Here is a 57671-nt window from a genome sequence, read left to right as displayed (position 1 = left end):
CCTATAGGGCCATCCCAGTCAAATTTCTTAACAACCTTGTGCAGTTTTGAGATAAGCTTATGCGGACGGGTGTCGTCAATTTTGTCGGTTGTACGCTTCTTGGATACAATCTCTCCTTTGTCAGTATCCACGATGGCACCCTTGATGCCGTAACTTCCAATATCGATCCCTAAAACTTCCACAAATCCGGTGTTTAATTAGTTCGGGACAAACATAGCGAAAAAATGATTAGGTACATAGCAGGGACGCAAAATCTTGTGACCTGCTATGTGCCTGTAAAAAGGCTGAATGAATTATTTTTCGACTACAACCCAGCCTTCCTCATCAACCATACGCTTGGCGTATTTCCATTTGATCTCTTTGGTCTCGCCGCTGTTCATATTTTGAACAGTAACGTAATCATTACGGCCGGGTTCGTCGGCAACTTCAACGGGCTGACGTTTGGCATTGCCACCCTGTGGTTTCTGTCCACCATTTTGTTGAGGCTGAGCCGGTGCTTTAAGTCCCATACCGGTAGAGTCGGCGTGTTGAGTTTCCATCGAAGATGTGTCGAAGCGTGACTTCTGCTTTTGAGCCTTCTCCAGTTTGGAATCCTCGGCCTGTACTTCAGGTACGGCTTTCCAAATCAGTGAAATAGCTTCCTGGTTGATGTCATCCAGCAACATTTTGAACATGTCAAAAGCTTCACGCTTATACTCAAGCAATGGATCTTTCTGTGCAAAAGAACGCAAGCCAATACCTTCTTTAACGGAATCCAATTCGCGCAGGTGTTCCATCCATTTTTGATCGATAATGGATAGAATGGCACTCTTCTCGAGGGAACGTGCAACTTCTCGCCCTTCATTTTCAAGAGCCGATTCCACATCCACTACAATGCGCATGCGGCGAATACCGTCCGTAAAAATAACCTGAACTTTATCAGGGCGATTTTCCGGATTGGCTTCCGTAATTCGCTTCATAACCTCATACAGAGGCTTGGCCATCCGCTCCTCTTTCTTGCGATAAGCTTGAATGGCTTTATCGATAATGTGATCGGCAAGGTCCCGCTCGTTCATATTGAACCAGGTTTCTCGATCATAATCTACATCTACCGCCAGGTGACGTAAAACCGATTCATGAAGTCCGTCATAATCTCCGGCGGCTACATGTTCTTCCACCATCGACTCGATCAGGTCATCCAGCATATCCATGATATCCGTACGCAGCTGATCTCCGGAAAGCGCGTGCTTTCTTCGGGCATAAATCACGTTTCGCTGATTGTTCAGTACGTCATCATATTCCAGCTGTCGCTTACGGATACTGAAGTTATTCTGCTCAACTTTGCTCTGAGCTCGCTCCAGCGATTTGGTGATCCATGGGTGAGTAATTACTTCACCTTCTTCAAAACTGAGCTTATCCATCACGTTGGCTACCCGATCGCTCATAAACAGCGCCATCAGGTCATCTTCCAGCGATACATAAAACTGAGACTCACCGGGATCTCCCTGACGACCGGCACGACCTCGAAGCTGTAAGTCGATACGGCGCGATTCATGGCGCTCGGTTCCTAAAATTGCCAGTCCGCCTTTCTCTTTAACGCCTTTGGCAAGCTTAATATCGGTACCACGACCGGCCATGTTGGTAGCCACGGTTACGGCTCCGATTTCACCAGCTTGCTTTACAATTTCACTTTCCTGAGCGTGCTGTTTGGCGTTCAATACGTTATGTGGAATGCCTGCGCGCTGCAGCATACGGCTCAGCTTTTCAGATACATCCACGCTGGTGGTACCCACCAATACCGGCTGACCTTTTTCGTGATATTCTCGAATTTTTTCGACCGAAGCGTTAAACTTTTCTCGCTTGGTTTTAAATACAAGGTCTTCTTTGTCATCCCTTGCAATAGGCTTATTGGTGGGGATCACTACTACGTCGAGTTCATAAATCTCGTTAAACTCACCTTCTTCTGTTTCCGCCGTACCGGTCATACCGGCCAGTTTGTTATACATCCGGAAATAATTCTGAAGGGTAATGGTGGCATAGGTTTGAGTGGACGCCTCAACTTTTACTTCCTCTTTAGCCTCAATCGCCTGGTGCAGGCCATCGGAATAACGACGACCCGAAAGTACACGTCCGGTGTGTTCATCCACGATGTTTACCTTACCATCCTGAACGATGTATTCCTCTTCCCGCTCAAAGTTAGTGTACGCTTTTAGCAGCTGGTTTACGGTGTGAATGCGATCTCCACGCTCGGCAAACAAGCGGTGCAATTCGTTGAATTTGCGTTCGCGTTCTTGCCGCACTTCCTGCTTAGCTTCAGCTAATTTCTTCTCTTTATACTCATCGCTGAACTCATTATTGGTTTTGACATCAGTCAGCTTTTCTTCTTCCAGCTCTTCAATCTCTTTCTCAATAACTGCCGTTTCTTCTCCCAAATCCGGAATTACGAAAAAGTCTTCATCTTCTCCTTTTTTGGTGATGAATTCCCGGCCTTTTTCCGTCATCTCAATAGAATTCATCTTCGGGTCAACTGCGTAGAACAAGTACTCATCCACCACAGGCATGTTCTTGGCATTATCCTGCAGGTAAAAAGACTCGGTGCTCTGAATCAGCTTCTGGATTTTAGGATCCTGCTGCAGCTTACGAAGCTGAGAGTTTTTCGGGAATCCGCGAACGGCACGGAACAGGGCAAGTCCGGCTTTTTCTTCATCGCCTTCATCCAGCAGCTCTTTACCTTCCTTCACCAGGTTGGCAACTAATTTCTTCTGTGCATTAACCAGTGATTCCACGCGGGGCTTCATTTCCACATATTTTCCGGATTTGTTGTCCTGCGGAACCGGACCTGAAATGATAAGCGGAGTTCGGGCTTCATCAATCAGGATGGAGTCAACCTCATCAATAATGGTGTAGTGATGTTCGCGCTGTACCAATTGTTCCTGTTCAACCACCATGTTATCGCGGAGGTAGTCGAAGCCAAATTCGTTGTTGGTTCCATAGGTGATATCCGCTTTGTAGGCTTTTCGTCGAGGCTCCGTGCTGGGTTGATAGCGATCTACACAATCCACTTCCAGTCCGTGGAAGTTAAAGATCGGCTCATTCCATTCGGCGTCACGCATAGCCAGGTAGTTGTTTACCGTGATAACGTGCACGCCTTTTCCGGCCAATGCATTCAGGTAAGCCGGAAAAATGGCAACCAGTGTTTTACCTTCACCGGTTTTCATCTCAGCAATACGCCCCTGATGCAGTACAATGGCACCAATCAGCTGTACATCATAAGGAATCATTTCCCAGGTGGTTTCATTACCACCTACTTTCCATGACTTTCCGACAAATCGTCGGCAGGTGTCTTTGAGTACGGCAAAGGCTTCAGGCAAAATGTCATCCAAAACCTCTTCAATGATGTCCAGTTCCTGTTGCTCCAGCTCTTCGAGGTGCTCAGCCATTTCACGGTGTTCGCCGGGTCCGATGTTCTCAATGTCATCCAGGTGCTTTTTAATCTCCTGAATCTCGGCAACCGTCTCGGCGGTAGCATCCTTGATTTTCTGCTTAAACTCTTCGGTTTTGGCCTTCAGCTCATCATCGCTGAGCTGCTTCATCTGCTCTTCGTAGCTCTTGATTTCATCTACGATGGGCTGAATTTTTTTAATGTCCTTTTCACTCTTGGAACCAAAGACTTTGGTAATAACCTTACCAACTTTATCTAATATATCCATAATGGGGTTACTCGTACTCTGCGAATATTTTTGTTAATCAGGTTGAAGTTAACCTTATATAAAGGGCGGTTCAACTGTTTGCACGTTAATGATTACAAATATCCTGCCATAATTTATTTTGGCAGAACTATTCAGATAACTGACCCGAAATGGGGTGTGCAGAGCCAGTACAGGAGAGTATTTGCAAAACTAACAAGAAGATTTAGATGTATTTTAGTCTCCACCAAAGCAATTTTCTTTCTGGAACATTACTGGGTTTATTTTACTTTGTATGATCTGGTGGGTTTAATTAACAACTAATACGAAATTGAATTTTGTTCGATTCTGAACTTTTTGAAAGTCACTTATCAACTTCCTGGCTGGGGCGCAGCTTTCATTTTTTTGAGGAATTGCCTTCCACCAATTCTTATGCAAAGCAGCTGAACGGGGAGGGCACCCAGCATGGTGCAATTGTATTAACGGATGACCAGACCGGCGGAAGGGGGCAATACGATCGGGTGTGGAATGCAGAGCCCGGAAAGAACCTGACGTTCAGCCTGGTTTTTGAACCTCAAAAAGCGGAACGGTTTACGTTGCTTACCTTAGCTTGCGCATTGGCAGTCTCTGAAACCGTGAATTCCTGCGCCCATGTTGAAACCAGGCTGAAATGGCCAAACGATATCCTGTGTAACAACAAAAAACTCTGTGGTATTCTCACCGAAACCCAGTTCTCCGGAAATAAGCTGGAGCGCGTAGTTGTTGGCCTTGGCTTGAATGTAAATCAAAGCAGATTTAATGGGGAGTTAGCAGAAAAGGCAACATCAGTAAAAAAAGAATGTGGTAAAGAGTTTATAAGAGAAAAATTGCTGGCCGATATTTTGCAAAAAATCGAATATCGGTACCGGTTATGGAGTCAGTTTAGCCCCGATTTGGTGAAGCAGATAAACCATGCACTGATTGGTTATGGAGAATGGACCAACCTTACAGTGAATGACGAGCAGCTTGATGGCGAGTTTAAGTTTCTTGGGGTGAATGAATCAGGCTCGCTTATCGCACTCAATAAAGATTTTGACATCCGAAGCTTTTCTCACGAGCAAGTTCGGGTTCAGGTGGGGTAAAATCACTCCAGAGCTGATATACTTTTATGCATTTATGCGAATAAGCTTTTTCATATATGGATGAACCTCTCCTATTGCGTGATAGAGGTAGTTATTTTGGTTCTGGTTCAAGCGTCCGCTTGGACAAGAGATGATAATACTGCACTCGTTTTCCTATTCAAACAAAGCACAAGCGGACGCTTGCGCTATTTGGTAACCAGAAGCGGGATAGCATAAAACAAAAAAAGCCTGCTTGAGTGAACAAGCAGGCTTTGAAAATAGATAGGTGCTTTAATTACGCACTTAGCTTTTCAGCGGCTTCGAATACAAACTCTTTGATAGCGCCAAAGGCTTTAAGAGTTTTCTCGATGTGTGCATCATTATGAGCTGCGGTAGGGATGAGGCGAATCAGTACTGTTCCTTTTGGAACTACCGGATACGCAACACCACTTACAAATACGCCATGCTCTTCACGAAGCTTTCGCATAATATCCTGGCAGAGGTCCGTGCTTCCTTTGGTCAGAACCGGAGTTACCGGACTTTCTGATGGCAACACCGTATATCCCAGATCACGAAGTCCTTCGCGAAGCTTCAGTGTATTATTCCAGAGTGTCTCTCTCCACTCGGGGTGGTCTTTAATCATCTGCAGGCGTTTGCGTGCGGTAACAACCATAGGTAGTGGAAGGGACTTCGCAAATACCTGGCTGCGTGAGTTTGCTTTCAGAAATTCAATAACGCGCGGTTCAGAGGCGATAAAAGCACCAATTAAAGCAAAAGATTTTGCGAACGTGCCAAAATAGATATCAATTCCATCTTGAACGCCAAGATGTGTTCCTGCCCCTGATCCGTCTTCACCCATCGTACCGATGCCATGTGCATCATCAACCAACAGGCGGAAGTCAACTTCTTCTTTAAGAGCAATGATTTCTTTCAGGATGCCGAGATCGCCGGTCATGCCAAAAACACCTTCCGTCACAACAAGGATGGAAGAATTGTCTTTACGTTTCTTATCTGCACGATAAAGTTGCTTTTTGAAGCTTTCAATGTCGTTGTGCTTGAACACGGATTTGTCGGCCATGGAAAGCTGCTTTCCATCAACAATACAAGCATGACTCAGCTCATCGTAAATGAGAAAGTCGTTGCGATCTACCAGGGAGTGAATGGTACTCATGATACCCTGATAACCATAATTGAGAAGCTGAGCAGATTCTTTATGAACAAAAGCTGCCAGTTCTTCTTCCAGTTTCTCATGCTCGGTAGTGTTACCAGTCATTAGCCGGGCACCCATTGGTGCACTCAGGCTGTATTTCGCAGTGGCTTCCGTATCCACTTTTTTAATTTCCTCGTTGCTCCCAATGCCGAGGTAGTCGTTAATACTCCAAACGACCATGTCTTTGCCGTTGAATTGCATTTCCGGCCCCAAAGGTCCTTCCAGTCTTGGGAATGTGTAGTACCCGTATCCTTCCGAAGTGAATGGGCCAAGAGGACTTGGTCGGCCCTCAAGCTTATCAAATAAATCCATAAATATGCGCTGAGATTTTCGCTGTAATTGTGATTAGAGCGGCCTTTTAGGCCATATATAAAAGCGTGCTAAATGTACGTAAATATCCCCTTATCTCAAAAGAATCGGGACTTAGGTAACATGCAGTTAATATAGCTGCAATCCGGGGGCAGAATGAGTGGAACCGAAACAGCTCCACAAAGATATAGAAAAGCCCGAAGGTGAGTTCGGGCTTCAGCTTGAAAAATTTTATTTACGGTTAATCCAGATTCGGTCGAACGATAAATAAGCCGGTCTCGATATCACTCAAAACGATCATTCCGCTTTCAAAATAAGGGTAGTTACTCCAGGTGCCCTTAAAAGAGGAGGCATCGGTGGCAGGTTGGGTGTCGAAATAGGCAACCCGCTCAAGGTTGGCATTTTCTACGTCGGACAAGTCAAGAATCTGCAGTCCGGAGTTATAATTCGTTTCGTAAGCATAATTTCCTTTTATATACAGGTTGTGATCAATGGAAAAGGTATTGTGCTCATAATATCCTACAAATTCAGGGTTTTCCAGGTCTCGGACATCCCATACATACGTCTTGGTGCCGCGACCGAGGTTTCGCTCATCCAGCTCATCATTCATTAAAAAGTAAGACTGATCTTCCGTTAGCCACCCCTGGTGCGAATACTGCATATCGGCCTGGCGTTCAAAACCAATGGTGGTTGGGTTTTCTTTATCAGAAACATCTGCGATAACCACATTACCTTCGGCAGAGTTAAAGCACACTTCTTTACCTTGATGCTCAGAATCAGGTCCGTTGTAAATTATGCACTGGGCGTCGTGAATATAACCCGGTGCCACACGATAAAAGCCGGGTTCGGTATCGATGTAGCAACCTGAATACGTTGGGTTTTTGGGATCTCGTATATCTATCATATGTAAACCGGTGCTGTCCCTGCTTCCGCACATCATGGATTGTGTAACTCCGGCTGCATAGGCAAAACCGGTTTGTTCATTTATAACAATGTTGTGAGAAGGTCCGAAGTGGTCGTATAAAGCATCATGCTCGAGCAGTATGGGTGAGCCGTCGTAGTTGCGAAGCTTGGTGAGGTCCAGCACCTGCATTCCATGAGGCTGAGCATCACTTACCACGAAGGCATGATTGTCATACACTTTCACATCGCGCCATGAGGAACCCTGGGAGATAGATTTGGATCGTGCTGTGGTTCCAAGCCCGAGATTACAGGCCGGATATTGATCAAGCGGAAGCGCCTTATACTTAGCATTCAGGTTCGATTCCGGCATACGGCCTACAACTATCGGGTTTTCCGGATCAGAAATATCCACAAAAGACATTCCGTTTGTAAGACCAACCAAGGCATATTCTTTATCGGTTTGTGGATCGGTCCAGCCCCAAATATCATTTAAATATACACCGGATGATTGTCCGGTAAGTTCAAAAACAGAAACATGCGCAAATAAATCCACATTATCACAGGCATAATCCATGGCCATTCCATCTTTACAGGGGAAGGGAGCGTCACTTTTATCCTTGTCTTTGGTTTGCGAAAGGTCACAGCTTGAAAAAAGCAGACCGAAAACAGCGATGGAGATGGGTAAATATGAACGGTTAAACATAGGGCGATTAATTAATCTCTTAGGATGTTCAGAAATATAAACGATAATTACTCAGAAAACATATTCAATGTAAGCAGGCAGGCATACATACTATATTTATAACTTCATGCCCAAACATAATATTCTCTTTAAGGGCTAAATAAGATTTTAAATGTTAATTCAGTTACTTTTGCATTTGAATAATTTAAGGTAAGGAGCAAATATGTTCTTGTTAATGCGTTACATCGCCAAGTTGCTAAAAGCACTGGCTTCAGAAGCCTCGCCGGCACAGATAGCAGGTGGTGTCATACTTGGAATGATTATCGGGCTTACTCCCCTTTCATCACTGCACAACCTGTTCATTGTAGTGCTGATTTTGGTATTAAAAGTTAATATCGGGATGGCTCTTCTGTCCTTTACTATTTTCAGCGGAATAGCATACCTGGCCGACCCGCTCTTTCACAGCTTTGGGGTTTGGCTGCTGGAACTGGAAAACATGCAGGAAACCTGGACGGCCTTGTATAATAATGAATGGATCGCTCTAACTGAGTTCTACAATACGGTGGTTATAGGAAGCTTAGTGACGGCTATTTTATTGTGTATTCCCGCTTTTCCGTTAGCCCGGTTTGGTGTGATTCAATACCGGGAGCACATTCACGCCAAAATCCAAAAATGGAAGATTGTACAGGCTTTTAAGGGCACTAAGTTCTACAGCATTTATCAAACCGTAAACAGAGTGAGAGGATAAGGCAATGAGAATAGGCGGAATAATTACGGTTTTAATACTCGCAGGAATTGGATTTGCTGCAACCTATTTCATTACCGATGATTGGGTGGAAGGACAAATAGAATACCAGGGAAGTATATTGAATGAAGCGAAAGTAGAACTGGATGGTTTTGATTTCAGCTTATGGGACCTCCACATAAAATGGAGCCGTTTGCAGGTGGCCAACTCCAACAACACCATGCAAAATACCTTCGAAACCGGGGAAACCGAGTTTAGCATGGAGTTCTGGCCACTTATTCTCCGCAACAAAGTGATTGTAGATGACGTGAGGCTGACAGGCTTTCAAATGGACACCGAACGTGAAACGGATGGCTCTTTTGAAATTCCCGAAGAAGTTAAGAATGAAGAACCCGGATTTGTGTACAGTGTAGTAAGTCAGGTAACCGGTGAAGCAAAAAAGAATGCCGAGGTGAAATTTACAGATGTGAGGGACGACCTGAATGTGGACAGCCTGATGGCAAAGGTCAATATTCAGTCTGTCGACAAAATTGACTCACTCAGGCAGGGCATTCAACGCAAATACACCAAATGGGACAGCACTTTCAAGAATACTAAAGTGAATGAAGAGGTCGCCAAACTTAAGAGTACGGTCGATTCCATCAACCCGAAAGAAATAAAAAAACCCAAGCAGGTGGTGGAAGCGATTGAAAACGTGCAAAAACTTCGAAAACAGGTGGATTCACTAAAAACCCGTGCTGAAAACCTGAAGAAGGAGTTTGAACAGGATTATGGCACCACACGAAGCGATCTCGGCCAGGTTGATAACTGGATCAGACAAGATTATCAGCGGGCGCTGAGTGTAGCCAAATTACCGGATCTGGATGTTCAGAATATCGGGAAGGCTTTATTCGGGCAGAACCTGCTGGGTGATTATGCCGCTTACCTCGAATATGTAGCTATTGCCCGGGAATATGGCAGCCGGTTGGTGGGCGAAGAGGATTCGGTACAGGACATTCCCCGCTACGAAGGGCTGGATTATGAGTTTTCAGATAAGTACGACTATCCCGGATTCTGGTTTAAAAACATCGAGCTTTCCGGGAAAACGAACTCGGATATCGCCATTTCCGGATCGGTAACCGATATCAGCAGCAGCCAGAAGAAGACCGGCCAGCCGGTGAAGTTTAATGTGAAGGGAGAGGATGAGAATGAAGTTACCCTTACAATTAACGGGGAGTTTAATTATCTAAATAAGGAACCGCGCGAGAGCTTTACGGTGAACTACGCCGGTTTTACGCTATCCAAAGCAAGGTTGTCCGGTTCTGATTTGTTGCCTTATGAACTCAAGTCCGGAAAAGGAGAGCTGAATGTGGATATGAACATCATTGACAAGCGTATCGACAGTCGCATCGATTATATTGCCAGAGATATCAGTTTTGACTTTGCCGCCGCGGGGCAACCCAAAAATCGTGTTGAGTCTTTGATCAGAAATGCGATTGGCAGTACCAATCAAATTGATGTAGCTGCATTGGTGGATAATGTAAACGGCCCGCTGAGGGTACGGGTGCGATCCAATGTTGATGATTTATTTATGAATGCCTTGAAGCAAACCGTAAGCCAGGAAGTGGAAAACGCCAAGCGGAAAATCAGGGCCGAGGTACAAAAACAGGTAGCGGGTAAAAAAGAGCAATTGGAGCGGTTTAAAAATCAGAAAGAAGCAGAACTCCGTAAACGATATGAGGAATTACAGGCGAAGGTGGATGAACAGCTTCAGGTTGTAGAAGAGAAAAAGAAAGAGCTGGAAGAGCGTAAGAAAGAATTAGAAGACTCGCTTAAAGACAAGATCAAAGATAAAATTGGTATTGATTTCTAAAACCTCAGTTTGAGTCCGACTGAAAGCGCCGTTCGCCTTTGGTTGAAGTCCGAATCATCCATAGGAAAGTAAAGACGAAAATCGCCGGTAAAAAAGAAGTTTTTATAAACCGGAATGTTTGCTCTGAAACCCGTAGAAAGATTTAAGTAGGTTTCTTTGATTGTAATCAGAGGCTCCGCCTGTATGTTAGCAGGTAACATTCCTGAGTGGGTTTGTTCAATTACTGTTTGATTGAGATACAGCCCTGAATACACACCTAAAACCACGGGAGTGTCAACCGTTTGCAGCTTTATCGCTGATCCAATAGCATGTCCTTTAAAATTATATTGGGGGCAATCCAGACAGGCATAGGTGTCGAGTCTTTCGGCTTCTCTTCGTAATGAACCGGTAAGCCCAACACTAAGCTCTGATTTTTCGAAATTGAAAAAAGGGTGGAAGGCCTCAATCTCATACATCACCGTGTGATCTTGTTCATAATCAGGATTAAAAGAATGGCCGCTAATTCTTTGTATGCCCGTTTTCAGATTTATCTCCGGTGAAAAAGACTGGGCAACGATTTGTCCAGGAATCAAAAAGAACAGGATTATGGTTAAGTGCTTCATCTCGATCACCTGAGTTTCCGTTTCTTCAAATATAAAAGAGATTATTTAGATAGCAATATTTATGCTTTCATGAATTATATAGCTTCTCTTTTGGTGAAGAATGAAAAGCATAAAGAACCTCCAAGCGTCCGGGGGACCTTGGAGCGTTCGCCGCCCAAACAGGATAACGATATCTACCCAACCACATTCCCGCAACGCTTTCAGGACCTGCGGTCGCTGAAAGGTTGCTTCTGCCGGATTGTGGGCTGCACCTTTTTTGATACACCCTTTCATTAATGGCTATGTTATTTAGATAGCAACATCTTTTGTGTGAAGGTAACTTCACCGGCTCTAAGCTGATAGAAATACACTCCGCTGGATAAACCGGAAGCATCAAACGTGGCCATATGTAAACCGGCACTTTTCATTCCGTCTACGAGCGTTTCAACTTTTTGCCCCAGAACGTTATAAACAGAAAGGGTAACATTTACCGGATTCTTAAGTTCATAGCTGACATTAGTGGTTGGATTAAATGGGTTCGGATAATTCTGATGAAGTTTGAAATTATCGGCGATGGCAGGATTTTCGTCTTCGTTGGAGGTTGGAGTCTCAAGGGTCTGATTGGTATTAACCGAGCCTTTGGTGTTGCTCTCTGTGAATTCCCAGCTAAAGTCTTTGTACGCAAAACCGGAACCTTCCAAAGAAAGTGAACTTCCAACAGCACTATTTCCGGACTGCTCTACACCGATGTCGGTACTTTCCACATCCTGGGCAGGGCCGTCAACCGCAATAAAGGTTCCTTCGTAGGAAAGGAATTGGATCAACTCTCCACCAATATCAAGGCTCATGCCATCCGGACTTCCATTTTGTAATCCATTCACCGGTAGGTCCACATAAAAAATAGATATTCCGTTCTCGGTATCTCCGGCTGTAAAATCATTCCCTGAGTAAGAAGCATAAACAGAGCCTCCGTTTCCATTATAAAGGCTCAATGTGACATCGCTCAGATCCGCAAACTCCGCATTGACAGCTATTTCCACAAACTCACCCTGATCACCACCGTCATTGTCATAATGCATTTCGTTGATCCAGGCTGCGGAGGGTGTTTCCCCATCGTTATCCCGTATGGTGATTTCTGTTGAACCCGCTGATCCAATAACCGCTTGTTGCGGACCGGAAATATTCTCTAATCCCAACAGGATGGTTTCGTCTCCCTCTTCGATGTCATCATCAATTAAGGTGAGAGTAACCGATTGTCGTTCTAAAGATCCGGCCGGGAAAGTTACGCTTTGGCTGGTAAAAGCCTGGAAGTCCTCACCGGAGGTTGCGGCTCCCCCTGAATAAACCACATCCACGGTAGTGGCTGTATCTGCATTTGGGTTGGTGATGGAAAGCTCGATTTCTATGGCACCATCGCCTTCACTGAAGTTCAAAACAGAAGCCGAAAACTCAACATTGGTCTGGCTGATCTCGCCTTCAAAATAAGCGCGCTCCACCAGGGATGGGTCAATTACAAATGGGTTCACTTCATTCCCTTGTATATCCGCGATGGCACACGTCCGCTCATATTCCGTGGTTGAAACTGCGTCCACAGAATTCCAGTTGCGGAGAAAATCTTTTTGAATTTCAAAGAAAATAGGATCGGCATTATCGGCCTGGGTTTTGTACATCGTATAGAAGTAGAAAGCGGCACGGGCAATATCACCTTTTACGCTTTCGCGGGGCTCCCAGCTGGCCGAATAGGAAGCGTTGGGGTGAGAATCCCGGTATTCACTGTACTCATCTATGACATTACCATCAGGGTTGGATACGTCCTGATCCAGTCGCCACCAGGTATCGGATTCCTGGTCCGGAATTTCATAAAAAGGGTGGTTGCCCCGGGCGCTGTTGGCGCGGGAGTAGGCCGGAAAAAGACTGTGCATATCGGAACGGGCAGGCTCCGTTGAAGCACCTTTACTTTGGGGCCAGCTGTGCTCGGCGTTTACATCTTTATTAAAGGCATCTGTACTTGGATCGTTATTGGGATCGAGATAGATTCTATAGCCGGTATAAATTGTGGTCAAAGAATCATTTTTATTATCAATTTCAGAATAGAGGATATCCCGGGCTTCATCGTAGCTGATATTATCAGTAGTTCCATATTCCTGAACCAAAGCATCCAGCAATTCCTGTCCCTCAAGTTCCGGAAAAATTTCAGTGCCCTGAGCCGGACAACTTTGAGAAAAAGCTGAAGTAGAAAAAATTACGGTGAATATGAAAATTAAAGATGCTGTTTTCTGAATGATGGATGTCGGGTATGCCATTCCTTCCGGATTTGATGATATAAATTTTTAGAAGTGGTGACGGCAAAATTTACGGTTTTGCCGGTGGAAGCTTCCCTGTCCTTATTACCGGGAATTACACAGTAAACTTAATATACGATTTATAGAAGTGAGAGCGGTAAAACTTTTGTTAAGGAATGGTCAGGTGTTGGAATCGGCTAAATACTCATGTACGTATTTGATGGCCATGGAACCTTCGCCCACAGCAGAGGCTACCCGGTTCATGGCTCCGGCGCGGACGTCACCAGCAGCAAAAATGCCGGGTGAGCAGGTTTCCAGCAGGTAAGGCTGCCTATCCAGTTTCCATGTTTTCTTATAGTCATCGTATCGCTGTAATTCTCTGCCGGTTTCAATAAACCCGCGCTCGCTTTTAATTACATTGGCTTTAATCCAGTCGGTGTAAGGGCGAGCACCGATAAAAATAAAGAGGCCATCCGCTTCAACATCTTCTAAAGAGTTGTTCTGATTTTTTCGAAGAACCAGCTTCTGCAGTTTATTCTCACCGCATGCTTCTTCTACTTCAGTGTGCGGCATTACTTTGATATTCTCCGCTTCGTTAAGTTGATGAATCAGGTAAGACGACATGCTGGAAACGAGGGATTCACCCCGAATCAATATCTTTACATCCTTGGCAAAAGTGGATAAATACATCGCTGCTTGACCGGCTGAGTTTCCTCCCCCAACGATATAAACCTGTTTGCCTTTAAATGCATGCGCTTCGGTCATGGCTGCACCGTAATAGATGCCGGCTCCGGTAAAGTCTGAAATTCCTTTGCTTTCCAGCTTCCTGTAATTCACACCGGTGGTTACAACAACGGCCTTGGCATTGATTTCAGAGCCGTCAGCCATTTTTACGGTTTTGTATTGATCGGTAAGGGTGATATCCACCACTTCCTGTGGCGAAAGAAACTCAACCCCAAAACGTTTAGCCTGTGTGATGGCTCTTCGGGCAAGGTCAGAACCGCTGAGCCCTTTAGGGAAGCCCAGGTAGTTTTCGATACGTGAACTGGTTCCTGCTTGTCCTCCGGGTGCCCGTTTTTCGATGAGCAATGTTTTCAACCCTTCCGATCCTCCATACACAGCGGCGGCAAGCCCCGCAGGACCTGCCCCGATAATAGCTACATCATATATGTTTTCATTGGCGGTAGGGCTTCTCCCCAATTTTTCGGCAATTTCTTTGGGAGTTGGTTCGGTGAAGTGGCTGCCATCTTCAAAGAAGATCGCCGGCAGGTCATCGGTCGATAATTCATAATCCTGCAAAAGCGCTTCGGCCTTATCATGGCTTTCAATATCCAACCATCGGTAAGGGATCAGGTTTCCGGAGAGATAATCTTTGACAGCATGTGATTTTGGTGAGTACTGATAGCCAACCAGGCGAATACCACGAAATTCAGGTTTGAAGTTCGCCAGCCATTCATCCAGTTGATCATCCAGAACCGGGTAAAGTTTCTCTTCGGGGGGATCCCAGGGTTTCAGTAAATAGTAATCCAGCTGTACATCATTGATGGCTTTAATGGCGGCTTCCATGTCGGAATAAGCCGTCAGCAACACGCGCTTGGCATCGGGGTAGGTTTTTCTGGCTTTCTCGAGAAACTCAACGCCCATCATTTCCGGCATACGCTGATCGCTGAGAAACAGAGCCACGGTTTCGCCTTTTTTCTTGAGCTCCGGCAACGACTCCAACGCCTCTTTGCATGAGTCGGTACTCATAATCCGGTAATCACCGCGATACTTATTCCGGAGGTCCCGGGTTACTGCCCGCAAAACCTGTACGTCATCATCAATTGCAAAAATTATGGGTTTACTCATCCCTGCGGGAATTAAAAATTGAAAATTTAAAATTAAAGACGAGACGAAATGAAATTATTGAAGCTAATTTTAAATTTTTCATCTTTAATTTTTAATTATTTAGCGGAAAACACAGTTCGAAGATAGTTTCGCCGGGTTTGGATTGTACGGAGATGGTGCCATCGTGCTTTTGCACAATTTTTCGAACAAAATCGAGACCGAGGCCGGTTCCTTCTCCTATACCTTTGGTTGTAAAAAAGGGATCAAAAATTTTGGTTTGTACGTCTTCAGGGATGCCGGCTCCATTATCTTTAAAATAAATTTTGAGATCACCGTTTTTAGATTTGGCCGAAATCTCTATGTGTCCCTTTTGTTCAAGAGCATCCACAGCATTATCCAGCAAGTTCATCCAAACCTGATTCAGTTCGCTGACAAATCCACAGAACTCCGGTAAATCGTCCGGGATATTAATTTCAACGGTCACCTGCTTTTCTTTAATTCTGTGGTTCAGTATGCTGAGAGTGCTTTTCAACAGTTTCTCTAAATCTACCGGTTCCTTCTCATTGGCCTGATCCATATGAGAATAGGTTTTGATGGAAGATACCAGATCTGAAATTCTGCGTGCTGCATCTTCTACTTCGGCAATCATTTTTTCGGTAACAAAAACATCCTCAATCCATTTAATGACGGGAGGGAGCAGTATTTCATCACCGATGTTTTTGATCTCATCAAGGGCGTCGGTATCAAAGCCGTGTTCAGTAAATGTTTCTGACAGTTCATAGACTTCTTCAATTCCGTGATCTTCTAACCAGTCTGCAAGTTCATCTTCCTGCGAAGTGCGTTCCATCAGGCTGAGAGTAGGAGGGTTGGATTCCAGCTTCTCAAAAATAATTTTGTTGATAGCATCCACTTGCTCTTCAGACAACTGAAGTTCCATCATCCCTTTAAACTTTTCGGGTTTAGCATGAAGGTTTGTCTTGAGCGATGTGGCACTCCTGACCATCGCCGAGGCCGGGTTATTTAATTCATGCGCAAGACCAGCGGAAAGTTTACCAAGTGCGAGAAGTTTCTCGTTCTGCTGCTGCTGGGTGGTAAAGTGACGGATTCGATCAGATAAGGCATGAACAAAGGATTCAATAAGCTGATAATGGGAAGCGATTTCCGAAAAATTTTCCTCATGGGTAACCAATACGGTCGACTCCTCCATCACCGTCACATAAGCCAGCGATGATTGAAGGCGTGAAAAGGGAAGTTTACCGGTTAGATCGCCCGGATCAAAAGTATCAATTACCGTGAACTGATCTCCTCTCTTGAGCTGAATCCTGATATTCCCTTCCAGTACCAGGTACATTTTATTGATCTCATCCCCGGGCTTTACAATAATTTCTCCTGGCTGATAGGTGCATACTTCCGAGAGTTCCACATATGCCTGTAGCTGTTCTTCCGGAACCTCGGAAAACTGAGGAAATGATTTAATCCCTTTTACGATATAGTCATCCATTAAGGCCTCATGTATTGTTCATCAATATAACACCAGCGCCATTCTTCACCAGGTTCAATCGAACGAATAATGGGATGTTCTGATGTTTCGAAATGTGCCCGGGCATGTTTGTTAGGGGATGAATCACAACAGCCCACATAACCACAAGTCATGCACATGCGCAGATGCACCCAGGAACTTCCCTGTTCCACGCAATGCTGACAAACATCAACAGAAGTGGTGGTGACCTTGATCATATCTTTATGCGAGCATGTCATTGGGGTCGAGTTTAATTCAGGAAGGTGTCAGTAAATGCCTTCAGTTGTTTGTAATCTAATTCTCCGGAATATCGCTTACCGTTAACAAAGAAGGTAGGGGTATCATCAACTCCGCTCTTAATGCCTCCTCTGAAGTCTGCCGTAACTCGGCCGGCGAACTCGTTGGTGGAGAGGTTTACTCTGAACCTATACAAATCGAGCCCGATGTCTTCTGCAAAATCAAGTATTCTGTTTTCACTAAGTGTACGATTATGCTTGAAAAGTAAGTCATGCATTTCCCAAAACCGGTCTTGTTCGCCGGCGCATAAAGCGGCTTCAGCTGCAAGCTGAGCATTAGGATGCTTTTTTCGGATAGGGAAATTCCGAAAGGTGAAATTTAACTGCTCCCTATATTCCTTTAATAACATCTGTGAAAAACGATATCCAAGTCTGCTGTACGGGCATTCATAATCGCCATATTCCAGCAGGGTGGTTTTAGCCTCCGGATTTCCCAGGAAATAGTCATCCTCAGATATTTGAACATACAAATCGCTCATCGGTCAAAAGTCAGGTTAAGCGATGTGCTTTCCGAAGGACCTTCTTCAAGGCTGAGTTCCGCCAGCTTTTTTCCGGCCTGAGACATAGGCAGGCAAACAGCGGTTGCTCCGGCATCCCTCAGGGCTCTGTGTTCATCACTTCGCATAGTCAAAGCCACTACATCCCTCTTGTACCCATACTGACGCAGCAACTTAGTGGCCTCAACTTTAGTGTCAGGATTTGGAATAGCCAGCATAATGGCCTTTACATTTTCCAGGTTGATGTTTTCCCACAACTCGGGATCACGGGCATCACCATACACTACCCGTCTTTTGCTTTGAATATTTTCTTCCAGCTTGGCCGGATCAGCATCCATTCCAATTACTTTGTGGCCGTAATATTTCAGGTATTCGTAAGCAGATGAACCTGCCTGTCCCATTCCAACCACCAGGTAATTTGCACTGCCAAGCGATACCACCTGCTGGCCGGGATGTTTTACATCACGTTCATACTTCAAAAGGGAAAGTTCAAACCTACTCCAGAGCGCATTGACATTTGCAGAAAGCGGAGCGTTGATGGCATAAGAAACCGCCACAAGCAAGGCAAAGCTGGTAACAACGGTTTCAGGGATGAAGCCGCCCGAAACGGCTACAATTCCGGCAATGAGGGTAAATTCACTGTAGGAGGTAAGTGTGGTGGTGACCAGAAAAGAATTTCTCGATCGTAGCTTAAAGCCAACCAGTAAAAAGAAGTAGAGTATGGATTTAATGGGGAGTAAAGCTAAAATCACCACGCAGAATATTAGTTCGTTGTAGCCCGGTAATCCGGCAAGGCCAACTTCCAAGAAAAAACCGACCAGAAAGGCCTCTTTAAGTCCCCAAAGTTTATGGGTGAGTTCATCAGCAAGTTTATGACCGGAAAGCAAAGCACCGGCTACCAACGCTCCCAGCTCAGATGAGAGCCCTAATACTTCAAAAAGTGCTCCGCCGCCGATGGCTAAAATCAGAGCAAATAAAAGCTGGAGTTCATCATGTCCGCTAGCTATCAAAGCCTTAATTAGCAGCGGGCGGAAAAGGGGTAAAGCCAATAGAGCTAAACCCCAGATTGAGGGCACTCCTCCACCCGTTAAAGCGAGTAGTGCTATAGCTACAATATCCTGTAAAATCAAAATACCAATAGAAACACGGGCATGGAATGCGCCAAGCTCGCCCCGGTCTTCCAGAGATTTAGCAGCCAGTACCGTACTCGAAAAGCCGAGGAGGATACCGATGATAATTGCTTCAACAAGCTCGTATCCAAACAAGGACGCTATGAGCCCAAAAATACCGGCGGTTAAAGCAAGGTGTATACCTCCGGCACCTAAAACTTCAGGACGAAGAATGCTTTTCAGCCTCAGGTGTAATCCTACCGTAAACAGTAGAAATAAGACCCCGAGGTGTCCGATCTCATGGAGAGTGTCGGTGGTTTCAAAACCGACGAGGGAAAGAATAATACCCGCACCCAAAAAACCGACCAGCGGCGGCAGTTTAAGTCGCGATACAGCCATCCCCAAAATATAGGCCGCAGCCAGCCAAAGAATTTCCATTATTGTGAATTAAAGATTCAAAATGAAAAATTAAAAATAGGCCTCCGGACAATTTTTAATTTTTCACTTTTCATTTTGAATTTAGTAAGCCATTAATATGCTTGATCTCGTCCTCATTCACAAGGTGGCCCATGCCGGGGTAGAGTTTTTTGGTGACGTCAGCGCCTAATTTACTGAGAAGCTCTTCGGTCTCATGAACTCTCTCCTTCGGAATGTGCGGATCTACATCACTGCATCCTAAGAATACCGGAGTTTGTTGCAGGTCGCCATTGTAATGATCGAAGTTAATGGTATCTCCGATTACGCCTCCGCTTAAAGCAATTAAGCCGGCATATTTTTCGGGGTGGCGGGCAATGTATTCTGAAGCGAGGCAGGCACCCTGGGAAAAACCAAGCAGGAAAATTCGTTCTTTGGAAATACCTGCGGATTCCAATTCCTCAATAATATCATGAATCTTCTGCAATCCTGAGGATAAACCGGGTTCGTTCCGCTCAGTGGGAGCTAAAAAGGAATAGGGATACCAGGTATGTCCGTTTGCCTGCGGAGCCCGATAAGTAATTTTCTTTTCTGTTTCGAATGCTGAACTTAGATCGAGAATACTGGGCGCACTGGCACCACGGCCGTGAATCATAATCATAGCGTAATCAGCCTCTGAAGCAGGCATTCCCGCCTCGGCAACTTGTGTGTTTTGGTGAGGACCTTCAAAATTTGTGTGTTCTGTAACACGGAATAAACTCATGGGTGTGGATGTAACTGAATTTGAAATGGTGTTTTTATTGTAACGTAGTAGTGACATAAGATTTTGTGTCACTACGTTGTGAATGCATTAGCGTGTTGCCTTAGAAGGCATGTTTATTTCGGGGAGAATTTGTTCAATCCGGTCCCGTTTGTTTTCCAGCCAAGGGGGAAGAATAAGATGTTCACCAAGGTGCTCAAACTCCTCATCAACGGTATAACCGGGATCATCAGATGCCATCTCAAAAAGTACCCCGGCAGGAATTCGGTAATACACGGAATTGAACCAGTGGCGGTCGATAATCTGGGTAGGGTTGAGTCCGCGTTGGTTTACTTTCTCCCGAAGCTGATCCAGCTCTTCTTTATTCTCTGCCCGGAAAGCGATATGGTGCACAATTCCTCGTCCATTTTGACCATGAACAGGCGCATCAGCTACTTCAATAATTACCGAATGACCGATTTCTGCTTCGGTTTGATATAGGAACTGATTTCCTTCATTTGCCACTTCTTCAAACTCAAACAGCTCATGGATCAGTTTTTGTGTATGCTCCCGTTCGGTGAGGTACATACGCGCTCCCCAAAATCCCTGTATGGTTTTGTCGTAAGGAACGATGTAATCTACATTTTCAACTTTCTCTTTGGCCGTTCCTTCAAAAACCAGATCCAGTTCCATTCCGTCCGGGTCGTTGAATCGAAGCACGGTTCGTCCAAACACATCTTTCACTTCAAAATTGACATCATGATCACTGAGGCGTGATTCCCAAAATTCCTGAGTTCCTTCCGGTACCTGAAGCCCAACATTCACTACTTCACCGGTTCCCGGTTTGCCTTTTATCGCTTGTGGCCAGGGGAAGAAGGTAAGGCTGGAGCCCGGATTGGCAGACTGATTTCCATAAAACAGATGGTAAGTTCCGGGATCATCCTGATTCACGGATTTCTTGACCAGCCTCATCCCCAAAATCTGAGTATAGAATTCAGCGTTTCGTTGGGCATCTCCTGCCAGTGCGGTAATGTGGTGTATTCCTTTCTGATGTTTCATGATTTTTTGTTTGATTACTGTTCAATAATCCAACCACAAGATACAACGAATCATTCAATAGTTTAACATTAAACTAATTTGTTATTTTCTATCACATCTATAGATATACAGGTGTTGCAAGGAACAAAGCTCAGCTTGTTTCTTATATATCAGTAAGGAACAGAATCAACAACCTTAAGTAATTAGAATTATGGATTTATTAGCGCAATCGTACATATTGATGGATGTAAGCATCGCATTGGTTTTGGGTGGTATTTTAGGACTGGAACGAGAATGGAAGCAAAAGCCGGCAGGTTTAAGAACGAACATGATTATAGCGGGATCAGCGGCATTGCTGGTTTCCTTGGGAAGAGTCGTGGTTCAGGATTTTGGCACGCTGGCCGCCACCGAGAGCTTTGGCGTTGACCCCATTCGAATGCTTCACGCGGTGATTGTAGGCGTAAGCTTTATAGGAGCCGGTACTATATTGAAAAGCACTTCCGACACCATGGTCAAATATCTTACAACTTCTGCAACTATTTTGATGGCTGCAGGGATTGGAATCAGTATTGCCTTGAAGCAATACATACTGGGAGCCGGAGCTACTGTTATTCTGGTGACTATTAATTTCTTATTTACTAAACTGAATAGATTAATCTATGAAGTTTCGGATTATGAAAGTCCGTATGTAGAATAGTTTTGTTTATTTGTATTGATTGAAGTGAAATAGATTTCAGGAACCTATGTCAAGACCGAAAGAAGTAGATGCTAAAGTAGTAGCAAATATAATCAGGTTTGGTGGTGATATTGATAAAGAAAGGCCGGTCGATTTTTTCTTTTACTTTCCAACTGAATATGCTGCCTGTCAGGTAGAAGTCAAGTTATTAAATCTTGGTTTCAGTACAGATCTGCATTACCTCGATAAGAATAAAGGGTGGTCATTATCAGCTAATAAGATAATGAAGATAAGCACGGATCGGGTTTATGAATTGGGCCTCTGGTTCAAAAAGGTAGCTGAAGAACAGGGCGGAGAATATGATGGTTGGGGATCCCCAATTTGATTTCATTATTCGTACTTTTACCATTTCAAAAAAGCCATTCAAAAAAGTATTAAATGAACATTTACGCCATCATCATTCTGGCAACCATTGCCATCGATTTTATTCTTGATATCACTTCCAACTACCTGAACCTGAAATCTCTTTCAAAAGAACTTCCTGAAGAATTTGAAGGGGTGTATGATGAAGATACCTATGCCAAGTCCCAGGAATACACCAAGGTTCGAACCAAGTTTGGCTTTATTACCGGTGGTTTTGATCTGGCACTGGTGCTGGGATTCTGGTTTTCCGGGGGATTCAACTGGCTGGATCAGATTGTTCGGGCCTGGGGGTTTGGGGAGCTGGCTACGGCTTTGATCTACATCGGAATGTTGCTGCTGGCTAAAACCATCCTGAACCTTCCATTTAGCATTTATTCCACCTTTGTGATCGAAGAGCGATTTGGCTTCAATAAAACAACGCCTAAAACTTTTGTGTTGGATATGGTGAAAGGATTGGGGCTGGGTTTACTCATTGGAACCCCGCTGCTTGCAGGAATTCTTTGGTTCTTTATGTATGCCGGGGATTTTGCCTGGTTGTATGCCTGGGGTGCGGTAACGTCCTTTACATTGATCATGCAATATGTAGCACCAACCTGGATCATGCCGCTTTTCAATAAATTCACTCCGCTTGAAGAAGGCGACCTGCGAACTGCTATCGAGGAGTACAGCGAGAAGGTAAATTTCCCCTTAAAGGGATTGTTTGTGGTTGACGGTTCCCGGCGTTCCAGCAAGTCGAATGCTTTTTTCACAGGTTTTGGAAATAACAAAAGAGTAGGTTTGTATGATACGCTGATCGAGAACCATACCGTGCAGGAGTTAGTGGCTGTTTTGGCACATGAGATCGGACATTACAAGAAAAAGCATATTATCAAAGGGATGATTAGCAGCGTTGCCCAAACCGGGGTGTTATTCTTTCTGTTGTCGGTTTTTCTAAATGCACAGGGACTTTTTGATGCTTTTTATATGGAAGAAATGTCGGTATATGCAGGGCTCATCTTTTTTGGGATGTTGTATGCTCCAATCGACATGATACTTTCTGTATTTATGCAGATGCTATCCCGAAAACATGAATTTGAAGCCGATGCTTTTGCTGCGGAAACAACCGGTAAGCCTGAGGATATGGTGTCGACACTTAAGCAACTATCCAAAGATAACCTGAGTAATTTAACCCCGCATTCCTTTTATGTGTTCTTGAATTATTCTCATCCTCCGGTGCTGGAGCGAATCAGAGCCATCAGAAGTACAAATCAGGAAAGGTGACCTCCATTTATATCCGAAAGATTAAATGAAAGCCGGAAGAGCACGCCGGGGCCGGTTTCTCTGGATTTATATTCATAATCTGCATCCAGCTGATGAGCCAGTGTTTGTATCAGCACCATCCCGAGAGAATCCGTTGTCTCATGATTAGAATTATCAGTAAAGCCAATTCCATTGTCTGTTATCTGCAAAATAATTTGCTGATTATTTTTCTGAAGCTGTATGGAAATCAGTCCGTTTTGGGAGTCCGGAAAAGCGTGCTTAATTGAATTGGTCAGCACTTCATTCACAATTAAACAACAGGGTACCGCCTGATTGATATTTAAGTTGACTGGCTCAACATCAAATTCAGTATCTATTTTGGAATGGTCATCCATAGTTTCAAGGATGGTATGAACCAGGTTCTTAAGCCCGGAATCAAAATCCATATTCGAAAAACTGTTGGACTGATAAAGCTGTTCATGAATATTAGCCATCGACTTGATCCGGAGGGTACTGTCCATCAGTTTTTTCTGAATGCGTTCATCAGTTTCCTTGAACGACTGCATTTGGAGCATACCTGAGATCACTGCCAGATTGTTCTTTACTCTATGGTGGATTTCAGCCAGAAGTGTATTTTTTTCCTCCAGATTTCCTTCCAGTTCACCCTGATGATTCAGCAGGTCTTGTTTTAAATTTTGCTGCGATTCAATGGTTTCCTGAAGTCCTCGAAAAAGCCTTGGCATAAATACTACAGCCACAATACTCAGTAAAATGGAATTAGCTGAAATGGCCAGCCAGGAAGCTACCTGATAACTTTCCCGCAATGGGTAGTCAACCAAACGATTATCAATCAGGTAGGCCTGTACCGCACAGATAAAAATATTAATGAATATGGTTAGTACGCCGGCTTTGGTGGGTAGTATCAGCAAGGAAAAAACGGTAGCTCCGAATAAATAGGTAAGTCCGGCCCCAAGTTCACCCATAAAGAATATCAAAATGGCGGATACTGAGTAAATGAGTGTCAGGAATAAGTATTTTCGATGATTTATTTGTAGCCCGCTGTACAACGAAATTGTAGTAATGGCTATTCCAAAAAAGACATAAGCGATGGTTAATGAAAGAATATTAAGTGCATAAACCACCAATGCTGAAGGAATAAGGACAAAGATGCCCATAGGGAAAAGGTAGATGATAATGGTAGTAAAGAGCTTATTTCTCCAGTATTCCAATCCATTGGCACGCGTTACACTGCCCATGCAGTTCTTACGAACCCTCAGTTTATAATTCTCCCAAAGCTTAGCCATTATATTTTATCCGGTAGAAATAGTGATGCTGCAAAGACCAGTACGATTTTATCTGTTAAAGCTTGTTCAATTCAGATGGCAATAGAAACAAAGCTCGATCCAAAATCAACTAAAACAAAATAGTATTCTTAGACTTTATCGACGCAAGGCTTTTAACCATTAGAAATTTAAGAAAATTCCAATGCAGAGATGGGGCAGTGAGTATGCAGAGATTTTACTTATTTTAGACTGAATCAAAGAGGCACAGATACCTATGAAAAAACACATTGAGACGATAGCCATCCATGGCAGCATGAAGGAGCGGGTGGGTGAGAATGAGCCCATTGTTCCGGGAATTGAAATGTCCACCATTTACGAGCACCGCAAATCGGGCAGGAAGGAAGACGACTGGAAATATACCCGTCACTCTAACCCAAACCGGGTTCAGCTCGAAAATGTTATTCGGGATTTGGAAGGCGGCGATCATTGTGCGGCTTTTTCGTCGGGGATAGCAGCTATATCATCGGTATTTCAAACAATAAACTCAGGAGCCCATGTATTGGTCCCGGATGATGTGTACTTCGGCACCCGAAAGCTGATCTGGGAGTTTGCTGAGCGGTGGAATCTTGAGGTCGATTTTATTGACATGACTGATTTAGAGACCGTTTCCTCATCCCTGAAAGAGAACACTAAATTGGTTTGGATGGAAACTCCCTCAAACCCCCGGCTGCTGATTACCGATGTAGTAGAAGTCAGCAAGATTGCCAAAAATCATGGAGCCATTGCCGCCATCGATAATACCTGGCCCACACCATTCAATATGCGTCCGCTGGAGCTTGGGGCCGATGTAGTCATTCATTCCACTACAAAATACCTGGGCGGTCATAGCGATATTTTAGGAGGTGCGGTAATCACCAAAGGCAATGACGAATTGTTTGAGCAGATTCGTGCGGTTCAGGTGGTGCAGGGCGCCGTTCCCTCTCCGCAGGATTGCTGGTTACTGAGCCGGAGTATCCGTTCATTTCCGTATCGTATGCGGGCTCATAACGAGAACGGCCGAAAAGTGGCTGATTTTCTGAATAATCATCCAAAAGTGGAAAAAGTGTTTTATCCCGGATTAGCCTCTCACCCCGGCCATGAAATTGCCAAAGCCCAAATGGACGACTTTGGCGGAATGATATCCTTTCTGATTGACGGAACGGCCGAAGACGCCATAAAGGTTGTTGCCGGAGCGAAAATGATTAAAGCCGCTACCAGTCTCGGAGGTATTGAAAGCATCTGGGAACACCGCAAAAGCAGTGAGGGGGAAGAGTCGCCTACACCGGATAACCTGATTCGCCTGAGCGTGGGGCTGGAACATCCCGATGATATTATTTCAGATCTGGAATTAGCCTTATCTTAAAACAAAGAGAAAAAGAGTCATTTCGCGGCGCATGCCCGAAATCCAGTTGTTTGACAGGCATTCTACGCGGATGATTGACTACAATAAGATTCCCGTTTCCACGGGAATGACTTAGTATCTTTTTTTACTGAATTAAGATGTAATTTACTATTGAGCTCTCCGTAATAGAAAGCCCGTTGGCATCATCAAAAGAGTGTACCACATAAAACCCTATTCATGATTAACAAAATTGTATCTGCATTTCTGATTTCACTAACCGCCATTGCCTTCACTCAGGCTCAGGACCGGCCCGACATGTTCGACTGGAAACCTCTTGAGGAAGCCATGGAGCTGGCTGCTGAGAATGACAAAAAAGTGTTGGTGTATGCCAATGCGGTGTGGTGTACCTATTGCAAAAAAATGGAAAAGGAAGTGTTTACGAAGGAATCTGTTCAGGAAATAACCAATGAGCATTTCTATTCCGTGTGGATGGATATCGAATCCGACGAAAAACTGACATTTCGTGATCAGGAGATGACACAGATTCAATTCAGCCGGGCCATGCGAGTTACCGGAACCCCTACCTTTATTTTCTTTGATTCAGAGGGAGAGATTATCGCCGGTCAGCCTGGATTTATCCCGGAAGATTTATACCTGCAGATCTTAGAGTTTGTAGGAACTGATGCTTATCTCGATCAAAGCTTCGGGGAGTTTTCGGGGATAGAAGAGGAGAATTAGTAAGAGAATCCGGTTACAAACATGTTAAGCTGTATTCGTTCCTTCTGTGCTTTAATGTACTGATGGCTGCGTTGCAACATTTGCTTTGAAATTGTATTTCTACCTGTAAACTGAATGCTTCCTCGTCTTGAAATGTGTCCATTCTTCCAGCCTTCCAAAACTTCAACGGTAATACAAAAATCTTGATTTGTCACTAACTGGAAGTCACTTAATTCAAGCTCTACCCAACCATCTGATGTAGCCGAGGATTTCTGAATGTTAGTTTTGTTGAGATGGATCATCTTATCATTTAAAGTCTCATATACATGAACTCTATATAAAAGGCTGTCAAAGTTAGTTGCCCTAATATGAAATTTAAATTCAGATAGTACTATGTTTTTATCATTGCGGTAAATCATTCCAATTTCATTTCCGGTTGCAATCCCGGAGTATGCCCACCCTGAATTCCCCCCTGACTTATCTCTTCCGAAAGTAATAACATCGCTTTTCTTTGCGGTTATAGATATGTCATTACTCAAATAAACCTTTCTTTCCAATGTGACATGCATTGTATCCTGAAATAATAGTTCACCAAGGCTGTACTTTTTTGTTTTGAAGCCGATGGCGGATATAAAAAGAGTGTCATTATTCGACGTTTGAGAAATATCTAATGAGAATAAACCAGACTTATTGGCCACAGTGCCATTTGAAACCCCAATCACTCCAATATGAGCATACCCAATTGGATTGTCATCATTATCAGTAACAATCCCCGAAATTTCATGAACTTCTATGTAGTCATCGGAGAGAAAGTTGAATTGAAAAATAAATGCAGATATAAGAATTAAAAGGTAGTTCATACTGTATATGATAAAAATAATTGATCAATTATACGGATTTGGCAATTTGATAATGGGTGAGTCTTCCCTCAAAATCCTGTACATTCCTGCCGTGGAATTGTTTACAGGAATAAAAACTGATGGAGATGGGAAGAACAATTAAAGCCCCAACGGGAACCGATCTGAATTGCAAAAGCTGGCTGACGGAAGCTCCTTTCCGCATGATCCAGAATAACCTTGACCCGGAGGTTGCCGAAAAGCCGGAAGAACTGGTGGTGTATGGCGGTATTGGACGTGCTGCCCGAAATTGGGAGAGCTTCGATAAAATCCTGGATTCGCTGAAGTCCATGAGCGATGAAGAAACCCTGCTTGTTCAGTCCGGGAAACCGGTCGGGATTTTTCAAACCCATAAAGATGCACCACGTGTTCTCATTGCCAACTCAAACCTGGTACCCAAATGGGCCAACTGGGATCACTTCAACGAGCTCGACAAAAAAGGCCTGATGATGTACGGACAGATGACCGCCGGCTCCTGGATTTATATCGGAAGTCAGGGCATTGTTCAGGGAACCTATGAGACCTTTGTAGCCATGGGGAAAAAGCACTTTGACGGGGATTTATCCGGCAAGTGGGTTCTGACGGGCGGACTCGGAGGCATGGGCGGCGCTCAGCCACTGGCAGCCAAGATGGCCGGTGCAAGCATGCTTGCCGTGGAATGCCGGGAAGACCGGATTGATATGCGCATCCGTACCGGGTATGTGGATCACAAAGCAGCTTCTTTGAATGAAGCGCTGGAAATCATAAAGCAATCGGTGGAAGACAAAAAACCGGTTACGGTGGGCCTTCATGGAAATGCTGCCGATATTTACCCCAAACTGCTGGATCGAAAAATTATGCCGGATGCGGTAACCGATCAAACCAGCGCCCACGATCCGCTGAATGGGTACCTCCCGCTGGGTATGACGGTATCTGAATGGGAAAGCAAGCAAAAATCCAATCCCAAAGAAGTAGAACAGCGGGCCAAAGAATCCATCTCGGTACAGGTGCAGGCCATGCTGGGTTTTCAGGAAGAGGGCATTCCCGTTTTTGATTATGGAAATAACATCCGCCAGGAAGCATATGATCAGGGTGTGGAAAATGCATTTAATATTCCGGGATTTGTACCTGAGTACATTCGCCCGCTTTTCTGCAAAGGAATAGGTCCTTTCCGGTGGGCGGCTTTATCGGGAGATCCTGAGGACATTTATAAAACCGACCAGAAAGTAAAAGAGCTCATTCCTGATGATCCTCACCTGCACAACTGGCTGGATATGGCCAAAGAGCAGATTCACTTCCAGGGACTCCCATCCCGTATTTGCTGGGTGGGTTTAGGGCAGCGCCACAAACTGGGACTGGCCTTCAACGAAATGGTGAAGAATGGAGAACTGAAAGCTCCGGTGGTTATCGGGCGGGATCACCTGGATTCGGGGTCGGTGGCAAGTCCAAACCGGGAAACCGAAGGTATGAAAGACGGTTCGGATGCAGTATCCGACTGGCCGCTTCTGAACGCATTGCTAAATACCTCATCCGGTGCGACCTGGGTGTCTTTTCATCATGGTGGAGGCGTGGGAATGGGATTCTCACAGCATGCCGGATTGGTAATTGTAGCAGACGGAACCGATGCTGCTGCAGCACGACTTAATCGGGTGCTTTGGAATGACCCGGCCAGCGGGGTTATGCGTCATGCTGATGCCGGCTACGAAATTGCTATCGATTGTGCTAAAGAACATCAATTGAAATTGCCATTTTTGGAATAATCCGCACAAATGTAATCCGTAGGGACGTATCATGATACGTCCCTACGGATTGATTATCATATTGTAAATCTAACACCTATGCCTGATTTATTAATTCAAAACATAGCCCAAATTGCTACGCCCAAACCCGGTGTGACCCGCGGGCCGGAATTACGCAGCCTGAATGTAATTGAAAATGCCTCCGTATTTATTTCGGATGGGGTAATTCAGGCTGTGGGGCCTCTATCCGAGGTTTTAAAAGAAGTGGAAGGCCACCCGGTAATCCTGGACGCAGAAGACAAAGCAGCCGTGCCCGGTTTTGTGGATTCTCACTCCCATCTGGTGTTTGGGGGCAATCGGGCGGATGAATTTGCCATGCGTTCAGCCGGAATGAGTTACGAAGAAATTGCCGAACAGGGCGGTGGTATTGTATCAACGGTGGAGGCTACGCAACTTGCGACCAAAGAAGAGTTAAAAAGCATTGCCCGCATTCGCTTGCAGAAAGCGTTGAAGCAGGGCATTACCACCATGGAAATTAAGAGTGGCTACGGGCTGAACCTCGATAACGAGCGCAAGATGCTGGAAGTCATCAACGAGCTGAAAGAAGAGCAGCCTGTTGAACTTAAGGCCACATTTCTTGGAGCCCATGCCGTCCCTAAAAACTCAACCAAAGAGGCTTATCTGGAAGATGTGTTGAACATGATTCCGGAAATAGCTGAGCTCGCCGATTACTGCGATGTGTTTTGTGAAGATGGATATTTCACGGCAGAAGAATCCGGAAGAATATTAGAGAAGGGACTGGAGCATGGACTGAAGCCCAAACTTCACACCAATCAATTTAATGATATAGGAGGGGTGGAAATGGCGCTTGATTTGGGAGCTATTTCCATAGATCACCTCGAAGTGCTTTCTGATGAAGATGTGGAACGAATTGCAAAAACAGATACGGTAGCAACCGTTCTTCCGGGTGTTTCCTACTTCCTTAATATTCCGTATTCCCCGGCGCGGAAACTTATAGACAAAGGGGCACTGGTTGCTCTGGCCACCGATTTCAATCCCGGTTCATCCATGACCATTTCCATACAGTTGCTTATGAGCATGGCGTGTACCAAAATGGGGATGTCGGTGGAAGAGGCACTGAGTTGTGCCACCCAAAACGGAGCCAAAGCGCTGGAGAAAAATAAACTGGGCTGTATTGCTCCGGGTTTCCAGGCTGATATTTTGCTGCTTGATACTTATAATTACAAAGACCTGGCTTACTTCTTTGGGGAAAATCATGTGCATACCGTCATTAAGAAAGGAGAGAAAGTATGGGAATCGAGAGGCTGAAAACAATTCTGAAACCTGTGTCAGATTCACTTACATCCATGCGCTCTCACGACAGCAACGACCACTGGCTGGTCCAGGAAATACTATTTGATAAAAGTGATTATGAGGGTTCGACCCATGTGTTGATTGGCTGTCCGCAGCACGAAGGGGTATTGCGAAATAATGGGAGAACCGGAGCGGCAGAAGCTCCCAATAGAATCCGTGAACAGCTGTATAAGTTGCAGGTAAAGAAAAATTCGCCCGTAAAGTTATTTGATGCGGGCAATGTGAGTACGGATTTATTCGACTCTTCAGAATTCACCGACTTCCCCGACCTCGATCAAAACCCGGATGCGCTGGAAGAAATCCATAACCGGTTATCAACGGCCGTTGGTGAGTTTTTGAGAGATGGCAAGAAAGTGATTGTGCTGGGCGGAGGAAATGATATTTCTTATGCCGACGTGCGTGCCCTGGCTGAAAACGAACGAGAGATAGCCGCGATCAATATAGACGCTCACCTCGATATGCGCATCGCCGATGAAATGACCAGTGGAACACCCTATCGAAGACTGATTGACGACCATTATCTGAGTCCGCATCATTTCTATGAGTTTGGAATACGCCCGGAATCCAACGGAGCTTATTACCTGGAAAATGCAGCCAAACTTGGGGTGAATGTACACCGGCTGTCTGATATTCTGGAAGAAGGGGTGAGTCCGGCTTTCCAGCATATTCTGGGGCAAATCGGGGAGCGGTCTTTTTTCCTGGGGCTGGATATGGATTCCATTCAGGCTGCGGATGCTCCGGGCGTCAGTGCGTCTTCTCCGGTAGGATTTTCAGGACGAGAAGTGCTGGAATGCATTCATCAGGCCCGCCAAAAAGAGAACCTGAGAGTGTTTGAAATCACGGAAGTGAATCCCAAGTATGATATTGACGGCCGTACAGTGAAGCTGGCTGCGCAGTTTGTGTATGCTTTCCTATATAGATAACGACGTAATTGAACACGGATAACACAGATACTGCGGATTATCACAGGTTATAATTATAGTACAGCGAACATCTGCTCAATCGGTGTCATCCGTGTTCCATAAAAATTACTCCCAAACTACCGTAGTTCCTTCGTCTTTACCGTCAACCACAATCTTCTTCAGGTTGCCTTCCTTATTCATATTGAAGACAATGATCGGGGTTTTATTTTCGCGGCAAAGGGTAAAAGCGGTCAAGTCCATCACGGATAAGCGTCGTTTAAGGACTTCATCCCCGGTAATGGTATCGAACTTTTCAGCATCACCGTTTTTCTCCGGATCGGAATCGTAGATTCCGTCCACGCGGGTACCTTTCAGGATCACATCACTTTCAATTTCGATGGCACGAAGAGATCCGGCGGTATCAGTAGTGAAATAAGGGTTTCCGGTTCCGGCGCCAAAAATAACCACGCGTCCTTTTTCGAGGTGACGGATAGCGCGGCGACGGATATAAGGCTCGGCAATGGCTTCCATACGGATGGCGCTCATCAGGCGGGTCTGTACATCTATTTGTTCGAGGGCATCCTGCAGGGCCATGCTATTGATCATAGTGGCAAGCATTCCCATGTAATCTCCCTGAACGCGATCCATGCCCTGGGTGGCTCCTTTCACCCCGCGGAAGATATTCCCTCCGCCAATCACGATGGAAACCTGAACACCGGCTTCCTGGATGGATTTAATTTCTTTTGCATAACTACTTAGAATATCGGCATCAATGCCATGTCCCTGTTCACCTAAAAGTGCTTCGCCGCTGAGTTTTAGAAGCACTCTGTTATATTTATTTCCCACGATTTCCTCGATTAGTAATTATAAGACAAAAAAAAGGCTGTCAATTTTGACAGCCTTAATGTAAAGAAAATTTATTAGTCGTTTTCGCCGAGTTGCAGCCGGTGAAAGGACTTCACCAGGGGAGCATCATTTTGCTCCAGGTACTGCTGAACGGAAACGCTGTTATCTTTCACAAACTTCTGCTCCAGAAGAACACGTTCTTCATAGAAGCGGCGAAGTTTTCCTTTAGCCGCTTGCTCAGCGATGTGCTCAGGCTTGCCTTCGTTCAGAAGTTGCTCTTTAGCAATCTCAAGCTCTTTTTCTACCAGAGAAGAATCAACGCCGTCGCGGGTAACAGAAAGAGGCTTCATTGCTGCAACCTGCATAGCTACATCTTTACCGATTTCTTCGTCGGTAAGGTCGCCATCAAATTCAGCCAGTACGCCCAACTGGTTTCCGGGGTGGATGTAAGAAATCAGTGTGCCTTCAGTTGTGGCTAATATCACATTGTTGATTTCAATTTTCTCACCGATTTTACCCACCATCTCTTCCAGGTGCTTTTCAATGGTCAGCCCATCAAGCTCAATCTTCAGAAGATCGTCAGCGTTGTCGATGTCGTTTTCGAAAGCAGCGTTCAGGAACGACTCAGCATCATCCTGGAATTCCTGATTTCGGGCTACGAAGTCAGTTTCGCAGTTGATTTCAAGCAGAGAAGCTTTAGTTCTGTCATCGTTGATGCGGCTCAGGATCAGCCCCTGGTTCGCTTCACGGTCAGATCTCTTCTCAGATACTTTTTGTCCTTTTTTGCGAAGGATTTCAACAGCACGGTCAAAATCACCATCTGCTTCAGAGAGGGCTTTCTTACAGTCCATCATACCCGCTCCGGTCATGTCACGAAGTTTTTTTACGTCAGCAGCAGAAATGCTCATTATTCTGAATAGTATTTTTGGAGTTGGAAATTTTTATTCTTCTTCATCATTGCTGTCAGCATCCGCTTTCGCTTCTGCTTTTTCAGCTTTGTTGTCGTCTTTTTTGTCAGACTTTTTCTTGCGGCGGGAACGCAGTTTGGTTCCTTTGGCAGCGTCTTTTACGTCAACGTCATCATCCTTGTCGTCGCCTTTGGCTTCAGCAGCAGCTTGTTCCATCACGTCTTCTTCCTGCTGTGCTTCACGCTCGGCAGTACCTTCAATAATCGCATCGGCTACCTGAGTAGCTACCAGCTGAATAGTCCGTGCTGAGTCATCATTACAAGGAACGATGTAGTCTGGAATATCCGGGTCACTGTTGGTATCAACCATGGCAATGATCGGGATGTGGAGTTTAATCGCTTCGCTAACAGCGAGGTGCTCTTTAATAATATCTACTACAAAAATGGCACCGGGCAGACGACCCATGTTTTTAATACCGCCAAGAGTATCATTCAGTTTGTCCTGCTCGCGCTGCAGCATCAAACCCTCTTTCTTGGTGAGTTCTTCAAAGGTGCCGTCAGTCTTCATGCGCTCAATTTCCTCCATTCGGGAAATGCTTTTGCGAACGGTACTGAAGTTGGTAAGCATACCACCTAACCAACGATGCGTGATGTGCGGCATTCCGCAACGTAACGCTTCGGTTTTGATGATTTCGGTAGATTGCTTCTTCGTACCTACAAAAAGAATAGTTTTACCGGCACGAGAAAGTTTTTGAACTTCGTCGAGGGCTTCCTGTAAATATTTCTGTGTTTTCTTCAGGTCAATGATGTGAATCCCGTTGCGTTGCATGAAGATGAAATCCTTCATTTTTGGGTTCCATCGACGGGTTAAGTGACCGAAGTGTGCGCCTGACTTAAGCAGGTCTTGTATTGATGCAGCTTTTGGCATTGTAATAAGTATGTAAGTTTAGGTTAATCCTCTGTGCGGGTCATTCCCGAACGTTAATCCTGAGTCAATTAAGCTCAGGACACCAAACGCAGGGTCGCCACACATGTGTGATTGTGTTTCGTTGAAATTGTTATTGGTTGAATGGTTAATCGTTTCCCGAAAAACCATTCACGAATAACGAAATTATCTTTTAGAGAACTGGAATTTCTTACGAGCTTTAGGCTGACCATATTTCTTACGCTCTACCATTCTGTCGTCTCGGGTAAGAAGTCCGTGTCCTTTAAGAACATCGTGAAGATCTTCATTCTCTCCATCCAAAGCACGTGCAAGAGCATGAGAAATAGCGCCGGCTTGTCCGGTACTTCCACCACCGCGAACGGTGATTTTAATGTCATACTTGCCTTCTGTTTCCGAAACGCTCATTGGAAATAACGCAATGTTACGGCGTGCTTTTACCGGAAAATATTCTTCAATGGGTTTGTGGTTGACGAGAATTTCGCCTTTACCCGGCTTGATGTACAAACGGGCTGTTGCAGTTTTTCGTCGTCCTATGTAATTCGCTTGTGCCATTATTGATTAAAGCTCAATGATTTCTGGTTCTTGTGCAGTATGCGGATGTACGGGGCCTGCATAAACTCTCAAGTTTTTGGCAATCTTGTTGCCCAACTTGGTTTTAGGAAGCATGCCTCTCACAGCAGTAGTTACCAAAGATGTCGGATCTTTCTCCAACATTTCAGCTGCTGTTTCAAATCGCTCTCCGCCCGGGTAAAATGTGTGACGGAAATAGGTTTTATCCGTCATTTTCTTACCAGTCAGCTTCACCTTCTCAGCATTGATAACGATTACGTTATCACCTGTATCCATATGCGGGGTGAAGGTAGGCTTGGTTTTACCTCTCAAAATTTTTGCTACTTCGCTACTCAGGCGACCCAATGGCTGATCTTCAGCATCAATGAGTACCCAGTTCTTCTCAATATCGCTGGGTTTGGCCGAGTATGTCTTAAAACTTAATGTGTCCACGATTAAACTCTTTTATTTCGTCAAATTGGAAAGTCGAATAAGATAGAAGTAATTCTTGTAGATATCAATATCAAAAAAGCAGAAATGTTCACTTCTTTGAGTGAAATCCAAAAATAACCAATTTCCCTGCAGCACATCAAAAATGAATAGTGCTGATACCTGCATATTCATGTTAATTTATTGTATCTCTGATTACAATTAAATACTATCACGGCAGTACATCTGAATTGTTAAGTTTAAGAGTCCAAAAAACATATATATGAATAAAGCCTTATCGGTTCTTTTTGTCTGGGTTTGTCTTTTTCTTGTAAGCGTAAGCTGTGAGCAAACCTTCCAGCCACTCGACAAGACCGATGATGTATTTTCTATCTACGGAGTGCTTGATGTGCACAGCGACACCCAATGGGTGCGTGTAATGCCTGTTGGTGAAACCTATCTGCCTCAGGATGCTTCGTTGCCGCCAAGTGAAGTACGCCTTATCCGTGAAGCGACCGGAGAGACGGTAATCCTTAATGACTCACTCTTCAGGTTTAGCGGAGACACGTATGTGTGGAATTACTGGTTGCCCGATTCTGTCCAAAAAAATGAACTATACACCCTGATTGCTGAGAATGAGGAGGGTGAGCAAAGCAGAGTGACTTTGGAGACACCTTCTTACCTGGAACCTCCTGAAGTAGTAACGCGGAGCGGAGAAACCCGGGTTTCAGGACCGTTTCAGGACTCTCTGGTGGTTGCAGCTGTAAACTACCTGGTACAGCCTATAACAGATATGGGGTGTAGTCAGGAGGTTAAAATTTCAGTCTCACAGATGGATCACACCCTGCTAACATCAGATGGTGGGTATTTTTTCATCGTTCGCGGGAGTAATGCTATCAGGGATGAGCTGGGAACAAGTAACTATGTCATAAACAGATCATCGGTGGAAGTAGTGACGGCTACCGACAGTTGGCCCGATGCAACAAGCCTGGAAGAGATTGAAGTGGCTTTGCCGGAGGTCATCTCAAATATTGAAAACGGAACGGGGGTACTGGCCGGCGTAGCTCGTCGTGAAGTTATACTAACCCCAAGGCAACCACCTTGTTAAGGATGACGCAAACGGCTAATTAAAACAGCATAACCTAATGTCGGAACTGAAAAAAGGTATTCTATTATTGTTGATCCTGCTTCCACTGAAAGAAGTATATGCTCAAAATAATGCAGTAAGAGGTATTATTACCGACCGGGAAACCGGCGAAGTGTTGATAAGTGCTACCGTTTCAATTCAAACACTGTCCGGAGAAATTATCAAGGGTACGGTAACGGATAACAACGGGCATTATCAGATTAATAATATTGATCGGGGAGACTATGTTTTTAAGACGAGTTATGTGGGATATCAAACTTATACCGATACCATAAGGGTAATTAATTACGGTGGCGCTATTCTTAAAAATGTAAAGATGAGTCCTTCCAGTGAAGAGCTTGGCGAAGTTACCGTTTCTGACCGAACACGGGCTGAAAATGCCGGTCAAACCCGTATTCAGCCTGAAACCATTGGCCGGGCACCTACACCGGCGGGCAGTGCCGATTTGGTGAGTTATATTCAAAGCCAACCCGGTGTTTTGGCTACCGGCGACCGGGGAGGTCAGCTTTTTGTAAGGGGAGGCACACCCGCAGAAAACATGGTGTTAATGGATGGTACCCTGATTTACCAACCTTTTCATATTGTCGGGTTTTTCTCGGTTTTTCCGGAAGATATAGTGTCATCGGCAGATTTCTATGCGGGCGGATTTGGTCCCAAATACAGCGGCCGGTCTTCATCGGTGATGGATGTGAGGCTGAAAAACGGGAACTTGTACGAACCGGGGTGGTCGGCTTCGGTGAGTCCCTTTATTTCTGATCTATTTGTGGAAACGCCGGTTAAACAGGGCAAGAGCTCCCTCCTTTTTTCCATGCGCGGGTCTTTAATTGAGGAGACAAGCGATGTGTATTTACAGGAGCAGCAGCCGTTAAAGTTTAACAGTCAGCTGATGAAATTTAACAGCACCAATAACGAAGGCCTGGGTTGTTCTGCTCTTTTAATGAGAACCTACGACCGCGGGAAGCTTAATTTTGATTCGGATCAGTATTTTAAATGGAGTAATGTGGTTGCCGGTACCCGATGCTTTGGAACAGCTCAGGAATCATCCCTGTCATTTATGGAGCTGAACTTTGGTGTCTCTCATTTCAGAAATGAAGCAGGTGGTGGTGGCGGTGGCCGACGAACATCCAATATTCTGAAATCAAACCTGGATCTTAGTTTTGTAAACTATGTCAGTGATATCAAAATTGAATACGGTTTTTTTGCCAACTACCGAACAGTGAATTTTGATATTTTGAACCGGTTCGCATCCTTGGATGCTAACGAAGAATCTTTTTTAACCACCGGGTTGTACCTGGACAGTGAAATTCCGGTTGGGAAATATTTATCCCTCAAACCCGGATTGGCTGCAAACTCCTATATGAGTCGGCTTAATGGCACTCTGGAGCCAAGATTCAGATTTTCGTTAGACTTCACGGATGTTTTTAATGCAAAATTTCACGGAGCCGCCGGAATCTATATTCAACCCATGATTGGTCTGGCCGACTTAAGAGATGCCGGCACAGCTTTTACAGCCTGGATGTTACCTCCCAATTACAAAACAACCCTTCGAACTACTCATTATTTGCTCGGTTGGAACCAAACCGTTACTACCGGTTTTGACTTTAGTGTTGAAGGGTACTACAAAACCATTGAGGATACTCCGATTTCAGTATGGAATCCTGTGGCGCAATTTACAACGGAGCTGGCCTATGCGGATGGAACCGTTCGCGGGATTGATGCGCGGCTGAATTTCAGTCATAAGACACTGTATGCGGCGGTAGGTTATGGTTATTCAATCACGCAGTATGTGACTTCGCAGGATCACTTCATGCTATGGTTTGGTAAAGAGGCGCAGCGATACAACCCACCCCACGACCGACGACATCAGCTAAATATACAACTGGGTTATGACTGGGGGGATTTTTCAGCAAATCTGAACTGGATCTATGGTTCTGGATTACCCTACACTCAGCCCAAAGGATTCGACAGTTTTTTCAATTTAGATGAAGGGGTCCCTGAAGTGAACGAAGAGTACGGAACACCCAGGGTACTGCTTGAAAAACCTTTTCAGGGAAATATGCCTGATTTTCACCGGTTTGATATCTCACTTCAGCGGAAATTTCAGCTTCCCTCGGCTAACCTGAATGTTCAGGTTGGGGCTATTAACATGTATGATCAACGGAATCTGTTCTATTATGATGTATTCTCTCAGAGAGGAATTAATCAGTTGCCCATCGTACCGTACGTGGCTTTAAAAGTTGAGTCGAAATAGATTCTATCTCTTAGCGAGTTTGTTTCTCATTGGGGTGCTCTGCTCCACAATGCCCACCCGAGGCTCTGCATCAAACACTGCATTCATATCTTTACACTATTCCCTGTTAACTAACCTGAGGCGGAGCCTCACAATGAGGTTCCGCAGCGGAGCGGCGGAACCAGTGTAATGGTGTCAATAATATTATTTCTTGTAAACATCACCGGATTCAATAAATCTCATAGATACTTGATAAAGACAAAGCCCAAAAAGATTTGTACCTTTGGGCATTAGGAGAAAGAAAATCTAAATCGAGTAAAAAATGAGCGACAAACTGAAGCAAACCAGAGTTGAATTTGAAACCGGTTCGGGCAAAGCCTATCTGCATAGCCTCCCAAAGCTGAAAGAACTGGGCTACAAGAGTATTGACAAGCTCCCCTTCTCTGTAAAAATATTATTGGAAGCCGTACTCCGCGAATTTGACGGATACGCAGTTACTGAAAAAGACATTGAAGCACTGGCGAATTATAATGCCAAAGATCCGCAGGGTGAAATTCCTTTCAAACCATCCCGTGTAGTGCTGCAGGATTTTACCGGTGTTCCTGCTGTAGTTGATTTGGCGGCCCTCCGTTCTGCAATGAAACGAATGGGCGGTAAGGCTACCGACATCAACCCGCAGGTTCCTGTAGATTTGGTGATTGACCACTCTGTACAGGTTGATATGTTCGGGAAAGATGCCGCGCTGATGTTCAACGTGGAAAAAGAGATGGAGCGTAACAACGAGCGCTACGAATTCCTGAAATGGGGTAAGGAAGCTTTTGATAATTTCCGTGTGGTACCTCCGGGGCGTGGAATTGTTCACCAGGTAAACCTTGAGTATTTAGGTCGCGGTGTTTTCACCCGAAAAGAAGAAGACGGTTCCACAACGGCTTACCCGGATACATTGGTAGGAACCGACTCACATACGACCATGATTAACGGACTTGGTATTCTCGGCTGGGGTGTTGGCGGAATTGAAGCGGAAGCCGCCATGCTTGGTCAGCCAATTTCCATGCTGGTACCTGAAGTAACCGGAATGAAACTGACCGGAAAGCTTCGTGAAGGTGTAACGGCGACTGACTTAACGCTGACGGTAACCCAAATGCTACGTGAGCACGGTGTAGTTGGTAAGTTTGTTGAATTTTACGGAGACGGACTCAGCAATATGAGTCTGCCCGACCGTGCTACCATCGCAAACATGGCTCCTGAGTATGGAGCAACCATGGGCTTCTTCCCAATCGATGATGAGGCGCTGCGGTACATGAGAAGAACCGGACGTTCCGAAGAGCTGGTGCAACTGGTTGAAAATTATACCAAAGCTCAGGGCTTGTTCAGAACGGATGATACTCCGGATCCGGAATTCTCTTCAACTCTCGAACTTGACTTGAGTACGGTTGAGACTTCACTTGCCGGGCCAAAACTTCCTCACGACCGAATTACCCTCGGCAATATGAAGAAGGCGTTCGAAAGCTCACTGACCAGCGACAACCCAACAATGGGCTTCAACCTTGCCCAGGAGAAGCTGGCCAACAAAGGTGTATACAAAAACGGGCAGGAAATTGAGATGAAGCACGGTGATGTGGTTATTGCCGCTATTACATCTTGTACCAACACCTCCAACCCAAGCGTAATGCTGGGTGCGGGAATTGTGGCTAAGAAAGCCTACGAAAAAGGACTGGAAGTGCCGGCTTATGTGAAAACATCACTGGCTCCCGGTTCAAGAGTAGTAACTGAGTACCTGAAAGAAGCAGGTTTGACCGAGTACATGGATAAGCTTGGCTTTAACCTGGTAGGATATGGGTGTACAACTTGTATCGGTAACTCAGGTCCGCTGCCCGAGCCGGTTGAAAAAGCCATTAAAGAAGGTGATTTAATTGCGGCCGGTGTTCTTTCCGGAAACCGTAACTTTGAAGGCCGAATTCACCCATGGGTGAAAGCGAATTACCTGGCTTCACCTCCATTGGTAGTAGCTTATGCGCTGGCCGGTAGTGTGGATATTGATCTTGCCACTGAGCCATTAGGTAAAGACAAAGACGGCAATGATGTGTACCTGAAAGACATCTGGCCTACAACGGCAGAGATTGCCGAACACCTGGATGCAGCTATACGTCCGGAACTCTTTGAGAAGATGTACGGCGATATCTTTGAATCACCAACCTGGGAAGAAATTCCGGTATCCGGTGGCGACTTATTCAACTGGAGTGAGGAATCAACTTACATTCAGGAACCTCCATTCTTTATGGATATGAATGAGGAGCCGGAGCCTATCAAGCCTATTAAAGGGGCAAGAGCTCTGGTGAAAGTTGGAGATTCTATTACCACCGATCATATTTCTCCGGCCGGTAATATTAAGGAAGACGCTCCCGCAGGTATTTATCTGAAAGAGCACGGAGTAGAGAAGAAAGACTTCAACTCTTATGGTTCACGCCGTGGAAACGACCGGGTTATGACACGCGGTACCTTTGCCAATGTTCGGTTTAAGAATCAGCTGGCACCGGGTAAAGAGGGCGGTTTCACCAATTATTTCCCGAATGATGAGATCACTACCATTTATGATGCATCATTGAAATACAAAGAAACCAATACACCGCTGGTTGCCTTAGCCGGTAAGCAATACGGAACGGGTTCATCCCGCGACTGGGCTGCAAAAAGGAACCGCGCTGCTTGGAATCAAAACGGTAATTGCGACTTCCTATGAGCGTATTCACCGATCAAACCTTATTCAAATGGGTGTACTTCCCCTTCAGTTTAAAGAAGGCGAAAGTGCTGACACTCTTGGTTTAGATGGTTCGGAAACATTCGACATTCACGTGGATGACAATGTGAAAGCCCGTGACGAGATAAAAGTTACGGCAACCAAAACCAATGGTGAAGTTGTTGAATTTATGACCGATTGCAGAATCGATACACCGGTTGAGGTAGATTACTACCGAAACGGTGGAATCTTGCATACGGTACTGCTTGATTACCTTAAGAAAAGCAAAGCTGAGAGCTAATCAAGGCTTATAAATCATTCTAAAAGCACAGAATTCTATTCTGTGCTTTTTTTATTTTCGATAATGTTTATTATTAAAGCAGAAATACAGAGCTGATATTAATCTTTTCTCAGCCTCTGGTAAGTATAATTTTCGGGTATCGTTATTAAAAATAAGGACAAAAATATAGTCAGGGAAGGACCGCAGACTTCGGGACATGAAGCACTTTTACTGCATGTAGTAGATGGTATAAACCGGACACTGCAACTGAAGGAAGTACTTCGCAAATGCATGGAGGCTGCCAAGGTGGTAATGAACTCAGAAGCGAGCTCACTTATGCTTTTGGATGAGCTCACGGGGGATTTGAACGTCAGTATTCCAACAGGCCCCGTAAAGGATGAAATTATGGGGATGGCTGTTCCGAAAAGCAAAGGTATTGGCGGGTGGGTGATCTCCTATAACCAGCCCTTCATTTCTAATGATGTGGTGGAAAGTGATATTTTCTGGAAAGACCTGTCCACAGGCTTCACAACCCGGAATATCATTTGTGTGCCTTTGCAGGATAATGAGGGACAGGCATTCGGGGTTCTTCAGGCTATCAATAAAAAAGATGAGCAAATGTTTGTGAACGAAGATGTGCCTGTATTTGAATCATTGGCCCTTCATGTGGCTTCCGCCATCGAGCGTTCCAAAAAGTTTGATGAGGTGGAGAGAAAGCTGGAGGAGCGAGATGCGCACATTCTTGATATCCACCGCCAACTGAATGATAACCTGTCTGCAATTGCTGATCTCCTTGAATTTGATCTGGATGAAATCATAGACCTTAACTCCCGAAAAGCTCTCCATGCTACCCATAGCCGAATCAAATCCATGATGAACGTTCAGTCGCTGTTATCTGAAGAGACTGATATAGCTACGATTAACTTATCACAGTATTTGGCACTTGTAACCACTCAGGTTGAGAAGTTATATGAGAACACCGAAGATGACGTAAGGCTGAGCCTTCGGTTTGAAGAAGTACAACTGGATGCCAACAAAAGTATGTTTTGTGGTTTAATCCTGAATGAGCTTTTGAATATGGCCTACAAAAACGCATCTACAAGTAGAGAGATAGGTGAGGTGGTTGTTAGCCTTAAGCAAACCAGTAAAGATAAAATTGTAGTTATTGTAACGGACAACGGGCGTAATACAGAAGTCTCTACAAAAAGAAGTCAGGGAAATAAAACTCCTGAGTCAGTTATTGAGAACCTGGCGAAGAAACTGGGAGCAGAAGTTAGCTTTACCCACAATCCCGAAATTGGTTCAACCGGTATTTTATCTTTTCATAGTTAAATCCACCAGCTGTATAACCCGCGCATCGTAAAAAGCTCGGCTACTTTTCTTTTCAGCGGGGAATGCAACAGACTTTTCACGAACAGATTTCTTAAGAATGGTACTTTTTGCTTTCGCCCCAGAGCCATGTTGATTTCAGCTCTTTGTGCCACTTTTTTGCTGATCCTTTGTTGAGATTCGGAATACTCCTGAAATACCTGTCCTGCAATACCGGGATCTTTGTCTTTAAGAAAAACGAGAGAATCGGCCAGCTTCCGACAGTCCAGCCAGCCGAGGTTCATTCCCTGTCCGCCAATGGGGCTTACCACATGGGCGGCATCACCCGCCAGTAAAACGCGGCCTTTTGCCAATGTCTCAGCCAAAAAATGTTGTACTCCAAAGCTGCTGAGCATGGTGCTTTTCACACCAAACAAGTCATAGTCCAACCGGTCCTGAACTAAAGTAGCGAGTTTTAGCTTTCTTGGTTCCGGTATGTAGGCATCGGTCTTTACCACCCAGCGGCGCATGCCATTCGGGAGGGGGAAACACTCAATCAGTCCTTCTTTTGGTAAGAATACAGCGGCATCCGGTCCAAACTTGGTAGTGTCTTCAAAATCACCCATAATGTAGGTGTCATCGTATCGTTTTCCGGAAAAATGGATGGAAGCCTGCTGACGAACCAAGCTGTTTTTTCCATCACACCCTACTACATAGTTGCTTGATATTCGTTGATTCGTTTGTTGGTCTTTTGAGTAGGTTACCTCAACAAATTGTTCCTGTTCCAGAAAAGATTGAAAGGTGGCACCGGTGATCAGGGCATGTTCATCAAGATTCATCAGTTCTTCTCGCAGAATTTTTTCTGTGGTGAACTGTGGGCAGGCGAGGATATAATTGTGAGGCTTTGGGCAATTTTCGAAAGAGATTTCACCCAGCTTCTTGTCTTCAGTAAGCGCAATTCCTTTCCTGATTTTTAAGCCCGCCCTGAGGAATGGCTCCGTGATGCCAACTTCGTCGAACAGCTCCAGCGATACGGGGTGAATGCCCAATGACCGTGAATCCGGTACAGGTTCTTTACGCTTTTCGAGTACCCGGCATTCTATCCCTTCTTTGAGCAAGCAGATGGCCATAAATAAACCAACGGGGCCTCCACCTACAATTACCACAGGTATATCGGGTTTAGTTTTTGTCATATTTCAATAATAAGCGAAAGGGAAATAAGCGTTGAACGTGCCATCCTTCAGGAGCTACTTCTGCCAGTTCTGCCTTGGTATAACTGCGTTTTATGGAAATCAAACCATCAGGCACGATGAAAGAATTACGGAAAATTAGCCGGGCAAAACTGGCAAAGAGGAAGTATCCAATATCACTTCGTTCAATATCATTGAAAATGACTTTTTGAAGGGAAAGAGCTTTTGCTTCATCCAATACCTGAAGTATCTGATCCTCTGCCAGGTGATGGAGCACATGATTGGAAATCACGAAATCGAAGGTACAGGATTGGGATACCAGATCTGTGGAAGAACAATGTTGGAATGTGACCTGATTCGGAGCTTCAAGCTGCCGGGCAAATTCAAAAGCTCGCTGGTCGGTTTCTATGGCTGTAATTTGCAAATCGAGCCCATCTTTTTTTGCCCATTCGCAAAGTTTGAGAGGCACATCCCCTCCACCAAAACCAATATCGAGAAGGGTATAGGTTTCACCTTTATGCATCAGTGGCCGAAGCTCATTTTTGTATATCTTTCTCCATTGTGATAGCAATAAGTTAATGGTGGCAAACTGCCGATAGGTATTTTCGAGCAGTTGAGGATCACAATCATCCCGATCCATATATTCAGTCAAGCTCGGCCGGCGCTTTGATAAAAAAACAGGCATAGGTCAACCCTCGTCAGGATGGTGAACTTTAAAGAGACCGCTTTCAATGGTCAGGCCGGGACCAAAAGCCATGGGGAGAATGTTTTGCCCGGCTGACAGACCAGAATCCAGTAATTTTTTAAGTACAAACAAAACGGTGGCGCTGCTCATATTCCCAAATTCAGAAAGCACAGCACGGGAGGCTGAGATTTGATGGGGTTTCAGGCCCAGACTGTCCTCGATTTTATCGAGAATTGCACGTCCGCCCGGATGCAATGCCCAGTAATCAATGTCTGTACGGGACAACTTATAAGAGTCATAAAGCGGCTTCAGCACTGCTTCCAGGTTCTCTTTGATGATATCCGGCACATATGTAGAAAGGATCATATTGAAACCTGAATCGCCGATGGTCCATGCCATATCCTTTTCCCCTTTTGGGGCCAGGGAAGAAGCAAATTTTTGGATTTTAAAGCTTTGCTTTTTGGGTAGCTTTGAAGAGATGATCATCCCTGCAGCTCCATCAGCAAACACAGAACCGGAAAGTAAATTGTCAGTGTCATTCTTGAATTGAAAATGAAGCGTGCACAATTCGGCAGCTACTACTAATACAACAGCCTCCGGATCGGCTTTGCAAAAAGATTCCGCCATTTTCATAGCCGGGAAGGCAGCATAGCACCCCATAAACCCGACATGAAAACGTTCTGTCGAGGGTTTCAACCGCAGGGCTTTAACCAGTTCATAATCCGGCCCCGGAGCAAAAAAGCCGGTACAGGATACAGTGACAACATGGGTAATTTCTTCGGAAGAGATATGGGGATTATCAGCAAGCAATTTCCGCCCGACATCCACAAAAAGCTTTTTTGATTCCTCTTCATATACCTTGTTTCGGGCGGCCGTGCCGGGCTCCGATTTAGCCTGTCCGTTAAAAAATAATTTCCCGTGTTTATTGGGCTCAAAATCTTGCACTACAGAATGGCGTTTTTCAATGCCTGATTGCGTATAGATGCGGTGAATAATAGCTTGGGTTTTCCGGTCGGAGCCAACATGCTTTTTCATTACCTCACGAATATGCTGCTGGTCGCTTGAAAAAGGCGGAACTGAAGTGGCTATGTCGTGAATGAATACAGGCATGTAGTAGGATAACAAATTGAGGGTGTTATCCAAACCTTTTGGCCCGGCTCTTCATTCAGTTAAGTTCCTGCGATCGTGAGCTTATTAAATCGATAATTATGCAGGACGGCAGCTACAGTAAGTCCACCAATCAGCCCAATCCATAATCCTTCAGGCCCAAATCCAAGATAAATTCCCAGCAAGTAACCGGTTGGGAAACCCACCAACCAGTAAGAAATAAAGTTCACGATCATGGGAATACGAGTGTCCTTTAATCCGCGGAGCGCACCAAAAGCTCCCACTTGTAATCCGTCTGAGATCTGGAAAATGGCCGCCATGAACAATAAGGAAACTGCCACAGAAGCGACTTCAACATCATCGGTGTAAATACTGATGATGAATTCCGGTGCCAGGAATAACAGTAAGGCGGTAAGGGTCATCACCCCGGCACAAAGTGCAATTCCCACAAACCCCCGAAAGCGTGCATTGGCCATAGAGCCTTGCCCCAGCGAAAACCCGACTCGCTGTGAAATAGCCATGGAAAGCCCGAAAGGTATCATAAACATTGTTGCCGCTACATTGATTGCAATTTGGTGGGCAGCGGCGGCTTTCACACTCAGTGTTCCCATCAACAAGCTAACGGTTGCAAAAAGGAGGACCTCCATGGATGAACTCACACCGTTAGGTACACCTACTTTAATGAGTTCACCAATGTATTTCCACTCCGGACCGGTTGTCCGGTCAAAAATATTAAAGCGCTTGAAGGGCTTAAATGATGCAGTAAAAGCTATGAAAACAATGGCTCCAAACAGGTTAATAATAGACGTTGCGTAGCCGGTACCTACCGCTCCCAAGGCAGGGAATCCCAGTTTACCATACATCAGCACGTAGTTGGCTCCGACGTTTAAAACCAGGCTGGCTGCGGCAATGTACATCGCCGGCTTGGTGACAGATAAGCCTTCACTGAAATACCGGACGCCGGCGTAGGCAAGCAGCGGCAACACCCCCCATGATATAGCCTTGAGATATCCATCGGCGAGGGGGATGATTTCCGGAGTTACACCCATAAGGTGCATTACAAGGTCCAGGTTACGGATCAGGAGGAAAGCCGGAATGGTTAGTAAGATGATGAGCCAAAACATTTGCCGGGCACTTTTGCCGATTTCCTCAAACTTGCGGGCACCCAAAAATTGTGAAACCACCGGGTTAATGGCAATCAGAGTGGCCATGCAAAAAATCCCAATGGGCATATAAATGGCATTGCCTATTGCTACAGCTGCAAGGTCGAGGGCAGACAGGTTTCCGGCCATTACCGTATCGGTAAAATTGAGCCCCATTCGTAAAAGCTGAGTAGCGATGATGGGACTACCAATAGCGGCTAACTTCAGCCCTTCTTTCTTTATTTTTTTGCGTGAATTTTTCATAGGAGGAGCGCAAAGGTACGGACAAATTTTCTCCGATAGCGATAAAGATTGGCTATCGGACTTATTCGTTTTTGTCTAAGGGAAGGTGGATGGTGAAAGTGGTTCCCCTTCCTTTTTCAGAGGTGAAGGAAATCTCGCCATCATGTTCTTCAATGATCTTTTTGGTGATTGCCAGCCCTAATCCTGTTCCGCTCGATTTGGTGGAAAAGTTTGGTACAAAAATTTGATCCTGAGTTTCTTCCGGAATGCCTTCTCCATTGTCTTTGACAGATATAATGGCCCTGTCTTTTGATTTACTCAAAGAAGATGCTAAGATCACTTCCCCTCCTTTAGGCATAGCCTCATGTGCATTTTTTATGAGGTTGATAAGGGTTCGGCGAAGCTCATCTTTTACACCAAGAACCCGGAGTTCTTTCTGATAAAGGTTCATTTCTATGGTGAGGTTCTCTTCCGGTTCATATAGTTCTGCCACAGATGCAAGCAATTCATTCAAGTCAACCGGTTTAAACTCCTGATCGGTGGGCCGTGCAAACTTGGAAAAATCAGAAGCAATTTGGCTAAGCGACTCAATCTGTTCGATCATATTTACCGCTATCTTCTCGATTTTTGGTTTCATGAGTTTGAACTCATCCTCCGAAACATTCAGCTGCCGCTCCAGGTGTTGTAGGTTTAACTTCATCGGAGTAAGCGGATTTTTGATTTCGTGGGCTACCTGTTGGGCCATTTCTTTCCAGGCGGCTTCCCTTTCTGCACGGGCCAGTTCTTCTTGTAAGTCCTTCAACCGGTACACCATCACGTTGTAAGCATTAGTCAGCGAGCCGATTTCATCCTTACTTTTCACGGGAAGTGTGGTTTCAAGGTCGCCCCCTGAGATTTTTTTGAGCCCCTCACGCAATGCTTCCAGCGGAGAGGTTAACTGGGTTGAAATCAACGAAGCAGCAATAATAAACAGCCCGAATATGATGACATAAAATCCAAGCAAATAGCTGGTTGTTGAAAGCAATTGTTCATTGAATTTCGGTGCCTCCAGAAAGGTAGGAATGGCAACAATGCCGGCAATCGACCCTTCTGTATTTAGCCAGGGCTGATACCCAATCAACAGTTCCTGATTGCCGAGAGTGGCTTTTCGGGTAACCTGGCTGTTTCCTCTATTATATATGGAATCATATACGTCCCAGGGTAATACTCTGGGAAGCAGGTGCTGATTATAAATCTGGCTGGTGGTAGAAGTATTGATGGTCTTGTCCCTGTATAGTGCGGCATCGGCATCCAGCGTTGAAGTGAGTTCACTAAGTGGGATGGGGGAAGCACTGAGCGACTGTTTTTCCTGAAGAGAAATAGCATCGGTCAGGTTACCCAGTTTATCAAGAAGCTGATCCTGAACGCTTTTTTGGTTCTGACTTTTAATGGCATAATAAGTGGTTGCAATCAGCGCCATCAGGCAAAGCAGGGATGCAAATACAAAGCGGTCTATAAGCCGGTCTCTGAATCGCCGGTTATGGCCAAGAACATTAAGGTCCTTTTTCCAAAACAGGGAGCCAAGTATAAGCAGTCCGGTAATCAACACGCAAAAGAAAAACCGGAGCAGTGAAAACAGGTGATTATCAAGACCGGGGTGATTCGTGGCAGCCCGAATTATTTTCTCTTCGGAAGTGGCGATGAAGAATTCTCTGATTTGCTGATCTCCAAGACCCGCCATTCTGAACATGGTGGAATCATCTTCTACCATAATGTCTTCAACGAGTTCTCCCGGAAGGCGTAAATACCCGGGCATTTCCAGCGGTATCCCAACAATGTTTCTTCGGGAAGCAAGTCCGTTCACATATTCGGTAATACTGATGGAGGCATTCCAGTTTTCACTTCCCTCTGAAGCTATTACCGCACGCAATGGTTTTTCAAATTGAGGGCGCTCGCGATACACAGAACATAAAATCCAACCGATGCGCTGCGGAGACGAACCGTTTTCATAAAGTGGAATCCAAGCCCGGCGGAAAGAGGAATAATTTGAGTTGGCTTCATTTAAGGGCCTTTCCCGGATAATAGGCCGAAGGTTTTCCAGCCGAATTTGCTCTTCCTCAAATGGTATCACCAGCGACATAATATTGAAGGCACGGGTCCATGCCGGGGAATCTAAATCAGAAGAATACTCTCCGATAATATCCCCGTTATTATTCACAAGCTGGGTTGAAATGGAGAAGCGCTCCCATTCTTCGGTAATTAATTGTTGCGTTTGCTGAGTGAAATAATTCTCAACAAAAGCGGGGCGCTGATTTAAGTCATCTTCGGTTAAATCAGAGACTGAGCGTTCCAACCCGGTAAGTAAACTTCTTGCGATACGTTCAGCCTGGGTGGCTTCTTCATCCACAAACAACTCGGCTGCTCGTTGCATCTGGCTGTTCAAGCGTTCGGAAAAGCCTTTATAAACAGCGATGTAAGATAACCCTACAGAGATGAAGCTGAATAGTAATAATAAACGTAACCGGGATGCATATATAAATAAATCAGGATTTCGGTTGGCCAGGTAAACAAAACTGATAATAGTACCAAAGAAGATACCTGTGGTAAGGGAAATCCATCCTGCAATGTGGGTGTCGGCACTCAACTCAAAGATGATAAACATTCCAAGAATATAGCCTGTGAGAATAAACAGAAGAGGTATGATGGGAGGGTTGAAGGTGAGCTTCATGATAAACCAGCCCAGCAAGGTTAAAAGGGTAATGCACGAAATGGCAAAAACTCCGGACATGACATAAAAAAAGAGAGTATCCCAGTTGGGAAATACCTCAAGATCCAGCATCGGTATAGAGGTCTGGGTAAAGAGAGAGTAGGTTTCAATGATATAAAAGTGAAGCAGAAAAGCACTTAAAAACCCAAAGAAAACCAAGGTTAAGGGAAGGGTAATTTTAGATTGTTCTTGCAGCTCAATCTCTGAAGAAATTAAAGGGCGAAAGCAAACAATGGTGAGCAGCAGAACAAATAATGAGTGTACCCCATATTTGATCAAAGGCTTGAGTGTCAAAAAATCTTGTTGACCCAAAGCATAGAATATTTCAATCCATCCCACCCCGTAATCTATATTCGAGAAAAAAGCCCACGCCAAAGTTATGGCAAACAATTTCAGTAGTAAGGATTTCCAGGTGCTCAATTCCTGCGAAACGGAAATCAAAAACAGGGTGATGAAACAGATCAAGACAGCATAGAAAATCGCCCTGTATAAGAAGTAGCGATTCTGTTGGTTTGATCTATAAGCAGCGTAGTCTTTTGAGAGGGTATAAACAACTCCTGCAGAGTCTATATTTGAGGTAGCTATTTTCGTTTGGAATTGAACGTTAGCCGGTGGGTTCTCAAAAAAACTAAAATGAACCGGGTATCCGGATTCTGACTGGAAAAGCGTTGAAGGACTTATCTCGGCATTGTTGCCAATAGGAAGAATATTTTCTTGCTTAATTTTCTTCCGGGTAATGAGATTAAACGGTACGGTAGAACCTTTCTCATTTATGGTGAAGAATGTTCGGTATTCCAGAAATGTAACGTTGTTATTTTGTTCAATGCTTAAAACAGCATCGCTACTATCCGAAATTGCAGGCAGAGCCTTTATAGCAAAGCCAGCCCACAGCATGAGGTCGTTATCCCTGAAAAGTGACGTCCCCCAAAAGTCAAAGCCTTTCTCTGCTTCTTGAGCCAGTGCTTCCTTTGGGGCGTTGCTTTCAAGATATTGTTTTGCGGTTGCAGCATACTTTTCACTTTCATTAATAAAGTCCTGCTCAAAGTCGCTGTAGTTTTGCAGTGCTTTATAAACGGATTGATTGGCTAACTGAATCTGTTCAATCTCAGAAAGCTGGCCTTGTTCGGTCCATATTTCAAATATCCCGTAAGCAAGGGCGACCAGAGTCAGCAGAAAGGCAAGAGCCCAGGTTTTATTTTCTATGGGTGATTTCAATATAGCGCTACTCATAAAGGTGAGAACGAATATGAGCGTAAATTAACGGCTAATCAAGTTTGGGATTTCGTTATCCGGCTTGCCCTCAAGTACCGATAAGATGGCTTCAGCGGCAAGCATGCCGATGTCATTTCTGGTGCGGTGGGTAGCACTGGCAACATGCGGAAGCAGCAGGGTATTTGGGGCCGTTAGCAGGTCGGGGTGAACTTTGGGTTCTTCTTCAAAAACATCCAGCGCAGCACCTGCAATTTGGTTTTGATGTAAAGCTTGTGCTAAGGCTGCCTCATCAATAACGGCACCTCTTGAAATATTAACAAGCAATGCATGTTCAGGCATCAGGCCTAAAAGCTCTTTGTCCACCAGGTGATGGGTTTCTTCAGTAAGCGGGCAATTGAGGCTCAATACATCAGCCTGTTGGGCAAGTTCTTTATGGTCTGAAATGAAATCGGCTTCAAGTTCTTGCTCTGTTTGCTCGTCCAGCCGTGAGCGGTTGTTGTAGATGATTTTCATGCCAAACGCACGTGCCCGGTTAGCAAATGCCTGTCCGATTCTCCCCATCCCGATAATGCCAAGGGTCCGGTCTCTCAGTTCCATCCCTAAAAAACCAAGGGGTTCCCAGCCGGTAAAATTTCCATCGCGCAGATACTGCTCAGCCTCTTTGAACTTTCTGGAAAGTGCGAGAAGAAGTCCCATGGCGTAATCCCCACAAGCTTCGGTAAGTACATCCGGGGTGTTGGCTACTTTAATACCAAGATCATGAGCGGCTTCTACATCAATGTTATCATACCCAACGGCAAAGTTGGCTACCACTTTCAGGTTTTTCCCGGCTTTTAGTACCATCTCCGAAACCGGGGTAGACAGCATGCATAAAAGCCCGTCGTATTCCGGTATATCCCGAATGAGTGCGTCTTCAGATTGATAGGTACCTTTATCCCCAACGGTAACCGAGGCGGAATTTTTTAAGTAATGAATCACATCATCAGGGATGGGCTCTGTGATCAGGATCTTAGGCATATCAGGTTATTCGGATGAAGAGCCAAGCGGCAGTTCAAATTCTTTTTCATTTATCACGATCAGCTTTTTTTGTTCCCACTGTTCCGAGCTGATGCCCTTGTGGATATAGGTGAAAGGAGTAATCGTTTGTGCACACATTTGCTGATATCGTTGCCAGCCCACAATGTTCAGTGTTAGCATTTCAGGTAAAACCCGTTCATCCACCCTCAGGATTTGGGTGCAGGGGTTAGGAAAGGTTCCCTTAACTAATAAGGTCTTTTCATTATTTACCCTGATGAAGGCTACGCTGTCAATCGTAATTTCTTTCTCAACGTATGGAGTTCGGTGCGGAGGGTTTTCTTCCACTAAATCTGAATATTGTTCTTCCGGAGATGGTTGATTAGCTGCACATCCAACGCCCAAAATAATCACAGCAATCAAATAAGTGAGGAGACTATAGATATTCATTCTTCAGAGGCATCTTCTATATAGGTCACCTTGGCATCATTCCACATGCGTTCAATTCCGTAGAAATCGCGTTTTTCTTTACTCATTACGTGCACAACAATGTTTACAAAATCCAGAATTACCCAAGATCGGCTCTGTAACCCCTCTTTCTTCCAGGCTTTCTCCCCCATTTTTTCGCGTACATCTTCTTCCACCACATCGGCGAGAGCTTTAATCTGAACGTCGGAGTTACCATGGCAAACAACGAAATAGTCGGTAAGGGTGGTCAGTTCGGAAACATCCAGCACGGTTATTTCCCGGCCTTTACGGCTGAGCAAAGCCTCTGTGATAACTTCCACCATTTCCTTTGAATCTGGGGTGTCACCTGAGAAGGCATTTTCAAATTGTTTTTTTGCCGGTTGTTTGATGTCGGTCATAAAATTATTCAGTATTTAGTTTTTCAAAGTCGTGGCCAATAATTACGCTTACATCGAGGTAAAAATCGGGAGATGATTCCTGTATTACATTTTGTTCAGGAACGCCTAATGCATTGGCCACACGATAAGCGTTATCCATCACTCCGCTTCTTGATATTATAAGGGTTTCCTGTAGGTCAAACGTTTCAAAATTTCCGGTTTCAACCACATCGAACCCGTTTTTACGGAGTAATCCGGTGTAGGAGTTGGCAATTCCGGAAATCCCGCAACCATTTAAAACCTCAATTTGAATGATTTCACTAATAAGTTCAGATTGAAGTTCGGTCCGCTCATTGAAAATACGGGGATAAATGATGCGGGTAAAAAGTGCGGCCACCAAAACCAGCAGCAGAACACTGAGAAATCCAATAGCGGCGTTTAAAAAAAGTTCGTTAGTACCGGAAGAGCTGTTGCCTTTTGTTTCTGCCATCAACTACGCTTTAATACTCCTTTCTAATGCCAAGGGTTGAACCGGTTATATCCATAAGCACCGAACCCATAGGGATTGTGGTAACCATAACCTGCCGGCAGTTGTTGATATTGAAGTTGAATGCGGGCATTGTCACTAATTTTATAATTCAATTCTGCATTGCGGATCAATACTTGTCCGCCCAAATTATTATTGGTGTTAACAAAATCAGAACCTCCGAATGGAGAGTGAAGAAAAGAAACATCCACGCGGCCGGTAAGGTCCGGGCTAAACATAAAGTTGAGCGTGTTGGTGTACGCGTTAACATTCTGGTAGGAACCGCCAACCGCACCAAAGCTCATCGAGTAAGAGTGACTCATCGTGACGTTATTCTGGAAGAAGTCACTCAGCCAGGTTTGAACGGTGGAAGTCTGAGAGTTAATAATTGGTCCTGAAAAGTCGTTGTATCTGGGAAGATCTTCTCTCAGTTGGGCGGATAGTTGAACACTAAAAATAATAGCGAACGCAAAAGTGAGTGTAAATAATTTTTTCATAATGCTCGTCAAAGTTTACTGTTGAACGCAAGAGCAGATACTTAAGTATAACGAATTGGCCTTTAATAATAAACAACAGACAATGGGTGCAGGCTTTGAAATCCCATAAAAAAAACTCTATCTTATTCAACTTTTCTAACAGTACTGAATAACCTGATAAATAGCTAAATGAAGCTTACCGATTTTAAATTCGAGATAGACGATTTAAACATTCCTGAAGAACCGCTGAAAAAAAGAGATTCAGCCAAGTTGATGGTTCTTAATCGTGCTGAGAAAACCATTGAGCACACCACCTTTGACAAAATTCATGAGTACATCAATAAAGATGATGTCATGATTTACAACAACACCAAAGTATTCCCGGCCCGTCTGAACGGTAAGAAGGAAAAAACAGAAGCGGATATTGAAGTTTTTCTGCTGAGAGAATTGATGCCGGAAAATATGCTCTGGGATGTGCTGGTTGAGCCGGCACGTAAAATCCGAATCGGGAATAAGTTGTACTTTGGAGAGGAAGACGAAGAGCTGATGGCTGAAGTAGTGGATAACACAACTTCACGCGGGCGTACTATTCGTTTTCTTTATGAAGGGCCTAATCAGGAGCTGTACAACAGGCTGGATGAACTCGGTAAAATGCCTTTACCTCCATTCATCGAGCGCGAACCTGTAGAAGAAGACAAAGAGCGATACCAAACCATTTTTGCCACCGAGCGTGGGGCAGTAGCAGCCCCGGCGGCCGGCATGCATTTTACGGAAGAACTGGTTGAGAAAATTAAGAAGAAAGGGGTTGAGTTCTTGCCAACTACCCTTCACATTGGCTGGGGAATTTTCCGCAACGTTGAGGTTGAGGATTTAACCAAGCACCGTATGGATTCAGACAATTATTTCATTTCCAAAGATACGTCTGATAAAATCAATGAAACGCTGAAGAAGAAAAAGAACCGGGTAATTGCCATTGGTTCAAGTTCATGCCGAACCATCGAAACAAGCGTGATGGCAAGCGGAATGTCGAAGCCAGGTACAGGCTGGACCGATAAGTTCATTTACCCTCCTTATGATTTTAAAATTACAGAAGGGTTGGTCATTAACTTCCACCAGCCGGAGTCAACTCGTTTGATGCTGGCGGCCGCTTTTGCAGGTTACGACTTCCTGATGGAGGCATACGAAGAAGCCAAGAAAAACGATTACCGTATGTTTGCATTCGGTGATGCAATGCTGATTCTTTAAGCATGTCTAAACTGTCGGTCATAATACCGGCGGCAGGGTCGGGGGAGAGAATGGGTTCCGATATCCCCAAACCTTTTATAAAGGTGGGGGATAAAACCATTCTTGAACATACCATATCCAGGTTTCTGGAAGTTCCGGATGTTGCCCAAATCATTATTGCTACGTCAAAAAGCTATATCCCAACTATAAAGTCCCTGTTTGAGCAGCTTTCGGCAGACATACAATTGGATGTAGTTGAGGGCGGTGCGGAGCGTCAGTTTTCAATCTATAATGCACTTAAACTTGTGTCTGCCGAATGTGAATTGGTTGCCGTACATGATGCGGTTCGTCCCTTTGTTCGCAAACAACTCATTGAGGAATGTTGTGAGGTTGCTTCAAGTATAGGCGGAGCCGTTCTTGGGGTGCCCGCCAAAGATACCATCAAAAAAGTAGATGCAGATAAGGTGATCGAATCAACCCCTGATCGTTCAGTGTTGTGGCAGGCTCAAACCCCCCAGGTTTTTCAAAAAGAATTACTCGTAAGGGCATATGAGTCAGCTTTAGATGAGAGTTTTATCGGCACTGATGACGCCTCATTGGTAGAGAGACTTGGCGGAGCCATTCAAATGGTTGAAGGAGACCGCGAAAATTTGAAGATTACCTACCCTGTTGACCTTAAGGTTGCAGAATTAATTCTTGGAGTGGGAAAGTGAAAGGAATGCGAATTGGATACGGATATGATGTGCACCGGTTCAGCGAAGGACGTAAGCTTATGCTCGGTGGGGTTGAAATTCCTCATGATAAAGGACTTCTTGGTCACTCCGATGCAGATGTATTGCTTCACGCGATCACCGATGCTCTGCTTGGGTCGCTTGCCCTGGGCGATATAGGGTCTCACTTCCCAGATACGGATCCTGAGTTCAAAAATGTCGACAGCCGGGAGTTACTTCGAAAAAGTTATGAGCTGATAAAAGAGAAAGGCTATAGGTTGGGAAATCTGGATGCCACGGTAATAGCTGAGCAGCCAAAATTACGTCCATATATAGATGACATTCGCAAAACCATAGCTGAAGACCTTGGTTGTTCCATTGACGATATTTCCGTGAAAGCAACCACTTCTGAGAAAATGGGATTTGCAGGGCGTGAAGAAGGGATAATCGCTCAGGCTGTAGTTCTTATTCAGGTTTCCGGGTGATGGCTGATCAGATTGTACAAAGTATTGTCGATTGGATTAGTGTAGTACCACCGGTAGGTGTTTATCTTATATTTTTTGGAATAGCTTATATCGAAAACCTTATCCCGCCCATGCCCGGAGACGTGATTGTGGCTTTCGGCGGATATTTAGCTGCGGAAGGTTTGATCGGGTTGTTTCCCGTATGGAGCCTCACCGTTGTTGCTTCTGTAGCGGGATTTATGACGATGTATTGGTTGGGCCATCGTTGGGGAGCCCAAATTGAAGAAAACAGGGATAGTCATTTTTTACTCCGCTTTATCGATTACAAGTATTTCGCCAGAGGTAAAAAATGGATGAGCCGATGGGGGCAGGGTGTAGTTGTTGCGAACCGTTTTTTGGCCGGAACCCGATCGGTTATCTCGCTCACAGCCGGGATGTCTCATCTCAAAATTACACCCACAATTCTGAGTTCATTGGTGAGTTCGGTTTTATGGAATACCCTGCTATTGGCGATGGGTTGGGTTATTCGAGATAACTGGCAAGTTATCGGGGAGTATCTTATCGAACTATGGAAAGGTCATTTTAGCGTTGATAGCGCTGTTTATAGGAGTTAAAGCTTACTTTTACTATCGCAGAAGGAAGCAAGTCGTAAAAGATGAAAAAGAGTGAAATTTTTTCACAAAACATTATTGACAATCAAAGCTATCATACTTAATTTTGAAGTCTTTCGCGAAAAGCCAGTGTAGCTCAGTTGGTAGAGCAACGGTTTTGTAAACCGTCGGTCATCGGTTCGAATCCGGTCACTGGCTCAGCGATCTTTAATTTATTGATTTTATCTGGGGAGATACCAAAGCGGCCAACTGGGGCAGACTGTAAATCTGTTGTCGTAAGACTTCGTAGGTTCGAATCCTACTCTCCCCACGCGTAAGCGAGCGTAGCTCAATTGGTAGAGCGTCACCCTTCCAAGGTGAATGTTGCCGGTTCGATTCCGGTCGCTCGCTCAACGACGCCGATATAGCTCAGGGGTAGAGCACTTCCATGGTAAGGAAGGGGTCGTCGGTTCAATTCCGACTATCGGCTCAGGTCGAAATTTTTTGATGAATTTTTAAATAATACTTAACAAAACAGCTTAATCATGGCAAAAGAGACCTTTGAACGGAATAAGCCCCATGTGAACGTGGGAACAATTGGACACGTAGATCATGGTAAAACAACCCTGACGGCGGCGATTACGACCGTAATGGCGAAGACCTACGGTGGTGTAGCCAAGCAGTTTGCAGACATTGACAATGCTCCGGAAGAGCGCGAGCGTGGGATTGCCATTGCCACGGCTG

General features: G+C 44.9%; 49 protein-coding genes, 4 tRNA genes and 1 pseudogene (1 of these 54 running past the window's edge). 24 read left to right on the top strand and 30 right to left on the bottom strand.

The annotated features are described in order from the left end of the window. On the bottom strand, positions 1–182 hold the beginning of the coding sequence (gene ppgK, locus ABFW99_RS06040) for a polyphosphate--glucose phosphotransferase (protein ID WP_349355838.1). 580 nt of this gene lie to the left of the window's left edge; the window shows 182 of its 762 coding nt (coding positions 1–182); it begins with the start codon at positions 180–182; its stop codon lies off the left edge, out of view. A 111-nt stretch (positions 183–293) separates the two neighbouring features. Continuing rightward, on the bottom strand, positions 294–3689 hold the full coding sequence (secA, locus tag ABFW99_RS06035) for a preprotein translocase subunit SecA (RefSeq protein WP_349355837.1): 3396 nt from the start codon (positions 3687–3689) through the stop codon (positions 294–296). A 314-nt stretch (positions 3690–4003) separates the two neighbouring features. Here secA and ABFW99_RS06030 point away from each other — a divergent pair, with 314 nt between their 5' ends. Continuing rightward, positions 4004–4786 carry a biotin--[acetyl-CoA-carboxylase] ligase gene (locus tag ABFW99_RS06030; protein ID WP_349355836.1) on the top strand — a complete coding sequence of 261 codons (783 nt, stop codon included), beginning with the start codon at positions 4004–4006 and terminating at the stop codon, positions 4784–4786. 274 nt (positions 4787–5060) lie between these two features. On the opposite strand, the gene ABFW99_RS06025 is transcribed toward ABFW99_RS06030, so the two are convergent. Further along, positions 5061–6287, bottom strand: coding sequence for an aminotransferase class I/II-fold pyridoxal phosphate-dependent enzyme (locus ABFW99_RS06025; protein ID WP_349355835.1), 1227 nt, complete (start codon positions 6285–6287; stop codon positions 5061–5063). A 238-nt stretch (positions 6288–6525) separates the two neighbouring features. After that, positions 6526–7890 carry a choice-of-anchor B family protein gene (locus ABFW99_RS06020; protein WP_349355834.1) on the bottom strand — a complete coding sequence of 455 codons (1365 nt, stop codon included), beginning with the start codon at positions 7888–7890 and terminating at the stop codon, positions 6526–6528. A 202-nt stretch (positions 7891–8092) separates the two neighbouring features. On the opposite strand from ABFW99_RS06020, the gene ABFW99_RS06015 reads away from it, so the two are divergent. Then, a complete protein-coding gene (locus tag ABFW99_RS06015) occupies positions 8093–8617 on the top strand; it encodes a DUF2062 domain-containing protein (protein WP_440707448.1) in 525 nt (174 codons plus the stop codon). Positions 8618–8621: 4 nt separating this feature from the next. After that, positions 8622–10466 (top strand): TIGR03545 family protein, encoded by a 1845-nt coding sequence (locus tag ABFW99_RS06010; RefSeq protein WP_349355832.1) that lies wholly within the window; start codon positions 8622–8624, stop codon positions 10464–10466. Here the strand turns inward: ABFW99_RS06010 and ABFW99_RS06005 are convergent. The 9 genes from ABFW99_RS06005 to ABFW99_RS05965 all read right to left on the bottom strand — a co-directional run bounded on the left by ABFW99_RS06005 (position 10463) and on the right by ABFW99_RS05965 (position 20789). Continuing rightward, positions 10463–11068, bottom strand: coding sequence for a hypothetical protein (locus tag ABFW99_RS06005; RefSeq protein ID WP_349355831.1), 606 nt, complete (start codon positions 11066–11068; stop codon positions 10463–10465). The two genes, ABFW99_RS06010 and ABFW99_RS06005, sit on opposite strands and share 4 nt — an antisense overlap. 284 nt (positions 11069–11352) lie before the next feature. After that, positions 11353–13350 carry an endonuclease gene (locus tag ABFW99_RS06000; RefSeq protein ID WP_349355830.1) on the bottom strand — a complete coding sequence of 666 codons (1998 nt, stop codon included), beginning with the start codon at positions 13348–13350 and terminating at the stop codon, positions 11353–11355. Positions 13351–13509: 159 nt separating this feature from the next. Continuing rightward, on the bottom strand, positions 13510–15177 hold the full coding sequence (locus ABFW99_RS05995; RefSeq protein ID WP_349355829.1) for an FAD-dependent oxidoreductase: 1668 nt from the start codon (positions 15175–15177) through the stop codon (positions 13510–13512). A 91-nt stretch (positions 15178–15268) separates the two neighbouring features. Next, positions 15269–16657 carry a sensor histidine kinase gene (locus tag ABFW99_RS05990; RefSeq protein WP_349355828.1) on the bottom strand — a complete coding sequence of 463 codons (1389 nt, stop codon included), beginning with the start codon at positions 16655–16657 and terminating at the stop codon, positions 15269–15271. Beyond that, the gene (locus tag ABFW99_RS05985; protein WP_349355827.1) at positions 16657–16893 is read right to left on the bottom strand and encodes a UBP-type zinc finger domain-containing protein; all 237 of its coding nucleotides are present in this window, start codon (positions 16891–16893) and stop codon (positions 16657–16659) included. Before ABFW99_RS05985 ends, ABFW99_RS05990 begins: the two co-directional genes overlap by 1 nt. Before the next feature lie 32 nt (positions 16894–16925). Next, the gene (locus ABFW99_RS05980) at positions 16926–17450 is read right to left on the bottom strand and encodes a DsbA family protein (RefSeq protein WP_349355826.1); all 525 of its coding nucleotides are present in this window, start codon (positions 17448–17450) and stop codon (positions 16926–16928) included. Further along, positions 17447–19015 carry a cation:proton antiporter family protein gene (locus ABFW99_RS05975; RefSeq protein ID WP_349355825.1) on the bottom strand — a complete coding sequence of 523 codons (1569 nt, stop codon included), beginning with the start codon at positions 19013–19015 and terminating at the stop codon, positions 17447–17449. The genes ABFW99_RS05980 and ABFW99_RS05975 overlap by 4 nt, the downstream gene beginning before the upstream one ends. A 70-nt stretch (positions 19016–19085) precedes the next feature. Next, complete coding sequence (locus ABFW99_RS05970) at positions 19086–19754, bottom strand: alpha/beta hydrolase (RefSeq protein WP_349355897.1); 669 nt, start codon at positions 19752–19754, stop codon at positions 19086–19088. An 87-nt stretch (positions 19755–19841) separates the two neighbouring features. Beyond that, positions 19842–20789 (bottom strand): VOC family protein, encoded by a 948-nt coding sequence (locus tag ABFW99_RS05965; RefSeq protein WP_349355824.1) that lies wholly within the window; start codon positions 20787–20789, stop codon positions 19842–19844. A gap of 190 nt (positions 20790–20979) precedes the next feature. Between ABFW99_RS05965 and ABFW99_RS05960 the strand changes: the two genes are divergently transcribed. Genes ABFW99_RS05960 through ABFW99_RS05950 form a run of 3 tightly spaced genes read left to right on the top strand, consistent with a single transcriptional unit; the run spans position 20980 to position 23127 of the window. Then, on the top strand, positions 20980–21465 hold the full coding sequence (locus ABFW99_RS05960) for an MgtC/SapB family protein (RefSeq protein ID WP_349355823.1): 486 nt from the start codon (positions 20980–20982) through the stop codon (positions 21463–21465). A 46-nt stretch (positions 21466–21511) separates the two neighbouring features. Next, complete coding sequence (locus ABFW99_RS05955) at positions 21512–21829, top strand: ribonuclease E inhibitor RraB (protein WP_349355822.1); 318 nt, start codon at positions 21512–21514, stop codon at positions 21827–21829. Positions 21830–21882: 53 nt separating this feature from the next. Beyond that, positions 21883–23127, top strand: a complete 1245-nt coding sequence (locus ABFW99_RS05950; RefSeq protein WP_349355821.1) for a M48 family metallopeptidase — start codon at positions 21883–21885, stop codon at positions 23125–23127. On the opposite strand, the gene ABFW99_RS05945 is transcribed toward ABFW99_RS05950, so the two are convergent. Then, a complete protein-coding gene (locus ABFW99_RS05945) occupies positions 23115–24410 on the bottom strand; it encodes a sensor histidine kinase (RefSeq protein ID WP_349355820.1) in 1296 nt (431 codons plus the stop codon). The two genes, ABFW99_RS05950 and ABFW99_RS05945, sit on opposite strands and share 13 nt — an antisense overlap. Before the next feature lie 253 nt (positions 24411–24663). Between ABFW99_RS05945 and ABFW99_RS05940 the strand changes: the two genes are divergently transcribed. Together ABFW99_RS05940 and ABFW99_RS05935 are read left to right on the top strand one after the other, a co-directional pair. After that, positions 24664–25791, top strand: a complete 1128-nt coding sequence (locus ABFW99_RS05940) for a trans-sulfuration enzyme family protein (protein ID WP_349355819.1) — start codon at positions 24664–24666, stop codon at positions 25789–25791. Between the two features lie 216 nt (positions 25792–26007). After that, positions 26008–26508: a thioredoxin family protein gene (locus ABFW99_RS05935; RefSeq protein ID WP_349355818.1), complete on the top strand. Its 501-nt coding sequence runs from the start codon at positions 26008–26010 to the stop codon at positions 26506–26508. On the opposite strand, the gene ABFW99_RS05930 is transcribed toward ABFW99_RS05935, so the two are convergent. Then, on the bottom strand, positions 26505–27347 hold the full coding sequence (locus ABFW99_RS05930) for a carboxypeptidase-like regulatory domain-containing protein (protein WP_349355817.1): 843 nt from the start codon (positions 27345–27347) through the stop codon (positions 26505–26507). The genes ABFW99_RS05935 and ABFW99_RS05930 overlap by 4 nt on opposite strands. A gap of 125 nt (positions 27348–27472) precedes the next feature. Here ABFW99_RS05930 and hutU point away from each other — a divergent pair, with 125 nt between their 5' ends. The 3 genes from hutU to ABFW99_RS05915 all read left to right on the top strand — a co-directional run bounded on the left by hutU (position 27473) and on the right by ABFW99_RS05915 (position 31398). After that, positions 27473–29122, top strand: coding sequence for a urocanate hydratase (hutU, locus tag ABFW99_RS05925; RefSeq protein WP_349355816.1), 1650 nt, complete (start codon positions 27473–27475; stop codon positions 29120–29122). Positions 29123–29200: 78 nt separating this feature from the next. Further along, on the top strand, positions 29201–30430 hold the full coding sequence (gene hutI / locus ABFW99_RS05920) for an imidazolonepropionase (RefSeq protein ID WP_349355815.1): 1230 nt from the start codon (positions 29201–29203) through the stop codon (positions 30428–30430). Positions 30431–30447: 17 nt separating this feature from the next. Continuing rightward, positions 30448–31398: a formimidoylglutamase gene (locus ABFW99_RS05915; RefSeq protein ID WP_349355814.1), complete on the top strand. Its 951-nt coding sequence runs from the start codon at positions 30448–30450 to the stop codon at positions 31396–31398. 105 nt (positions 31399–31503) lie between these two features. On the opposite strand, the gene pyrH is transcribed toward ABFW99_RS05915, so the two are convergent. The 5 genes from pyrH to rplM all read right to left on the bottom strand — a co-directional run bounded on the left by pyrH (position 31504) and on the right by rplM (position 35078). Then, complete coding sequence (gene pyrH / locus ABFW99_RS05910) at positions 31504–32223, bottom strand: UMP kinase (protein ID WP_349355813.1); 720 nt, start codon at positions 32221–32223, stop codon at positions 31504–31506. Positions 32224–32297: 74 nt separating this feature from the next. Further along, entirely contained in the window at positions 32298–33131 is an 834-nt protein-coding gene (gene tsf / locus ABFW99_RS05905) for a translation elongation factor Ts (RefSeq protein ID WP_349355812.1), read from the bottom strand. A gap of 33 nt (positions 33132–33164) precedes the next feature. Then, on the bottom strand, positions 33165–34058 hold the full coding sequence (gene rpsB / locus ABFW99_RS05900; protein ID WP_349355811.1) for a 30S ribosomal protein S2: 894 nt from the start codon (positions 34056–34058) through the stop codon (positions 33165–33167). Positions 34059–34241: 183 nt separating this feature from the next. Further along, a complete protein-coding gene (gene rpsI / locus ABFW99_RS05895) occupies positions 34242–34628 on the bottom strand; it encodes a 30S ribosomal protein S9 (RefSeq protein WP_349355810.1) in 387 nt (128 codons plus the stop codon). A gap of 6 nt (positions 34629–34634) precedes the next feature. Next, complete coding sequence (rplM, locus tag ABFW99_RS05890; RefSeq protein WP_349355809.1) at positions 34635–35078, bottom strand: 50S ribosomal protein L13; 444 nt, start codon at positions 35076–35078, stop codon at positions 34635–34637. A 259-nt stretch (positions 35079–35337) separates the two neighbouring features. Between rplM and ABFW99_RS05885 the strand changes: the two genes are divergently transcribed. The 4 genes and pseudogenes from ABFW99_RS05885 to ABFW99_RS05870 all read left to right on the top strand — a co-directional run bounded on the left by ABFW99_RS05885 (position 35338) and on the right by ABFW99_RS05870 (position 42777). After that, positions 35338–36162, top strand: coding sequence for a hypothetical protein (locus ABFW99_RS05885; protein WP_349355808.1), 825 nt, complete (start codon positions 35338–35340; stop codon positions 36160–36162). A 37-nt stretch (positions 36163–36199) separates the two neighbouring features. Further along, positions 36200–38452 (top strand): TonB-dependent receptor, encoded by a 2253-nt coding sequence (locus tag ABFW99_RS05880; RefSeq protein ID WP_349355807.1) that lies wholly within the window; start codon positions 36200–36202, stop codon positions 38450–38452. A gap of 301 nt (positions 38453–38753) precedes the next feature. Next, positions 38754–41466: pseudogene (gene acnA / locus ABFW99_RS05875) on the top strand (aconitate hydratase AcnA). Positions 41467–41604: 138 nt separating this feature from the next. Continuing rightward, a complete protein-coding gene (locus ABFW99_RS05870) occupies positions 41605–42777 on the top strand; it encodes a GAF domain-containing protein (protein ID WP_349355896.1) in 1173 nt (390 codons plus the stop codon). On the opposite strand, the gene ABFW99_RS05865 is transcribed toward ABFW99_RS05870, so the two are convergent. The 10 genes from ABFW99_RS05865 to ABFW99_RS05820 all read right to left on the bottom strand — a co-directional run bounded on the left by ABFW99_RS05865 (position 42774) and on the right by ABFW99_RS05820 (position 53960). Then, positions 42774–43946 (bottom strand): FAD-dependent oxidoreductase, encoded by a 1173-nt coding sequence (locus tag ABFW99_RS05865; RefSeq protein WP_349355806.1) that lies wholly within the window; start codon positions 43944–43946, stop codon positions 42774–42776. The genes ABFW99_RS05870 and ABFW99_RS05865 overlap by 4 nt on opposite strands. Further along, positions 43933–44595: a methyltransferase domain-containing protein gene (locus tag ABFW99_RS05860; protein WP_349355805.1), complete on the bottom strand. Its 663-nt coding sequence runs from the start codon at positions 44593–44595 to the stop codon at positions 43933–43935. The genes ABFW99_RS05865 and ABFW99_RS05860 overlap by 14 nt, the downstream gene beginning before the upstream one ends. Positions 44596–44631: 36 nt before the next feature. Continuing rightward, entirely contained in the window at positions 44632–45738 is a 1107-nt protein-coding gene (locus ABFW99_RS05855) for a type III polyketide synthase (RefSeq protein WP_349355804.1), read from the bottom strand. 59 nt (positions 45739–45797) lie between these two features. Next, on the bottom strand, positions 45798–47141 hold the full coding sequence (locus ABFW99_RS05850) for an MATE family efflux transporter (protein WP_349355803.1): 1344 nt from the start codon (positions 47139–47141) through the stop codon (positions 45798–45800). Between the two features lie 61 nt (positions 47142–47202). Further along, positions 47203–51096, bottom strand: coding sequence for a sensor histidine kinase (locus ABFW99_RS05845; RefSeq protein WP_349355802.1), 3894 nt, complete (start codon positions 51094–51096; stop codon positions 47203–47205). Positions 51097–51123: 27 nt separating this feature from the next. After that, a complete protein-coding gene (locus tag ABFW99_RS05840; RefSeq protein ID WP_349355801.1) occupies positions 51124–52095 on the bottom strand; it encodes a 2-hydroxyacid dehydrogenase in 972 nt (323 codons plus the stop codon). Between the two features lie 6 nt (positions 52096–52101). Further along, entirely contained in the window at positions 52102–52542 is a 441-nt protein-coding gene (locus tag ABFW99_RS05835; protein ID WP_349355800.1) for a hypothetical protein, read from the bottom strand. Then, positions 52539–52958, bottom strand: coding sequence for a ribosome silencing factor (rsfS, locus tag ABFW99_RS05830; RefSeq protein WP_349355799.1), 420 nt, complete (start codon positions 52956–52958; stop codon positions 52539–52541). The genes ABFW99_RS05835 and rsfS overlap by 4 nt, the downstream gene beginning before the upstream one ends. A gap of 4 nt (positions 52959–52962) precedes the next feature. Further along, on the bottom strand, positions 52963–53427 hold the full coding sequence (locus ABFW99_RS05825; RefSeq protein ID WP_349355798.1) for a LytR C-terminal domain-containing protein: 465 nt from the start codon (positions 53425–53427) through the stop codon (positions 52963–52965). Positions 53428–53450: 23 nt separating this feature from the next. Further along, positions 53451–53960, bottom strand: coding sequence for a hypothetical protein (locus ABFW99_RS05820; RefSeq protein ID WP_349355797.1), 510 nt, complete (start codon positions 53958–53960; stop codon positions 53451–53453). Between the two features lie 168 nt (positions 53961–54128). On the opposite strand from ABFW99_RS05820, the gene queA reads away from it, so the two are divergent. The 9 genes from queA to ABFW99_RS05775 form a co-directional block, all read left to right on the top strand. Further along, positions 54129–55184, top strand: a complete 1056-nt coding sequence (queA, locus tag ABFW99_RS05815; protein WP_255134576.1) for a tRNA preQ1(34) S-adenosylmethionine ribosyltransferase-isomerase QueA — start codon at positions 54129–54131, stop codon at positions 55182–55184. A gap of 2 nt (positions 55185–55186) precedes the next feature. Continuing rightward, on the top strand, positions 55187–55876 hold the full coding sequence (ispD, locus tag ABFW99_RS05810) for a 2-C-methyl-D-erythritol 4-phosphate cytidylyltransferase (RefSeq protein ID WP_349355796.1): 690 nt from the start codon (positions 55187–55189) through the stop codon (positions 55874–55876). 5 nt (positions 55877–55881) lie between these two features. Next, positions 55882–56358 carry a 2-C-methyl-D-erythritol 2,4-cyclodiphosphate synthase gene (ispF, locus tag ABFW99_RS05805; protein ID WP_349355795.1) on the top strand — a complete coding sequence of 159 codons (477 nt, stop codon included), beginning with the start codon at positions 55882–55884 and terminating at the stop codon, positions 56356–56358. Continuing rightward, positions 56358–56951: a DedA family protein gene (locus ABFW99_RS05800; RefSeq protein ID WP_440707447.1), complete on the top strand. Its 594-nt coding sequence runs from the start codon at positions 56358–56360 to the stop codon at positions 56949–56951. The genes ispF and ABFW99_RS05800 overlap by 1 nt, the downstream gene beginning before the upstream one ends. Positions 56952–57073: 122 nt before the next feature. Beyond that, positions 57074–57146: transfer RNA gene (locus tag ABFW99_RS05795), tRNA-Thr, on the top strand. Between the two features lie 29 nt (positions 57147–57175). After that, a tRNA-Tyr gene (locus ABFW99_RS05790) sits at positions 57176–57258 on the top strand. A 7-nt stretch (positions 57259–57265) separates the two neighbouring features. Continuing rightward, positions 57266–57338, top strand: a tRNA-Gly gene (locus ABFW99_RS05785). A 7-nt stretch (positions 57339–57345) separates the two neighbouring features. Further along, a tRNA-Thr gene (locus ABFW99_RS05780) sits at positions 57346–57417 on the top strand. A 55-nt stretch (positions 57418–57472) separates the two neighbouring features. Continuing rightward, on the top strand, positions 57473–57671 hold a 199-nt coding region (locus ABFW99_RS05775), incomplete at its 3' end, for a GTP-binding protein (protein WP_349355793.1).

This window comes from Gracilimonas sp. BCB1 (assembly GCF_040117685.2).
Lineage (GTDB): Bacteria > Bacteroidota > Rhodothermia > Balneolales > Balneolaceae > Gracilimonas.
This window is presented reverse-complemented; position numbering and strand designations above follow the sequence as displayed.

What these genes read in the sequence shown, in the direction of transcription:
- ABFW99_RS05855 (WP_349355804.1), bottom strand. Translation starts at nt 45,738, where the DNA reads ATGCCTGTATTCATTCACGACATAGCCACTTCAGTTCCGCCTTTTTCA.
- ABFW99_RS05835 (WP_349355800.1), bottom strand. Translation starts at nt 52,542, where the DNA reads ATGAATATCTATAGTCTCCTCACTTATTTGATTGCTGTGATTATTTTG.
- ABFW99_RS05960 (WP_349355823.1), top strand. Translation starts at nt 20,980, where the DNA reads ATGGATTTATTAGCGCAATCGTACATATTGATGGATGTAAGCATCGCA.
- ABFW99_RS05935 (WP_349355818.1), top strand. Translation starts at nt 26,008, where the DNA reads ATGATTAACAAAATTGTATCTGCATTTCTGATTTCACTAACCGCCATT.
- ABFW99_RS05820 (WP_349355797.1), bottom strand. Translation starts at nt 53,960, where the DNA reads ATGAAAAAATTATTTACACTCACTTTTGCGTTCGCTATTATTTTTAGT.
- ABFW99_RS05865 (WP_349355806.1), bottom strand. Translation starts at nt 43,946, where the DNA reads ATGACAAAAACTAAACCCGATATACCTGTGGTAATTGTAGGTGGAGGC.
- ABFW99_RS05970 (WP_349355897.1), bottom strand. Translation starts at nt 19,754, where the DNA reads ATGAGTTTATTCCGTGTTACAGAACACACAAATTTTGAAGGTCCTCAC.
- ABFW99_RS05995 (WP_349355829.1), bottom strand. Translation starts at nt 15,177, where the DNA reads ATGAGTAAACCCATAATTTTTGCAATTGATGATGACGTACAGGTTTTG.
- ABFW99_RS06010 (WP_349355832.1), top strand. Translation starts at nt 8,622, where the DNA reads ATGAGAATAGGCGGAATAATTACGGTTTTAATACTCGCAGGAATTGGA.
- ABFW99_RS05800 (WP_440707447.1), top strand. Translation starts at nt 56,358, where the DNA reads ATGGCTGATCAGATTGTACAAAGTATTGTCGATTGGATTAGTGTAGTA.
- ABFW99_RS05950 (WP_349355821.1), top strand. Translation starts at nt 21,883, where the DNA reads ATGAACATTTACGCCATCATCATTCTGGCAACCATTGCCATCGATTTT.
- ABFW99_RS05930 (WP_349355817.1), bottom strand. Translation starts at nt 27,347, where the DNA reads ATGAACTACCTTTTAATTCTTATATCTGCATTTATTTTTCAATTCAAC.
- hutI (WP_349355815.1), top strand. Translation starts at nt 29,201, where the DNA reads ATGCCTGATTTATTAATTCAAAACATAGCCCAAATTGCTACGCCCAAA.
- ABFW99_RS05985 (WP_349355827.1), bottom strand. Translation starts at nt 16,893, where the DNA reads ATGATCAAGGTCACCACCACTTCTGTTGATGTTTGTCAGCATTGCGTG.
- hutU (WP_349355816.1), top strand. Translation starts at nt 27,473, where the DNA reads ATGGGAAGAACAATTAAAGCCCCAACGGGAACCGATCTGAATTGCAAA.
- ABFW99_RS05940 (WP_349355819.1), top strand. Translation starts at nt 24,664, where the DNA reads ATGAAAAAACACATTGAGACGATAGCCATCCATGGCAGCATGAAGGAG.
- ABFW99_RS05885 (WP_349355808.1), top strand. Translation starts at nt 35,338, where the DNA reads ATGAATAAAGCCTTATCGGTTCTTTTTGTCTGGGTTTGTCTTTTTCTT.
- ABFW99_RS05845 (WP_349355802.1), bottom strand. Translation starts at nt 51,096, where the DNA reads ATGAGTAGCGCTATATTGAAATCACCCATAGAAAATAAAACCTGGGCT.
- ispD (WP_349355796.1), top strand. Translation starts at nt 55,187, where the DNA reads ATGTCTAAACTGTCGGTCATAATACCGGCGGCAGGGTCGGGGGAGAGA.
- ABFW99_RS05980 (WP_349355826.1), bottom strand. Translation starts at nt 17,450, where the DNA reads ATGAGCGATTTGTATGTTCAAATATCTGAGGATGACTATTTCCTGGGA.
- ABFW99_RS05965 (WP_349355824.1), bottom strand. Translation starts at nt 20,789, where the DNA reads ATGAAACATCAGAAAGGAATACACCACATTACCGCACTGGCAGGAGAT.
- rpsB (WP_349355811.1), bottom strand. Translation starts at nt 34,058, where the DNA reads ATGCCAAAAGCTGCATCAATACAAGACCTGCTTAAGTCAGGCGCACAC.
- ABFW99_RS06025 (WP_349355835.1), bottom strand. Translation starts at nt 6,287, where the DNA reads ATGGATTTATTTGATAAGCTTGAGGGCCGACCAAGTCCTCTTGGCCCA.
- ABFW99_RS05990 (WP_349355828.1), bottom strand. Translation starts at nt 16,657, where the DNA reads ATGGATGACTATATCGTAAAAGGGATTAAATCATTTCCTCAGTTTTCC.
- ispF (WP_349355795.1), top strand. Translation starts at nt 55,882, where the DNA reads ATGCGAATTGGATACGGATATGATGTGCACCGGTTCAGCGAAGGACGT.
- ABFW99_RS05840 (WP_349355801.1), bottom strand. Translation starts at nt 52,095, where the DNA reads ATGCCTAAGATCCTGATCACAGAGCCCATCCCTGATGATGTGATTCAT.
- rpsI (WP_349355810.1), bottom strand. Translation starts at nt 34,628, where the DNA reads ATGGCACAAGCGAATTACATAGGACGACGAAAAACTGCAACAGCCCGT.
- rsfS (WP_349355799.1), bottom strand. Translation starts at nt 52,958, where the DNA reads ATGACCGACATCAAACAACCGGCAAAAAAACAATTTGAAAATGCCTTC.
- ABFW99_RS05945 (WP_349355820.1), bottom strand. Translation starts at nt 24,410, where the DNA reads ATGGCTAAGCTTTGGGAGAATTATAAACTGAGGGTTCGTAAGAACTGC.
- ABFW99_RS05955 (WP_349355822.1), top strand. Translation starts at nt 21,512, where the DNA reads ATGTCAAGACCGAAAGAAGTAGATGCTAAAGTAGTAGCAAATATAATC.
- ABFW99_RS05850 (WP_349355803.1), bottom strand. Translation starts at nt 47,141, where the DNA reads ATGAAAAATTCACGCAAAAAAATAAAGAAAGAAGGGCTGAAGTTAGCC.
- ABFW99_RS06005 (WP_349355831.1), bottom strand. Translation starts at nt 11,068, where the DNA reads ATGAAGCACTTAACCATAATCCTGTTCTTTTTGATTCCTGGACAAATC.
- tsf (WP_349355812.1), bottom strand. Translation starts at nt 33,131, where the DNA reads ATGAGCATTTCTGCTGCTGACGTAAAAAAACTTCGTGACATGACCGGA.
- ABFW99_RS06020 (WP_349355834.1), bottom strand. Translation starts at nt 7,890, where the DNA reads ATGTTTAACCGTTCATATTTACCCATCTCCATCGCTGTTTTCGGTCTG.
- queA (WP_255134576.1), top strand. Translation starts at nt 54,129, where the DNA reads ATGAAGCTTACCGATTTTAAATTCGAGATAGACGATTTAAACATTCCT.
- secA (WP_349355837.1), bottom strand. Translation starts at nt 3,689, where the DNA reads ATGGATATATTAGATAAAGTTGGTAAGGTTATTACCAAAGTCTTTGGT.
- ABFW99_RS05880 (WP_349355807.1), top strand. Translation starts at nt 36,200, where the DNA reads ATGTCGGAACTGAAAAAAGGTATTCTATTATTGTTGATCCTGCTTCCA.
- ABFW99_RS06000 (WP_349355830.1), bottom strand. Translation starts at nt 13,350, where the DNA reads ATGGCATACCCGACATCCATCATTCAGAAAACAGCATCTTTAATTTTC.
- ABFW99_RS06015 (WP_440707448.1), top strand. Translation starts at nt 8,093, where the DNA reads ATGTTCTTGTTAATGCGTTACATCGCCAAGTTGCTAAAAGCACTGGCT.
- ABFW99_RS05825 (WP_349355798.1), bottom strand. Translation starts at nt 53,427, where the DNA reads ATGGCAGAAACAAAAGGCAACAGCTCTTCCGGTACTAACGAACTTTTT.
- ABFW99_RS05975 (WP_349355825.1), bottom strand. Translation starts at nt 19,015, where the DNA reads ATGGAAATTCTTTGGCTGGCTGCGGCCTATATTTTGGGGATGGCTGTA.